Below are 57671 nucleotides of genomic sequence, written 5' to 3'. Positions count from 1 at the left end.
GATACAACCTTTACCGCAATAGTATTATTCTTCAAGACCCAGTGCGGATAGAGGTTTAGCGAGACATTGCTAATTGATTGACCAACACTATATTCAGCCACTTTGCTACCATCGCTTGTGGACCAGCCTTCCTGCGTAAATCCATCACGCGTAAACTGATTCCCTAAAATAGTATGCGACTCGCCATATTTCATTTGTACAATCGGGATAAGATTACCCTTACCATAAGCACCAGCATTGTATGTAATCGTAAAAGCATCGACATTCCATATGGCGTAAAGGGTTTTCTCACCCGTCTCACCAGCAGGAATTGAATTTTTTACATCCGCACCATTGTTTTCTTCAGACCATCCAACAAAATGATGGCCATCCCAATCATTGGGGACATTAAGCGCAAGGCCATCAACTGTATAAGAAGATGCGTTGGTTGCTGAACAATTCTCGTCACAATTCAAAACATAATTTACAAGATAAGATTGCTTAACCCACTTTGCATAAACGGTTATATCACTTGTTATAGGTGTTGTGGAGAAATTAAAAACATTTTTGCATTCAGAGTCATGGCACCAACCATCTAAGACATATCCTACAGCGCTTCCAAATTGTTCTTCAGACAGGCCTTCTATAGTCTGGTTTTCGAGGACCTCAAGATACTTGGAAACCGTGGGGCCATGTCCATTTGAATGGAAAGTAACTATGTACGTAGGGACTTCTGTCCAAACTGCATAGAATGTTCTATTTTCACTTGCATCAGGAAGGGCATCAAGGCCCGTATTTTCGTCAACAAGAGCCTCTTCTACCGAAGGATCTTCATTTGGAGCCCAACCTCTAAAGTAATAATTTTCTCTTGTCGGATTGCCAAATGCGTCACCAATAGAAATTTTCTTACCGCGTTCGATCTTTACGGTCTTTTCATCATCACCACTGATAAATTTTCCGGGCGCAGCACTAAATGTAATCGTATAAACAGGGTTCCATACAGCATAGACCACTTTGTCCTTTGAAGGATTTCCAAGATTTTCCGATTCAGACGCATCCGCAGAAAGAGCCCAACCAATAAAAGCATGGTTTTCACCCCATGTCGGATCATTGACCCCTTCGTTATTGACAACATTGCCAGGCTTTACATATTTGACAAAAGTCGTCCCACCGGCAAATGAACCGCCATTAGCATCGAAGACAATCTTGTAGCCATCTGCGCCATAACCATTCAGAGAAAGACCGTCTTCCCCAGCAGACCACGCACCTTCCTTGGAACAGGATCCGTCTTGTTGTATTTCACCGCCGTTAAGAGTGCATGCTATCAAATCTGAATTTAATTCCGACTCCCCAGAAGGTTCGCCCTTGGTAGTTCCACCCATTGTTGCGCCCACCCCCTTATCAAACATGTCGCTATCATAATAAACATTTTCAAAAGTGGTCAAGCCATTATAATGGTTTCCGACAATGGCGCCTGCATCAGAAACAAAGTATTCTTCCTTTCCATTAATTATTACAGTTCCTTCTCCAACAGCAGAAAGTGTTTCACCGGCATAAACGCAAGACGAAATAGTTACATCACCGTTATAATTTTTCGAATATCCAGCAATTCCCCCAACATAGGCAATACCGCTGGCAGTGATATTTACAGCACTATAACAGTTACTAATCGTTCCGCCGCCATTATTGCCAACAATTCCTCCAACAGCCTGTCCATCACCAATAGTCAGCATCGTTCCCGTAACATAGCAGTTTTCAACCTTACCACCACCACTCTGCCAACCAACAACAGTACCGATGGAAAGCGGGCCCTTAACCGGATCCGTTGTATTGGTAGTACTGTAATTATTACCATAGGCATATACTTGAACATTTTCTAGAATCACATTTTGCACATGTCCCTTAAAGGCTCCGATAAGGCCAAGATTCTGAGCGTATTTTTGCGTAGGGTACTTCTCCAAAAGTTTTTCAGCACTTATGTACAGGTTTCGAATGATATGGCCATTGCCATCAAAATTGACAGCCCTAGCCGTTCCTCCTGCCGCAATGGGGACCCAATAATACCCTTCGCCTTCACCCTTCATATCCAAATCTGCAACCAACTTGGCACAGCCTTCAGCCACATTCTTTGCAAACCAAGCAAGTTGATCAGGCGTTTCAATTTCATAACATTCACCCGTCGGATTATTTGGCGTTTTTTTGCTCACATGATCACGCCACGACCCCATTGCAGCAAACCCCTGGCCGAAAGCGAGCAGAATGATTAAGGCAAAGATCTGATTTAATTTGAATTTGGTATTTTTCATAAGATGGACCTTCTTTTCCATTTATTTATACCCTTTTCCCAACACCTAAATTTAGAAAAATTTACAATCAGGCGAAAAATATAATGTTAAAGTAATATTACAAAAACGTTACATAGTGATATAAACCACTAATCAAGTCGTTATTTTTTCAAATTTTGGACATTTTTCTAGATTTCTGCAAAATTTTTAGCTGACATCTGTATGGTGCAGCGCTATTTTATGAGGATTACTATGCCGAAACTTCGTTCGCTCAAGACTATGGAAGGCCGTGAAATGGCCGGTGCACGCGCCCTGTGGCACGCAACTGGAACCAAGGTGGAAGACTTTGGTAAGCCCGTTATTTGCGTGGTGAACAGCTATACCCAGTTTGTTCCGGGACACGTTCACCTGAAGGACTTGGGCCAGGTGGTCGCCCGCGCGATCGAAGCCGCCGGCGGTGTCGCCAAAGAAATGAACACCATCGCTGTCGATGACGGTATCGCCATGGGCCACGACGGCATGCTCTACAGTTTGCCCAGCCGCGACCTGATTGCGGACTCCACCGAATACATGGCAAACGCCCACCGCGCCGACGCCCTCGTGTGCATCTCCAACTGCGACAAGGTGACTCCGGGTATGCTCATGGCCGCCATGCGCCTCAACATTCCGGCAATCTTCGTGAGCGGCGGCCCGATGGAAGCTGGCCACGTGACCACGAAGGACGGCAAGGACCGTGCCCTCGACCTGATTGACGCCATGATCGATTCCGCCGACAGCTCTGTTTCGGACGAAGACGTGGCCGCCATCGAAGCGAACTCCTGCCCCACTTGCGGTTCCTGCTCCGGCATGTTCACCGCAAACTCCATGAACTCCCTGACCGAAGCGCTGGGCCTTAGCCTACCCGGTAACGGCACCATCGTCGCGACCCACGCCGAACGCAAGAAGCTGTTCGAAGCCGCCGGTAAGCGCATCGTGGAACTCTGCCACCAGTATTACGACTTGAACGACGACAGCATCCTCCCGCGTAGCATCGCCACGAAGGACGCCTTCGAAAACGCCATGCGCCTCGACATCGCCATGGGCGGCTCCTCCAACACCGTGCTCCACTTGCTCGCCGTGGCCCAGGAAGCGGGCGTCGACTTCACCATGAAGGACATCGACCGCCTCTCCCGCAACACGCCGTGCATCTGCAAGGTGGCCCCGACCGTTCACAACATCCACATCGAAAACGTGAACCGCGCCGGAGGCATCATGGGCATTCTCGGTGAACTCGACCGCATGGGCCTGCTCCACAAGGACGCGAAGACCGTCCACGCGAAGACCATGGGCGAAGCTCTCGAAGTAAACGACCTCAAGCGCAACCCGAGCGAAGAAGCCAAGCAGCGCTACCTTGCAGGCCCGGGCCGCAAGTACAACCTGGTCGCCTTCTCCCAGAACTTCATGTACCCAGACCACGACCTCGACCGTGCCACGGGTGCTATCCGCGACGGCGAACACGCCTACACCAAGGACGGCGGCCTCGCTGTTCTGTACGGTAACCTCGCAATCGACGGCTGCATCGTGAAGACCGCTGGCGTCGATGAATCCATCTTCAAGTTCACCGGCCCCGCCGTGGTGTTCGAAAGCCAGGAAGATGCCGTGAAGGGCATTCTCGACCCGAACGTGGTGAAGGCTGGCGACGTGGTCGTGATCCGCTACGAAGGCCCGAAGGGTGGCCCCGGCATGCAGGAAATGCTCTACCCCACCTCTTACCTCAAGAGCCGTCACCTCGGCAAGTCCTGCGCTCTGCTCACCGACGGTCGTTTCTCCGGCGGAACGAGCGGCCTCTCCATCGGTCACGCTTCTCCGGAAGCCGCCAACAAGGGTAACATCGGCCTCGTGCACACGGGCGACGTCATCGAAATCGACATTCCGAACCGCAGCATCAACGTGCAGCTCACCGACGAAGAACTCGCCGAACGCCGCAAGGAAATGGAAGCACGCGGCGCCAAGGCATGGAAACCTGAAAACCGCGACCGCAAGGTGTCCAAGGCATTGCAGGCATACGCCGCCATGGCATCCAGCGCTGACAAGGGTGCCGTGCGCGACCTGTCTCTGATTGGAGTAAAGTAATTCGAGTCTAGCTCCTTCGGCTACGGGCAACGCCCTTCGCTCAGGATGACACACTTAGGATAATATAATGGACTCTTTGCTGAAGCCCTTCATGAATTCCCGCAAGGTGTATGTTCCGGGGAAAATGTACCCGGACATCCGCGTGGGAATGCGCGAAATTTTGACTGAAGACCCCGAAACGCCCGTGGTTCCCGTGTACGACACGAGCGGCCCTTACAGCGATGTAGACGCCAAGCTCGACGTGACGAAGGGCATCGAGCGTTTCCGTGAATCGTGGATTATGGAACGTGGCGACGCCGAACAGCTGGACGACATGACGTCGGCTTATGGACGCGCCCGCCGTGCAAACCACGAGCTCGACCACCTGCGCTTTAACGCCGAGCATCACCCGCTCCGCGCGAAGGCCGGGCACCACTTGACGCAGCTCGACTACGCCCGCAAGGGAATCGTCACCAAGGAAATGGAATACGTGGCCATCCGCGAAAACCAGCGCCTTGACGAACTGCAGGCCCAGGGCAAGATCAAAATTGAAGGCTCCCCCATTACGCCGGAATTCGTGCGCGACGAAATCGCCGCGGGCCGCGCGATTCTGCCGGGGAACATCAACCACCCGGAATGCGAACCGATGATTATCGGCAACCGCTTCCTCACAAAAATCAACAGCAACATCGGAAACTCCGCCATCACCTCTTCTATCGAAGAAGAAGTCGAAAAGATGGCCTGGTCCGTGCGCTGGGGCGCCGACACCGTGATGGACCTTTCCACCGGAAAGCACATCCACGAAACGCGAGAATGGATTATCCGCAACAGCCCCGTCCCTATCGGCACGGTGCCTATTTACCAGGCGCTCGAGAAGGTGAACGGCAAGGCCGAAGAACTCACGTGGGAACTGTACCGCGACACACTCATTGAGCAGGCGGAACAGGGCGTGGACTACTTCACGATTCACGCGGGCCTCTTGCTGGAACACATTCCGCTCACCGCCAAGCGCACCACGGGTATCGTGAGCCGCGGCGGATCCATCCTTGCCCTCTGGCAGATGCGCCACCACCAGCAGAACTTCTTGTACACGCACTTCCGCGAAATCTGCGAGATTCTCGCCGCTTACGACGTTGCCGTTTCTTTGGGCGATGGCCTGCGTCCGGGAAGCCTCGCCGATGCCAACGACGCGGCCCAGTTCGGAGAACTGGACACGCTCGGCGAGCTCACAAAGATTGCATGGGAATACGGCGTGCAGGTGATTATCGAAGGCCCGGGCCACGTGCCCATGCACAAGATTCAGGACAACATGGCGCGCCAGCTCGAAAAGTGCCACGGCGCTCCGTTCTACACGCTCGGCCCCCTCACCACCGACATTGCCCCCGGTTACGACCACATTACGTCGGCCATCGGCGCAGCACAAATCGGTTGGTACGGCACCGCCATGCTCTGCTACGTGACGCCCAAGGAACACCTCGGGCTCCCCGACCGCGACGACGTGCGCGCAGGTGTGGTCACCTACAAGCTCGCCGCCCATGCGGCCGACCTTGCAAAGGGCCATTTCGCAGCGCAGTTCCGCGACGACGCCCTTTCGCGCGCCCGCTTCGACTTCCGCTGGAACGACCAGTTCGCACTATCCCTCGACCCCGAGAAGGCGATGGAATTCCACGACAAGACGCTCCCCGGCAGCCAGGCGAAGGCAAGCCATTTTTGCAGCATGTGCGGGCCGAACTTCTGCAGCATGCGCATTACGCGTGCCGTTCGGAATTTCGTCAAGACCGGCGAAGTAGGTGATGTATAAGCCTAACAGAATAAAAAAACAGGGTCTACCGAACCCTGTTTTTCTATTTTAGATGTGTATAAATAGAAAAGGTTACCCCTATGGAAATCAACAAGGACATTGCCGACATCCGCGCCGCCGAAGCCATTCTTCACAAAAAGAAGAAGTACCTGCTGTGCTATCATAATTTTAACGTGAAAAACTGCAAGAAATCCGCCGAAGAAATTCGAAAGATTGCCGCTGCCGCCGGTTCACCCATCTCGATTGCCGTCGTTCCCTCTATCGGGGGCGTCCCTGAATCCGAAGCCGACGCCTTCCGCGAAGAAATCGGAAAATTCGTGCAGGAAGGCTACGAAATCTTGCTCCACGGTGTGCGCCACAACGCAGACCTGTTCATCAAGCGTAATCCCATCGGCAAGCTCGCGCTCGCCATTTCGCACAACGGGGCCGAATTTGCAGGACTCAACAAGAAACTTTCGCAAATGCTCCTGAACCGAAGCATCGCCCTCTGGAAGGCACACGGCTTTGGCCGCCCATCCGGATTCATTGCCCCGGTCTGGCTCGACAACAAGCACCTCAAGAAGCAGGTGCTCGAAGAATTCAACTTTTACGAAGACATGCTCTACATTTACCGCAAGGTCGGTAAGAAAGTAAAGCAGTCTTTCTCGCAGATTTTGACCTTCTCAATTTTCCCTCAGGCCCTCCTCGGAGCCATGCAGGTCTTCTCGCGCCTCGCCCTCCTTATTTACAGGGGGACCCCTCGCCTAGTGATTCACGCCGGCGACATGAAAGCCATGGGTGAAGAGAATCTGCTCTCACTTGTGAAGTTCGCCTCTAGGCACCGTGAAAAGATCATGTACCAGGATCTATAAGAGACCGGAGAGACACAAATGATACTCAATAGATTCCTAACACGAACCGAGTACTCCTCTTACGAGGATCTCTACGAAAACTTTAAGCTCAATATTCCCGATGACTTTAACTTCGCCTACGACGTGGTCGACGAATACGCGAAGACCGAACCCAAACGCGAAGCTTTAGTCTGGTGCGACGACAACGACGAAAGCCATATCTTTACCTTCAAGGACCTTTCGATTGCCTCGCAGCGCACCGCGAACTTTTTGGTAGAAAAGGGAATCAAGAAGGGCGACCGCGTGATGCTGATTTTGCGCCGTCGCTACGAATTCTGGTTCTTCCTCTTGGCGCTCCACCGCATTGGTGCCATTGCCATTCCGGCAACGAACATGCTCGCCGCCGAAGATCTGGAATACCGCTTTAAGGCCGCCGACATCAAGATGGTCGTCTCTTACGACGATCCGGCGCTTCAAAAGGAAATTGACACCGCCTGCGAACACACGCACATTGTCGAAACCCTCGTGACCATCGGACAGTCCCGTCAAAACTGGATTAGCTTCTACGACGACTACGAAATCTGCCCGCCGAGTTTCCCGCGCCCCACAGGCGATGCAGCCACGCACAACGACGACATCATGATCGTCTACTTTACGAGTGGCACCAGCAGCAACCCGAAAATGGTCGCCCACACCTTCAGCTACCCGCTCGGTCACATCGTGACCGCCATGTACTGGCAGAACGTGATTGACGGAGGCCGCCACTTAACCGTTGCCGAAACCGGTTGGGCCAAGGCGCTCTGGGGAAAGATTTATGGCCAGTGGATTGCAGGTTCTGCCGTATTCACCTACGACATGAACGTGTTCATTCCGGGCAAGTTGCTCGAAAAGATGCAGGAATACAAGGTGACCACCTTCTGTGCGCCGCCGACTGTTTACCGCTACATTTTGCAGCACGGCGTTGAAAAGTACGACCTTTCAAGCCTCAAGTACTGCACCACCGCAGGCGAGGCATTGAACCTCGACATTTACAAGAAGTTCTTCGAAAAGACGGGGCTCCGCCTGCACGAAGGCTACGGCCAGACAGAACTGACGCTCACTACGGGCAACTTCGAATGGATGGAACCGCGCCCGGGTTCTATGGGCAAGCCCTCCCCCGGCTACCGCATGGATATCGTGGATGCCGACGGCAAGAGCTGCGGTCCCGACGAAGTCGGCGAAATCATCATCAAGATTGACGAAGGCAAGCCCTTCGGCATGTTCGGCGGCTACTACCGCGACGAAGAACGCACCCAGAAAGTATTCGAGGGCGGCGTTTACCATACCGGTGACACCGCTACCCGCGACAAGGACGGATTCTTCTGGTTCGTGGGCCGCACCGACGACCTGATCAAGAGCTCCGGCTACCGCATCAGCCCCTTCGAAGTCGAAGAAGTGCTCCACAAGCACCCGGCCGTGCTCGAAGTAGCTGTGACTGGCGTCGAAGACAAGTCCCGCGGACAGGCCGTGAAGGCAACCGTCGTGCTCCAGAAGGGCTACGAAGCCTCGAAGGAACTCGCCAAAGAAATCCAGCTGTTCGCAAAGAACGTGGCCGCCTCTTACAAGAGCCCTCGCATTATCGACTTCGTGTCGGAACTGCCGAAGACCATCAGCGGAAAAATCCGTCGCGCCTCTATCCGCGACAAGGATAAGGAAGACGCAAGTGCAGCTATTGCCGCTAAGGACGCAGCCAACACAGAACAGCCCAAGACCGACGAAAAAGAGAATTAAAATTTAGAGCTAAACAATCAACATTTAAGTATTACATGACAAAAAGACGCGTAGTAATCACCGGTATGGGAGCCGTGACTCCCGTTGGCAAGAACATTAACGATTTTTGGGCAGCCATTCGCGAAGGCAAGTGCGGAGTCGGTCCCATCACCCTTTTTGACGCAAGCAGCTGTCCGGTAAAGATTGCGGCCGAAGTCAAGGACTTTAAGCCCGAAGAACACGATATCGACCCCAAGGAAGCTCGCCGCATGGCCCGCTTCACGCAGTTCCTGCTCGCCGCCTCCAAAGAAGCAGTCAAAGACGCAAGCCTTACGCCCGAAGACCTTGCCCAAGATACCACTGGCATTGTCGCTGGTACAGGCCTCGGTGGCATGGACATTATCGATTCCACCTACACGCAGTACATGAACGGCGGCAAGCGCAAGGTATCGCCCTTGGCCATGCCGCAGCTGATTCCGAACGAAGCGGGCGCAAACGTTTCTATCGCCCTCGGCATTACGGGCCAGGCCCACACGGTCTGCACGGCATGTGCTTCGGGTACTGACGCTATCGGTGTCGCCCTCGACGCTATCCGCTCAGGTCGCCTGGATATCTGCCTTGCCGGTGGTTCCGAAAGCGGCATTACCGATTACAGCATCAAGAGCTTCGCCGGCATGCACGCCCTTACAGACAAATTCAACGACTGCCCGGAAAAGGCCAGCCGCCCGTTCGACTTGAACCGTTCCGGATTCGTGATGGGTGAAGGCGGTGCTGTGCTCATTCTCGAAGAACTGGAACATGCCAAGGCACGCGGAGCAAAGATTTACGCCGAACTCGCTGGCTACGGTGCATCTGCCGACGCTTACCACATCACAAGCCCGCGCCCGGGTGGAGAAACTTGTGCCAAGGCACTTACCCGCGCCATCAAGGACGCAGGCATTGCCCCGACGGACATCGACTACTACAATGCCCACGGAACCTCGACGCATCTGAACGACGCGACCGAAACCGCCATGCTCAAGGTCGCCCTCGGCGAACACGCCTACAAGATCAAGGTGTCGAGCACCAAGAGCATGACCGGCCACTGCGTCGGAGCCGCCGGTGTATGCGAGGCCATCGTCTCGACTCTTGCGATTCGCGACTCGTTCTACCCCGCCACCATCAACTACGAGACTCCGGATCCGGAATGCGACCTCGATTACGTTCCGAACAAGGGAATCGAAGGAAACATTGACGTCGCCGCGTCCGCCTCACTTGGGTTCGGCGGTCACAACGGTGTCGTGATTATTAAGAAATACAAATAGAACTTAGTTGGAAGAACTTAGAGCTTAGAGAAATCTCTAAGCTTGTTCATCAAGCCATCGTTGTAAAATAATCGCAGCGGCCAACTGGTCAATGACCGCCTTATTTTTTTGCTTTTTCTTCTTGCTAAAGTAAGAAGTTTTTTCTTGCGCCTGCACGCTGGAGTAGGATTCGTCCTGCGTGTACACAGGCATGCCCGGGAAACGCGTTTTCAAGTCTTCGATGAACTTCTCCACCACCACGTTCTTGCCGTCTTTACGGCCATCAGGGTGATACGGCATTCCCACCACAAAGGCGTCTACCTTGTTGATTTTCACGAGTTCATCAAGACGCACGAACAAATTCGTCGTCTTCTGATCAATCGTTTCTCGCGAAAAGGCCATACGGAACTCGGAGTCGGCAAAAGCGACCCCGACGCGGTGTTCACCATAGTCAAGCGCAAGGTAGTTCATAGAGCGAAATATAGCAATAAAGAATAGCGGTAGACTCGGTGAAAAAATGGTCGCCAAGCGCGGGAAAAATTTCCCTTTTTACATTTTCTTGATTTTCGGCAATTTTGCACATCTCGTCGCTTTTCCGAGCTCCAATATCTAGGGTTTTTGTACATTTTTCTATCTTTGAACCCACTATGAGCAATTTGAAGAACGATTTATGGGTCGGCGTGGACGTTGGTTCCACCACCGTGAAGATCGCGGTCGTCGATCCAGAGACCAACAAGCTTTTGCATTATACTTACCAGCGCCACAACGCTATGCAGGCACAGAAGGTTTTCGAAGTGCTGCGCGAGGCGCACGGACTTTTCCCCGACAAGAATTTCAGAGTCGCCTTCTGCGGCAGTGGCGGTCAGCCCTTCGCCGAAGCCACCCACGCCTTCTTTGTACAAGAAGTCGTGGCAAACGCACTCGCGGTGCGCGCCACCTATCCCGAATCCCGAGTCGCTATTGAACTCGGTGGTCAAGACGCCAAAGTCGTTTTCTTCGAAAAAGACAAGACCACCGGCAAGCTCATTGCCTCTGACATGCGTATGAACGGCGTGTGCGCCGGCGGTACGGGTGCATTTATCGACCAGGTGGCCGAACTTCTGCGCATCAAGACCGAAGCCTTCGAAGGCTTTGCCAAGCGTGGCCAGAAGGTCTACGAAATTTCGGGCCGTTGCGGCGTGTTCGCGAAAACCGACATCCAGCCGATGCTCAACAACGGCATCGCCAAGGAAGACATCGCCCTTTCCAGCTTCCATGCCATTGCCAAGCAGACCATCGGTGGCCTTGCCCAGGGTATGGAAATCAAGCCGCCCGTGATTTTTGAAGGTGGCCCGCTCACGTTCAACCCGACGCTTGTCCGCGCCTTCAAGGAACGCCTGGGCATTAACGACGAACAGGCCATTGTGCCGGAACACTCCGAAGTGCTCGTAGCCATGGGTGCAGCCCTTTCCTTGGGTTCCATGTTTGCCGACCAGGAATGCTTCTACCGCAAGGAAGGTTCCCTGGACGCGCTCATCCACTTTAACGAAACCCGCCAGGCCGAAAACAAGGCCAAGGCCGCGGCCGACTTGTTCTTCAAGAACGAAGCCGAATACAAGATGTTCCTCGAAGAACACAAGATGGCCGGCAACCACTACCCGCAGCCCGTATCGGGCTCTACGCTCAACGTGTACCTGGGTATCGACGCGGGCTCTACCACCACGAAGTTTGTGCTCATGGACGAGAACGAAAACATCGTGGACGGTTTCTACGCAAGCAACAATGGCGAACCGCTGCAGGTGCTCAAGAACGCCCTCAACGAACTCAGCGACCGCTACGAAGAATACGGCTGCAAGCTCAACATTCTCGGTGTCGGTACGACCGGTTACGGCGAACAGCTGTTTGCGAAGGCCGTGCATGCCGACTTCCACACAGTGGAAACGGTGGCTCACGCCAACGCCGCCCAGAAGATTTGCCCCGACGTAAGCTTTATCCTCGACATCGGTGGCCAGGACATGAAGGCCATCTCCGTGCAAGACGGCGTGGTCACGGGTATCATTCTGAACGAAGCATGCTCTTCCGGTTGCGGTTCGTTTATCGAAACCTATGCCCGCAGCCTCGGCATTCCGATGGAAAAGATTGCAGAACTCGCGTTCAACGCAAAGAGCCCCTCTCAGCTGGGTTCCCGCTGCACCGTGTTCATGAACAGCTCCATCATCACGGAACAGCGCGACGGCAAGCAGCCCGAAGACATTATCGCAGGTATCTGCCGCTCCATTATCAATAACGTTTTCACGAAGGTGATTCGTATCCGTAACCTGAACACACTCGGCAAGAAGGTGGTGGTGCAGGGCGGTACGTTCAAGAACAACGCCGTTCTCCGCGCCTTCGAACAGTACACAGGCCTCAAGCCAATCCGTCCGGAACGCCCGGGCGAAATGGGCGCTATCGGTATCGCCCTCCTTACCAAGAAATTCATGGAAGAAAAGCGCAAGACCGAACCGGAACTCAAGAGCCGCTTTATCGGGCTTGACGCCATGAAGACCTTCAGCTGGCACAACCAGCCGGGTCAGCTCTGCCAGTACTGCACCAACCATTGCTCGCGCACCATCGTGACCTTTAGCGATGGCCAAAGCTTCGTGACGGGTAACCGCTGCGAACGCGGCGAAGTCACCGCCGATCCGAACGATCCGAAGACCAAGGCGCTCATCGCCGAAATCAACAAGAAGATGCAGTCCGTGCCCGACATGATCAAGCGCACGAACCAGCTCTTGGTCAAGGACTACGCTCCGGCAAAGCTCGTCGAAAACAACGGCAAGACCATCGGTATTCCGCGAGTGCTCGAATTCTGGGCATCACTCCCGTTCTGGAAGGCCTTCTTTACGAGCCTCGGCTACACCGTCGTGGTGAGCCGCCAGAGCGACTACAAGATGTTCGAAGCGGGGCTCCACAGCGTGCCCAGCGACACCGTGTGCTTCCCGGCAAAGCTTGTACATGGCCACGTGCTCAGCCTCATCGAAAAGAAGGTGAACCGCATCTTCTTCCCCATGATGGTTGCGGTTCCCAGCGACCACACCAAGTTCACCGCCACCTCCGTTTGCCCCGTAGTGCAGGCCTACCCGAACGTTTGCAAGAACACCGATGAGCCCGAAAAGAATTACGGCGTACCCATGGACCAGCCGATTTTCCACTGGTTCAACGCCAAACTCCGTCGCAGCCAGACCATCGACTGGTTCCACGAACACTGGAAGCTCGACAAGAAGCTTTTGGACAAGGCCGTTACCGAAGGCGAGAAGGCGCTCAACAACTACCGCACCACGCTCCTTGAAGAAGGTCAGAAGATTTTGGACGATGTTCGCGCAAAGAACACCTTTGCCGTGGTGATTGCAGGCCGCCCCTACCATGCGGACACGCTCATCAACCACAACATCGCAAGCCACTTTACCGCCATGGGCATTCCGGTGCTGACCACCGAATCGCTCCCCGGCGTATACGATCAGGATGTGCCGAGCCACACCCGTATCGAAATCAAGAACACCTTCCACCTGCGCATGATTGGTGCCACCATGATTTCCGCGAAGGATCCGAACATCGAACTTGCTCAGATCGTGAGCTTCGGTTGCGGACACGACTCGATTTTGACCGACGAAATGATGCGCATGCTGCACCTTGATTCCAACAAGGAAATGCTCATGCTCAAGCTCGACGAAGGCGATGCCCGCGGCCCCGTGGGAATCCGCGTCAAGAGCTTTATCGAAACGGTAAAGGCCCGCCGCGCAGCGAACCTGCCCGACAAGCCCGAAAGCAACGAACCGCTATTCCATACGCCGTTCTTGCCCGAAGACAAGAAGCGCCGTCGCATTCTGACGCCGAACCTCTCCCCCGCCTTCTCCGTACTCGCCAGCGAATACATGAAGCGCGAAGGATTCATCGCCGAATACCTGCCCGTGGCCGACAAGGAAGCCATCGAACTCGGCAAGAAGTACGTGCATAACGACATCTGCTTCCCCTGCCAGGTGAACATCGGCGAAGCGCTCCACTGGCTCGTCGATCACCCCGAAGTTCCGCAGAACCAGGTTTCCATGTGCCTTGCCAAGAACTGCGAAAACTGCCGCGCCGTGCAGTACGCAGTACTCGCCCGTAAGGCTCTTGACGAAGCCGGTTTCAAGGATGTCACCATCATTACGACCGGCGTGGACTACAAGGGCATGCATCCGGGCTTCCAGCTGGGTCTCGACTTTAGACTCCACATGCTGTGGGGCCTCGTGACCATGGACGCTATCGAAACCATGTACCGCGCCGTTCGCCCGTACGAAGTGAACGCTGGCGACACCCAGAAGGTTTACGACGAATGGATGCCGAAGGTGATTGGCGTTGCAGGCCACCTCTCCACCATGCAACTCGTGCGCCCCTCCAAGCTCATCGAAGTCTTTGAACAGTGCATCGAAGCATTCAACGGTATCGAAATCACCGAAGAACGCAAGAAGGGCATCCGCAAGCCGCGCGTTGCCGTGCTTGGCGAAATCTTGATGAACTACCACCCGAGTGCAAACGGCTTTGTAGAAAACTACCTGATGAACAACGGCATGGAAGTCTACCTGCCGGGCATGACGGACTTCTTCCGCGTCGACGAAGTGGTTCGCGAAGAAAAGATCAAGCGCGGATTCTCTGCAAACCCGATGATGGACCGTCTCGAAGGCGGCGTGACCTCCAAGGTCTATACACACGCTGTAGAAACCGCTCGCAAGTCCATGCACAAGTTCAAACTGTACGAACATCATGCAGACTGCGTGGAACTCAAGGACTACGTGTCCGATATCATCGACCCCACCTACAACACGGGTGAAGGCTGGATGATTCCGGGCGAAATCCTGTACAACTCGAAACACGGAATCAACAGCTACATCATTCTGCAGCCGTTCGCATGCCTTGCCAACCACATCTCTGGCCGTGGCCTCACCAAGGCTGTGAAGGAACGTTGCCCGCACATCCAGGTGCTGAGCCTCGACTACGACCCGGATACGAGCTTTGCGAACATCGAAAACCGCCTGCAGATGCTCATCATCAACGCCCGTGAACTCGAAAAAGCGAACCAGCAATAGCCCACAACCAATAACCTAGAACACAAAGTAAATGCTCAACGTTTCTAATGTCAGTCTTCAATACGGTAGCCGCGTCCTCTTCAAGGAAGTGAACCTTTCCTTCAAGCGCGGCAACTGCTACGGAGTCATCGGTGCGAACGGCGCCGGAAAATCTACCTTCCTGAAAATCCTTTCGGGCGAACTCGAACCCAACACCGGTGAAGTCACCAAGGACCCGGGCGAACGCATCGCCGTCCTCAAGCAGGACCACTTCGCCTACGAACAGAATACCGTTCTCGAAACCGTCATGATGGGCTTCCCCGAACTCTACGAACTCGGCAAGAAACGCGACGAACTCTACGCGCTCCCCGAAATGACGGAAGAACAGGGCATGCAGGCCATGGAAATCGAGACCCGCTTCGGCGAAATCGGTGGCTACGAAGCGGATTCCAACGCCGCAGTGCTTTTGAAGGGCCTCGGCATTCCCGAAGAATTCCACTACAGCCTCATGGCCGACTTGGACGCAGGCCTCAAGGTGCGCGTGCTCCTCGCCCAGGCACTGTTCGGCAACCCGGACATTCTGCTGCTTGACGAACCGACGAACCACTTGGACTTGGAAACCGTCGGCTGGCTCGAAGATTACTTGGAACGCTTCGAAAACATCGTGATTGTGGTGAGCCATGACCGTCACTTCCTCAACGCGGTCTGCACTCACACTTGCGATATCGACTACGGCAAGATCAACATTTACGGCGGTAACTACGAATTCTGGTATGCAGCAAGCCAGCTCGCCCAGAAGCAGCGCAAGGACCAGAACCGCCGCGCCGAAGAAAAGATCGAAGAACTCAAGGCGTTCATCCGCCGCTTCGCTTCTAACGCCGCCAAGGCCAAGCAGGCCACCTCCCGTAAGAAGCTCCTCGACAAGATGACCGTCGAAGAAATGCCGGCCTCCAGCCGTAAGTTCCCGTGGGTCAACTTCAAGATGGACCGCGAGCCGGGCAAGATCGTGCTCGAAGTCAAGAACGCCACCATCGATGGCGGCGACGGCATTATCTGCAAGAACTTCGACTTTAGCCTGAACAGTGGCGACAAGGTGGCCCTCGTCGGTGAATACGACACGCTCAAGACCGCCTTCTTCCAGCTCATCGCCGAAGAAACCAAGGCACCCGATGGCGTTCTCAAGTGGGGCAACACCATCAGCTACAGCTACTTCCCCAAAAACAACGACGCCTACTTCGGTACGGACCTCTCCCTGGTGGATTGGCTGCGCCAGTACAGCAAGGAACAGGACGAAACCTTCATTCGCGGATTCCTCGGCCGCATGCTCTTTACCGGTGAAGAAGCCCTCAAGAGCGCGAACGTGCTTTCCGGTGGCGAAAAGGTGCGCTGCATGCTCAGCCGCATGATGCTCAGCAACGCGAACTGCCTCTTGCTCGACGAACCGACAGCACACCTCGACTTGGAAGCCATCACCGCCCTCAACAACGGCCTCACCGCCTTCCAGGGCCCGATTATCTTCTGCTCCCAGGACCACGAATTCGTGCAGACGATTGCGAACCGCGTGCTGGAGTTGACGCCCGACGGCGTGCTGGACCGTAGCATTACCTTCGATGAATGGCTGGAGTCCAAAAAGAAGAAAAAATAAAGTTTCTAATTTGAAAAGAATCCCGCTCAATGAGCGGGATTCTTTCATTTATCAAAAGCGTTTTATTTTACCGCGTCACAATCACGCGGTTTGCGAACAGCACCTTCTTGCCGTTATCGACTCGAACAAAATAGCTGCCCTTGGCACGCACCAGTTCCTTGAGCGGTACCGAGGCAGAGCTGCTGTAATAGCGGCTAGAAATTTTCTTGCCACGCATGTCGAACACGCTCACGCGAGCAACGGTTGCATTCAGGCGAAGCTCCAGATTGCCGTTTGCATAAGTTACTGAAGCGGAAGCCATGACCTTTGCAGACGGAGCAACCTTTGTCGTACCATCGGAATTGGACGTTCCCATGTTCCAGTCGCTCGGAACACGGGCAGCAATGCCGCGACCAGCCGTACTCATGTACACAACGCCATAAGTATTCATGTCGCCCATCACGAATTCGCCGTTTGCAAGGCCGCCGTATTCGTGACCGTCGTCATTGACGCGAGTCCAGGTTTTACCCTTATCGTCAGAGCCGAACACACCCGTCACTTTACCGATAGTTGCAAACACATAAATCGCCGGGTAGCCGCCCTTTTCCTTGGGAGCGCCAAAGCCCACCGCTTCGCAGTAACCGACACCTTCAACCGCAGTCCAGGTGGCACCACCATCGGCCGAATGCAACAGCTTTCCGCTTGCCGGCGTTCCGTTCGACGGATCCTGAATAGCGACAGGCAACCACAAATCGCCCTCAAAGCCCGGAATGGCACGGAACTTCTTGAACGCGCTTTCGCCCGGCGTACTCACGGCCTTGAAACTTGCGCCCGCATCGGTACTCTTATAGAACTTGCCATCCGCCTTGGTATAGGCGTAGAACACGTCGTCGTTTTCAGGGTCACCCACCACGTAGGCCGTGTTGTCGATACCCGACACCTTTTCCCAAGTCGTGCCGTTGTAATTGCGGTAGACATCGGTTGTTCCTTCCATCGGAACCCAGATGGTGTAAGTACCTTTTGCCGAAAGAGCTACCGTGCCCTTAGCCGCTTTTTCGTCAGGTCCTGTATAAGTTTCCACCGTCCAAGTCTTGCCCGAGTCAAGGGAATACTGCACCGGGGCAATGGGAATTGCATTGTACTGGCCTTCATAGGCGCGCTTGTCAGCCACCTTTGCAAGCTTACCGCTCTTGGGAGCGTAAGCGAGGCCCTGCGTCGTACCCAGCGATACATTAGAGCCGCCCACATTCGTCTGGTGCCTAAAAGCGGGATATTTTGCGATGTCATCGTGACGGAATCCGTCGTAGTCACCGATGATCGAAATCATCGGGCCACCCGGAATGCTCACCACTTCAAAGGGCACCGTTTCTTCGACACCATGTGCCGAGAAATGCCACACCTGGTTCATGGTGAGCTGCGGTTCTTCCCAAGAATTCTCCGCTTCCTTATACACATAATCGCTCAGGTTGTCACAGCGGAAAATACCGTTACCCGAAGTCACAAAGACGCGGTTGTTGTCGAACGGATCCATGGCAACGCTACCGGACCAGTGGATAGAACCGTTATGCATCCAGCCAATTCCGTTGGCATCCATCTGCTGAGTAGTCGGGTAAACGCCACCTTCCATCCAGTAATACTTGAAGCTTGCAATCCAGGTTTTGCCGCCGTCGGTCGTGTGGTAAATGTTAGTACCCCACTGGTCGCTCCACTTGCCGCTGGTATCGCTCGTGGCCGTGTACCAGAACTGCGGACCGCGATAGCCTTCGGTGGTCACCACCATTTCGTTTGCATTTTTCGGATTGATGGCTATGCCACCATAAGGGGCAATGTAGGGGTAATATTCTTCGCAGGTCTTGCCGGTGCCGCCAGCCGCTTCGCAGTCGACCATGCCTTTCACATCCACCTTGTCGTACTTGGCATCGCCACCTTCGTCCAGATAGTTTTCCGGAGAAACATCGGACCAAGTCGCCGATGCCACATCAAGCTGCAGCACCGCACCGCGACCGAAGCCGTCGTAAATCATGCCCCAGCCTTCGTCCCACATCATGGAATGCGGCCCAGCGCCGTCAGCAAAGGTCACCGTCATCGTTTTACCGTCGCCCGAAACCACCGCACGCTGCGGCATCAGGCGCACAATGCTTCCGCCGGCCGTGCTGCGCAGTTTGTCAGGAATCGGGAGCGCCTTCCAGCTTGCACCGCCATCGGTCGAGGTGAACACATTTTCAAACGTACCCTTGGCCGTCGTCCCTTCGCGCAAGAATCCGGCGTAAAGCACCTTGGAGCTGCCCGGAGCGTACTGCACAAAACTGAATCCCGAACCGTTCCACGTCGTATCGCTCCCGGCAGCCTTGGTCCACGCATCCACATGGCTCCAGCTCGAACCATTATCCGTCGATTTCCAGAGGCCCTTATTCTTGGAGCCATAGAACATAATCTTCGAATCGTTCGGGTCGACCGCCAAGGCTTCACCGTTTCCGCGGCCCATGCCGTTACCATGTGCACCGAAGCGTGCCACCTTGGTACCCTTGGTTCCGTCTTCGTCCCAAGTGTAAATTACTTCCCAGGATTCGCCCTTGTCGCTACTGCGGAGGAACGCCGTACGGCCGTTGTTCCAGTAACTGGTCCCCGCCACCATATACACAACGCCCGATTCCTGCGGGTCAACGGCAATGGCCTCGATTCCCAAAAGGCCTCGCTCGGAAACATCGACCCAGTCCATCATCGATTCCCAGCGGGCCGTCGATTCGTTCCAGCGGTAAGCGCCGCCCACGTCGGTACGGGCATAGAACAGGCCCTTGTCTACCGGAGAGGCTATCACGGCGGAGACGAAACCGCCCCCGCCCATGCTCACATTGCTCCAGCTGAAATCAGCCGCCTTTTCAGCAGCATAAGCAGACGTCACCGGCGTCCCCATCACGGCACACAGGCAAAGTCCAAAAGCACCAAACAATCCTTTTTTCATAAATTTATCCCTAAACCACAATGGGCAACAGGCCCTTGCATCCAATTCAAAAATATAATTCAGCCATAAAAAAAGGCAAAAAAGCGTCAATTGCGGAATTTTTCCGTTTTGAACATTTCAACACCAGATAGTCATTTCGGGACCATAATTCCCAAAAACGCAAAAATCCCGCTCTGGGAGCGGGATTTTCTGTTATTAAGCTTTAATCAAATTCTTGGAAGAAGCAAGCAAGAGCTCTGCCACTTATTGATTAGCGGCGCTTGCCCTTCTTGCCCTTCTTCTTACCCTTCGCCGGGGCCTTATCATCTTCCTTCGGTTCTTCCTTCTTGGGTTCAGCCTTCTTGTCGTTGCCACGGAGATCCTTCATCTTGAAGGAAACGTTAACTTCGGCAGTCGTTGCCTGAGAAGAAAGTCCACCCGGATCCTTCACCTTGAAGGTGAATTCATCGAGACCGCTAAAGCCCTTGTTCGGCATGTAGGTGAAGGAACCATCCCTTTCGTTCAGGTTGATCTTACCGTTGCGCGGCTTCTGGAGAAGCTGTACCGCGACCGGCTTTTCACCATCCGGATCCATCACGCCAGACATAAGGCCTTCGCTAGCGGAAACCTTGAGTTCTTCACCTTCCTGGGTCATGTAGGTCTGGGCCTTGGCGACAGGAGGATTATTCACTGCAATAACCGTAAACAGAGCTGTCTTGCTGGCCTTAGCGCCATCGGGGTCCGTCACCGTGAAGGTAATGCGTTCCGGCTTACCATTCCAGTGCGGATGCGGCTGAGCCACCGTAGCGGTCTTCTTGTACTTGTCGTACTTTACTTCAAGGAACTTGTTGCCAGTAAAGGCCCACTTGAGTTCATCAAAACGATGATCCTTATCGCGAGCATACTGGTCAAGCTTGATGACGGCGATAACACCATTGTTGTCATCTTCCTTGATCGTAAAGTCAGGAATGTCGCGCATGATCGGAGCCGCATTCACATGCTTCACCGTGAACTTCACGACAGACTTATCCATTGCACCGGCAGGGTCACTTGCTGTAAAGATCAAGGTCTCTTCACCGAACCAGTCAGCCTTCTTAGGCTTCACCACGGCTTCACGGCCACCCGTAATCTGAACGTTCAGGTTCTTAGCACCCGTCACCTTCCACCTAATTTCATGGGCCTTGTTATCCGGGTCAGTCACATACTGGTCGAGCTTAATGGGCTTGAAGGAACCACCCTGCAGAGTTTCCTGAGCCGGGATTTCCTTAACCACCGGGGAGTCGTTCACCGGCTTCACGGTAAACTTCACCGGAACAGAAGCCTTTTCGCCAGACGGGTCAAACACGTTCACCGTCACCGTTTCGGTACCATTCCAATAGGGGTTCGGAGTTTCCGCCTGGAGCAAGCCCTTTTCGTTAATCATGAAATGGATTTCATGCTTCACTGCAGGACCACCAGCAGCCTTCTTGCCCTTCTTGCCCTTCGGGGCATTCGGAACATCGTTGTCGAGAGTCCACACCAATTCTTCGAGCTTGTTATCCGGATCGCTCACGACCTTACTGAAATCAAACGGAGCAAAAGCCTTCTTTTCCTCAATGACAAACGGTTGCACCGGCTTGAGAGTCGGAGGATCGTTCACCGGAGTCACCTCGAAGGTTGCCTTGGCAGAAGCAGAAGCCCCCGCAATATCCTTGACCGTGAATGTCAGTGTTTCCTTACCAAACCAGTTCGGGTTTGGCGTCAGAATCTGGGCACGAGTACCCTTGATATCTACCTTCAGTTCCTTGTTGCCGGAAACACTCCAATGCAACTCATTGGGCTTGTTATCCGGGTCTTCGGCAACCTTGGAGAGGTCGACGATTTCGAACTTTTCCTTTTCCTTGATCTTCTGGCCTGGAATATTCTTCACGACCGGAGGATCGTTCACCGGAGTCACTTCAAAGGTAATCTGCTGAGTGGCCTTTGCACCTTCAGGGTCAACCACGTCAAGCTTGATCTTTTCAGAACCACTCCAGAACTTGTTCGGAGTCGACACCACCAGCTGTTTCTTGGCGTTGATAGAGGCCTTGAGTGCACGAGCCGGAGCAACTTCCAACTTCAAAGCACCAAACGGATGATCCGGATCGGAAACGAACTGAGCGAGATCAAGCGGCTTGAAGTGTTCCTTTTCCTGGATAGAGTGGATAGGAATAGGCTTGATTACAGGAGCATCGTTTACCGATTCAACCTTGAAGTTAACGGTCTTGGAATCAGAAGCGCCTTCCGGATCCTTCACGGTGAAGGTCACATTGCGTTCTCCATTCCAATACTTGTCATCAATCTTCACACGAGCAATGTTCTTGCTATCAATTTCCACCTGGAATCCGTCAGGTGCCGCCGGAGCAGCTTCTTCAGGTTCTTCCTTTTCTTCCTTACCCTTCTTGCCCTTACCCTTCTTGGCGGGCTTCTTAGCCTTCTTGGCAGGCTTTGCAGCCGGAGCAGCGTTCACCTTGTCAACCTTCACCGTCCACACCAATTCAGAGAGCTTGTGGTCAGGATCGTGCACGAACTTGTTGAGATCAATTTCCTTGAACTGGCCCTTTTCCTTAATTTTCTGATCAGGAATCTGCTTCAGAACAGGAGCGTCGTTCACAGAAGTGATTTCGAAGTTTGCAAGGACGGAGGAAGATGCTCCATCCGGGTCGGTCACCATAATGACGATCGTTTCCGGAGCGCACCAGAAGTTCGGATTCGGAGCAGAAACCGTGAGAATTCGGCTCGGAGAGATGTCAGCCTTGAGCTGCTTGTTACCCGAAACCTTCCACTTGAGTTCATTAGGCTTATTATCCGGATCCTTCACGAATTCGTCAAGCTTGATAGGCTTGAAGTGATCCTTTTCCTTAATCTTCTGACCAGGAATCTGCTTCAGAACAGGAGCATCATTCACGCGAGTCACTTCAAAGAGCATCTTATGATGGTCAGAAGCGCCTTCCGGGTCGGTCACCGTGAAGGTGATGGTTTCCTTGCCGTTCCACTGATCATCAGGAACAGACACGATCACCGTGTTGTCCTTGCGCATATTCACCTTGAGACCCTTGTTGCCCGACACACTCCACTTGAGCTGAGAGGCCTTGTGGTCCGGGTCAGAGGCAAGCATCGAGAGATCGATCGTTCTGAACACGCCGTTTTCACGAATCGTTTCGCCCTTCGGAGCCTTATCGGAAATCACCGGAGCATCATTAATCGAGCGAACTTCGTAATGAGCGGTTTTGGAAGCTTTCGCACCTTCAGGGTCAGTCACCGTGAAGGTAATGTCAGCAGCACCATTCCAATACTTGTTCGGGATGGCGATGGTTGCCACGCGGTTCTTGTCGACCTTCACGCTGAGCGTTTCGCCGGCCGGAGCCTTTTCTTCGACTGCGCCCTTGCCCTTCTTGCCCTTGGCAGGAGCTGCACCACCAGCTTTGGAAGGCTTCACATCGAAGCTCCACTTGAGTTCTCCGTTCTTGTGGTCGGGATCCTTCACCAGGTCGTCAAGCTTGATTGTCTGGAACTGCTTCTTTTCGTCGATAGACTGATCCTTGAGTTCGCGTACAAACTGAGGAGCGTCGTTCACCGATTCCACCGTGAAGGTCACGGAGCGGCTGTCGCTTGCACCTTCAGGGTCGGTCACCGTGAACTTGATCGTTTCCTTACCATGCCAGTTCGGATTCGGCTGCGTCACAGAAACATTGTGGCTTGCATCCATAGCAACCTTGAGTTCCTTGGCACCTTCGATCTTCCACTTGAGTTTGCTCTTCGGATGGTCGAGATCTTCGACAAAGTTATCGAGAGCGATCGACTTGAAGCTACCCTTTTCCTTGATAGTCTGATTTGCAATATCCTTCATGACCGGAGGATCGTTGATAGACTGCACAGCAAAGGTTGCCATCGTCTTGGCAGAAGCTCCTTCGGGGTCCGTCACCGTAACAGTGAGCTTTTCGGTACCATTCCACAACGGGGTCGGAGCCCTGACGGAAACTACGCCGTCCTTACCCACATTCACCTTCAGTTCCTTCTGACCAGTCACTTCAATCTTCAACTTTTCATACGGATGATCCGGATCCTTGACAAGTTCCTTCAAGTTAAAGGACTTGAATTCTTCCTTTTCCTTGATGGACTGGTCATTGATCTTACCGATGGTCGGAGCATCGTTCACGGACTGAACCGTGAAGACTGCCGTGCAAGAAGCCTTGCCACCATCCGGATCTTCCACCTTGAACGTAATTTCTTCGGCGCCGTTCCAGTTCTTGTCCGGAATCACGATCTTTGCCATGCGCTGGTCATCCACGCTGACCTGGAGCTGCGGAGTATAACCCTTGGCAGATCCCTTGACCGGCTTGATATCAAAGCTCCAGGAGAGCTGTTCAAGCTTGTGGTCGGCATCCTTCACGATATCGTTCAGGTTGATAATCGCAAATTCACGCTTTTCCTGAATCGTCTGATCCTTGATCGGCTTCACAAATTCAGGCAGGTCGTTCACAGATTCCACCGTAAATGTCACGGTACGCTTATCAGAAGCGCCTTCGGGGTCGGTCACCGTGAAGGTAATCTGTTCAGAACCATTCCAATTCTTGCTCGGAGCAGTCACCGTAGCGACGTGCTTTCCATCGATAGCGACCTTGAGAGCCTTATTGCCAGAAACAGTCCACTTGAGGTTCTTGAGGTCATGGTCTTCATCGCTCACGAACTTGTCAAGTTCAATCGGCTTGAACTCGCCCTTTTCCTTGATGGTCTGGTTGGCGATGTCCTTCATGATCGGAGCATCGTTAATAGACTTCACCGTGAACACGGCGTCAGACTTGGCGGTAGCACCTTCTGGGTCGGTTACCGTGAAAGTCACCTTTTCAGAACCGTTCCAAAGCTTGGACGGAGTCTTAATCGTAGCCGTGCCATCCTTAGAAATGTCAATCTTCAACTGCTTGTTCCCCGAAACAGTCCACTTCAGCTGATTGAAGGCATGGTCTGGGTCAGAAGCAAGTTCAGCGAGATTGACCGAAGCAAATTCCATCTTTTCATCAATCATCTGATCCGGAATCTTCTTGAGGACCGGCACATCGTTCACAGACTGAACGGTGAACAGAGCCTTGGATGTCGCCTTCGCACCTTCGGGGTCAGAAACCGTGAAGGTGATTTCGTCAGCACCGTTCCACATCTTGTTCGGAATCTTGATGGTAGCCACCTTCTGAGCATCAATTTCAACCGTAAGTCCAGCTTCCTTGCCCTTGATTGTAGACTTGACATCAACAGAGAAATTCAGGTCAGAAAGCTTGTTGTCAAGGTCACGAACCATTTCGCCGAGCTTGATCTGCTGGAACTGAGCTTTTTCCTTGATAGTCTGCGGAGCAACCTGCTTCACGAATTCAGGAACGTCGTTCACGGATTCCACCGTGTAAGCGACAGAACGTTCGTCGGTAGCGCCTTCCGGGTCGGTCACCTTGATGGTGAGCGTTTCGGAACCGTTCCACTGCGGAGACGGCGGAGTCACCTTCATCACGCGGTTACCATCGATGGCTACCTTAAGTTCACGGTTGCCCGTCACTGTCCACTTGAGCTTACCCTTTTCGTGGTCGAGATCTTCGACAAACTTGTCAAGTTCCACCGGTTTAAATACGCCCTTTTCCTTAATGGTCTGTTCAGCGATATCCTTCATGACCGGAGGGTCATTGATCGACTTCACGGAAAGCTTCATCTGGGTAGAAGCCTTGCCACCTTCAGGATCCGTAGCGGTAAAGGTCAGAGTTTCAGAACCATTCCAGAGTTCGCTCGGAGTCTTGAACGACACTTCGCGAGTCTTGGCATTCATGTTAACCTTGATGTCCTTGTTTCCGGTAATTTCAATCTTCAGCTTGGAAATATCGTGGTCGGCGTCGGAGAGATATTCGTCGAGCACAACAGAATTGAATTCGCTCTTTTCTTCAATAGACTGGTCAGGAATCTTCTTGAATACAGGGAGATCGTTGATGGACTTGACAGCAAAAGTCACGTCCTGCTTCGCAGAAGCGCCTTCGGGGTCCGTCACAGTGAAAGTCACCACGGCAGTACCGTTCCAGTAGGTATCCGGAATTTCGATAGAGGCCATGCGGCTTTCGTCAATATTTACAGACAAAGTACCAGATTCCGGTTCCTTGCCCTGATGTTTCACTTCTGCTTCCCAGGAAAGTTCAGAACTCTTGTGGTCTTCATCCTTGACAAAATCATCGAGCTTGATTTTTGCAAAGGTCTTCTTTTCATCGATAGACTGGTTAGGAATCTGCTTCACAAGCTGCGGCACGTCATTCACGGAGTTCACAGTGAAGGAATTCTCGGATTCGGCACAGGCATTAGCCGGATCACAGACCTTGAACTTAATCGTTTCGCTGCCATTCCAGAGTTTGTTCGGAATCTTGATCGTAGCGGTCTTGCCGGATACCGTGACCTTGAGGTCCTTGTTGCCGGAAATGGTCCACTTCAGCTGTTCGAACTTGTGGTCAGGGTCCTTGACCAGCTTATCCAGTTCAATGGGCTTGAATTCCTGCTTTTCATCAATCGTCTGTTCCGAAATTTCCTGAACAAATTCAGGAGCATCGTTAACGGACTTCACCGTAAAGGTCGCCTTGGTGCTTACAGCCGCACCAGCAGGGTCGGTCGCCGTAAAGGTCACCGTTTCAGAACCATTCCAGAATTCGTTCGGAATCTTGATGACTGCAGAGCCATACTTGTCTATTTCGAACTTAAGATCCTTGTTACCAGAAATGGTCCATTTGATTTTCGAAACGTCATCATCGACATCGCTCACATAATCAGAGAGATTGACCATATCGAATTCATTCTTTTCTTCGATGGTCTGATCAGGAATCTTCTGTACGACCGGAGGGTCGTTGATGGGCTTCACAACAAAGTTGGCTGTCTTGGAGTCGCTAGCATATTCGCCATCAGTCGCCGTGAACTTGATCTTCGCGGCACCATACCAGTTTTCATCTGGAATAATCACCGTCGCCACGCGATTCGGATCGATTTCAACATTGAGATCGCCTTCAGCCTGGTCCTTACCCACCGGTTGAATGTCGAATTCCCAAAGAATCTGATTTTTCGGATGGTCCGCATCCTTCACATAATCATCGAGTTTAATCTTAGAGAAGGTCTTACCTTCATCGATGGTCTGATCCGGAATCTGGCTCACTTCCGGAGGATTGTTCACGGACTCGACGCTAAAGGTCACCGTTTCGGAACCTGCGGCACCCTTCGTATCCGTCGCCATGAACGTAATGTCTTCGGAACCATTCCAATATTGGTCAGGAATCGTGATCGTCGCAATGCGGTCATTGGAAATAGAAACTTTCAGCTGCTTGTTTCCGGAAACAGACCATTTGAGCTGTTCGGGCTTATCCAGATCATCGGAAACATACTTATCGAGCTTGATATCGGCAAACTTGCCACCTTCATTAACAGATTCACCAGGAATTCCCATCACCGAAGGCGCATTATTTTCAACGGCCGGAGCCGCATCGGCATTCGCTTCCTGAGCAACACCCACGGAGGCGAGTAATCCGGCCGAAGCAAGAAGAGCCGTTACAGACCATTGTTTTCGTTTCATTTACGATCTCCCATAATTTTCATCCACTTTGCTTTTTTGCATTCACAAAAACGTGACCGCCCACACAAGTTGGGACGGTTTTTGAGGTCAAATATAATGTTTTTAATGGCCTTTTATTAATAAAACGCTAAAATTTGATAAAAAAAAAGCAATTCTTCCGTTGACAAATACGGAGATTTTTCTTAACTCATTGACTGTCAACGAGTTAGAATTTTCTACCCTTCCCAAACAAGATCTCAGAAAAAAAATTTACAAACTTTTTACAAAAAACCGGAACAAAAAGTTCCAAAAACAAGGCATTTCGCTTCTTGACAAGGTCTGCATGAATGACAATTCGCTCAAAAAAAACTATTTTGCAATCACAACCTCAAATAAAATCAGGATAAAAAATGAAATTCGTTTTTCTCTGCGACGCCAATTACCTCAAGGGCGACATGGTAAACTTCGTGAACAACTTTCCCACCAACCACCAGCTGGTGACCATGACCTCCGACGAACTTCTCCAGACGAAGGCTATTTTTGACGGCACTTTCGCGGTTCTCGCCGAACGCGCTACCTGGCAGAAGAATTTCAGCCTTTTCCGCTATTTTGGCCTACTTCCGCTTCTGGAAGTTCTCCCGCTCGGCGTAGTGAGCCGTTCTCGCAAGAATGAACCTCTCAAAGGCCGCACTCAGAACAGGAACCAGGAAATCTATTTCAATCCTGCAGCTTCTGCCGAGGAACTCTACCTGCTCGTCGACAAGTTTGTCGCCGCTCCGCCCGCCGGTTTCACCTACCCCCGCGGAACAGCAAAGGCATAACAAGGAGCCATGCAGAAAAAGGTCCTAAACGACCTATATGGGCAAGGTGGAGTCACTAGTTTCGTCTTTCCTGGCGAAAACGAGATTTCACTCAAAGCCTTGCAAGAGCTTGCGCTGGCGTTAAACGCCGGCGCTCGTTTTATCGTAGTTGATTTTTCAGGTATGAACACCTTCAAGGGAAACGCCCCCATCGAGTGTTCCGACCTATACAAAAAAACACTCAGCAAGGACATTCTTGATCAACTAGACTCTGTTACAGACGGATGGACTGTTACCGGGCCTAGGAGCTTTCCTCAAAACGACAACGATTTCAGACTTCTTTACCACAACATTCAGCAGATCAAGAAAAAGATTCCGCAAATAATATTCATCCTCCCCAATAACATCAATGATGCAGAAGCCAATTACAGCAAATTGATTTCTAGGCTCATCGTCATTGACGCAGAAAGTGTCGAAACGGCATCGGCATTCCTAGAGGGCCTATCGCATTTCAACAGCGCGAACCTTTTGTGGCTTCTGCCGCAAAAACCAAACAAAAAGAAATACTACCACGCATACAATGCAGTAAAGCGCAGCCATTCCTTTTTCAAAGAAATCAGGCAATGCAACTGGAAAAAAAATCCCGCAACACTGGCCAAGATCATCGAACCACTGCACAAGATATCTATCCTTGAAAAAAACCCACTCGACGGATCTTCGAAAGCTTTCCGAATATTATTCCCGCTCCTGTTACTTGTCGCCATCGCCGTCCCTTTCTTCTATATTTCAAAGGCAGAGTCTAGCCTATCCACTAGCCGAAACAGGATTCATGAACGCGATCACCTTTCGATATCCCCCTCCTTCGAATACACTTTCGACGGAAAGGAGTCCATGCAACGTATCGCAAGGTATGCAATAGGCCGGTTCAACGCGTTGATTACTTCGGACCGCATGGTGCGACAATATATTGATGTTACGCTCGAAGAAAACGGGTTTCCTCCAAGATCCTGGGAAAACAACAAAATAAACATTCCACCGCAGGGAACTGTCATCAAGTTTTCTAGACCCGATTTTGTCGAGAACACCGCCTCCGATTCTATCGGAGCCGCATGGAAATATTGGACATCGATCGTTTCTGACAGCGTCGCCTATCTCACGGAATTCTACCATGCCAAAGCGACACCGCAATTCAGACAACATAATGGAATCGATGTTGCCAGCAGACAGGGGGCGCGAATCCTCGCCCCCTTTGCCGCCAAGGCTTGGACTAGCCGAGATGAACGAGGAGGAATCATCATTGGACTCGTACGTCAAAAAGATGTTATCATCTTCATGCACTGCGATCAATTGCTGTATCTGGATGGGCAGGAAGTCATGGCCGGCGATCCCATTGCAACAGTCGGACTTACTGGCCACACGACCGGACCGCACGCCCATATTGTCACTGGGATCATCAGCAAGAATGGTGACAAGCGCATCGGCAATGTTAGGTACAAAGTAATAGATCCGATAAAGTGGTTCTATCAATTCAAGCCCAACAAATGATGTTGCGAAACTAGCAACAGTTTGCCACAAGTGATGCCAATCACGCCAGAGAGCAAAAAGTGTTCTCATACCGTTTTTTTTCCCATGTTGTAAGCTATTTATTACATTGCGACCCTCGCCAACAATTTGACATTTAAATAATTTTGTTTCGGAATTAGGGATTTGGTATCAACAAAAAAAAGGACACGATAAATGAAGTTTAGAGTTTTGGCTCTTGCATCCATTGCCACCGCATTCCTTACCGGATGCTCCGGAGTAGTCACCCCTAAAGCTGAACTTGCCGATCACGATTCCGACCACAACATTCCTGCCATTGATGAAATGATTATTTCCTACAAACAGGACTACATCAACAAGTGCTACATGCCCGTGGTCAAGAAACACCCTCCTGAAAACCAGTGCCAGTCCGAACTTTTCCAGATGTTGGAACGCCGTTACCATCTGGACTACAACCAGAACCATGTTGCAATGGCATCTAACACCTTGCTGTTCAAGGACATAGATGCAAAAATCATTGAAATGTCCCGCAACAATCCGGAAGTTCGTTCCGCTATTCGCGCCGGAGCATTCACGAGCACAAGCGAAATGCTCGCCTACTATCACGAAAAGTACCACTTCGATACACAAATCGAACAGTATTAATATTCTTTTTCTTTTTGCAGAAAAGAACCCGCGGTTACCCGCGGGTTCTTTGTTTCTGTGAGGAGATCAAACTCTACTTGGACAGGTACTTCTGGAACACCTGGTAAATTTCACTATACCACTGACCGGAATTCTTGTTATAGGCTTCGAAGCCACCGACTCCAGCGAAGCCCCAGTACTGCCAGGAGAATCCATGCTTTTCGGCAGCGGCAATGACGGCATCGGTCCACTGGGCACGACTGGATTCGGACACCTGGCTTCCACCATTAGTCGTTGCCACGCCAAATTCACCCATATTTATCGGCACGCAACCACCATTAATATCAGGGAACGTCTGGGAAATCGCATCAGCATAGTCCTGGAAATCATTGTTAATAGTCTTCGTCGAGAAGGTTGCCGACGCGCTGGCATTGTAACCATGTCCCTGATGCGTAAAGCCATAGGGTTCATAGTAATGGCCGCTCACAATGATGTTACCATCGGCAGGCAGCGTCAAGTTCTTGATTTGGGCAAACTTGGCGTATCCGCCAGCTTCGAACATGATTGTCTTGCCCGGCGCATTCTGACGAATGACCTTGTAAGCCGAAGTCATCAAATCATTCACCTGATCCACAGTGATTCCATTCGGTTCATTCAATATTTCAAGAACAATCTTGTCATCTCCGTACTTATCCATTTCCTTCGCCACCTGAGCCCACATGGCCACGAATCTTTCCTTTTCGCTAGAGCTGTACTTGGATGCTATAGCATGATGATGGAAGTTTACGATCACGACCATTCCCTGAGCTAGGGCAAGTTCAATGTCAGCCTTCACACCAGCAAGCCTGCTGCTGCTCACATTGCTACCAGAGGCATCATTGTCCCAGCGAACCGGAAGACGGATAGAATTGAAACCGGCATCCTTCGCAATCTTGAACCAGCCATCCTGAATGCAGTTGCTCCAGCCACAATCATCACTTCCCTGAGAATCCCAGGAGTTACCGAAGTTGATGCCACGACCAAGACGCTTATTCATTGCTCGGCCCTTGGAATAGTCAACCGGCGTATTCTTCGTCTTGAGCCAAATATTAGAACTACAAATGTAGTAGTCCGATCCAACCTGGACGATATTTCCAGCCTTATCGGCAGTGCAGGCGCCATTCGATTCGGCAACCTTTAGGTTATCAATGTCCGAGCTGGTCGCCTCGCGCCAGGTTTCCCGGCTACAAATGACATAGCTTCCATCGGCCTGCAGCTCCATTTTGCCCTCGTTCGCTTCCGTACATGCGCCATATTGAGCCGTTGCGCTGTAGTCCGTGAGAATAGCCTTTGTCGCAACAGACCAAGCGCCATCACGGCAAACAAACTGAGAGCCATAACGGCCGCTCTTCGTATTCGCATTCGGCTTCAACTGACGGTCATTGGACGCGTCACACTTTCCGAGTCCATAAGCAGAAGCCCAGATGGCATCAACAGAACTCTGGTAATTTTCGATATCGGAGCCACCCAAGCGAATCAGTTTGTTGTACGCATCCGAAATGTCATTTTCGAAGGCTGCGTCACCAAGAAGTGCCTTGGAATCCTCGTCATCCCATGTGCCGTCCTCGGCAATATCCTGCGATATTTTGGAAAGAAGCACATCAACTTCATCTGCATTACGGTCCATCAGAAGCACCGTCGATACAGCTTGCAAATTACGCACTGCATCACCCGTAGAGAAGAGCGTAATATCTTCAAATAAGGTAGAATCATGCTTGAAGCCGAAAGCTTCCTGTACTTCCTTTTCGGCACGGATTTTAGCAGCAGTAAAGCTCAGTCCTTGTTGAGACACCAAATTCTGCACACGGCCATACTCAATATGAGTAAGGACGTTTACATTGACCGTCTTACGGTTACGCATATCGGTCAGCGACTTAAGAGGAAGCCTTGCAAAATGCTGTTCATCCATCGCAAAATTGACATAGCTACCTGAAACTTCAACACTTGCTATGGCTGAGGTCAAATTGCCCGTTACCGAGAATTTTCCCAAATTTCCGGAAACCTTAGCATCAATCTTAGTGGTAGACGACACCATGGTCTTCGCATCTACAGAATAGACCGATACCGCAGCTCCATCGGCGAAGGGACCGATTTCTGCGGCACCCGAAACATTGATCGCAAGCGAGGTCACGTCAGCCGCACCATCGTCCTTCAGTTCATCTTCAGAGATAGGGGTATCCGCAATGCTTTGTTCCGGTTCTTCCGGAGTCTGGGTCGTTTCGCCAGAACTACTGGATTCACCCGGAACGCCCGGTTGCGTCGGATCAGTCGGAATAGTCGGATCACCCCCAGGAATATTAACATTAGTGGAATCTACAGGGACCTCATTTTCAGAAGTTCCAGAAGCAGAAGAATCATCAGAACAGGCGATAAAGGCTGCAGATGACAGCAACATGGAAGAAAAAACGATCGCCTGGAACGAATTTTTACGAATAAACATGGTACCTCGCTGTTTATACCCTAAAAATACTTTCATAATGCGAATTCTAATGCTTTTTTTTGGGTATAAATCGTTTACTATTGTTACCAAGACAACAGATTTTCAGCAAAACGTGTTCTACATCACTTTTTCCCGTTAAACAGGCATCCCCAAACGCCGCTAGACACCCATTTTCGTTTTTTCTATATTTACGCCGCAATTAATCAGCCTGGAGAATAATTCGAAAAGGCATAAAAAAGAGACAAAATCATGGGAAAATCACTCTATCAGAAGATTTTTGAAAGCCACACGGTAGCTAAGCTCCCGAGCGGCCAGTGCCAGCTCTTTATCGGGCTCCACCTCTGCCACGAAGTCACGAGCCCGCAGGCTTTTGCGCAGCTCCGCGAAGAAGGCCAGAAGGTGCTGTTCCCGGAACGCACTTTCGCCACGGTGGACCACATTATCCCGACCACCTTCCCGGAACGTAACCGCCCGCTCAAGGACGGCATTTCCGAAGAGATGTTCTCCCACATTGAAAACAACACCAAGAACAACGGCATCAAGTTCTTTGGCCCCGCTACCGCCGAACAGGGCGTTATCCACATCGTGGGCCCCGAAGAAGGCGTGACCCAGCCGGGCATGACCGTTGCCTGCGGTGACTCCCACACGGCAACCCACGGTGCCTTCGGTGCTATCGCTTTCGGCATCGGCACAAGCCAGGTGGCAGACGTTCTCGCCACCCAGACGCTCGCCATGAGCCCGCTCAAGACTCGCCGCATCAAGTTCACCGGCAAGCTCAAGCCGGGCGTGACTGCCAAGGACGTGGCCCTCGCCTACATCGCTAAGCTCGGCGTGAATGGTGGCGTTGGCTACGCTTATGAATTTGCCGGTCCGGTCATCGAAGAAATGGGCATGGAAGGCCGTATGACGGTCTGCAACATGGCTATCGAAGGCGGCGCCCGCGTCGGTTACTGCAACCCCGACGAAAAGACTTTCGAATACCTCAAGGGCCGTCCGTACGCCCCGAAGGCCGACAAGTGGGACGAAGCCGTCGCTTACTGGAAGTCCGTGGCTACCGACGCCGACGCCCAGTTTGACGACGAAGTCGAAATCAACTGCGACAACCTCGAACCGATGGTTACCTGGGGTATCACTCCAGCTCAGGCCATCCCGCTGAACGGCAACATGCCGAAGATTGACGAATTCGAAGGCAGCGAAAAGAAGGTCATCTCCGAAGCCTACGAATACATGGGCTGGGAAGAAGGTTCCAAGATGATTGGCCGCCCCATCGACATCGCCTTCGTGGGTAGCTGCACCAACGGCCGCCTCAGCGACTTGCAGGCCGCCGCCGAAATCATCAAGGGCCACAAGGTCGCCCCGACCGTGAAGATGTGGGTCGTTCCGGGTTCCATGAAGATCAAGGTGGAAGCCGAAGCTCTCGGTCTCGACAAGATTTTCAAGGAAGCCGGTGCCGAATGGCGCGAAGCAGGCTGCTCGCTCTGCCTCGCCATGAACCCGGACAAGCTCAAGGGTCGCCAGGTGAGTGCCTCCTCCAGCAACCGTAACTTCAAGGGCCGTCAGGGCAGCCCCACGGGCCGCACCATCCTCATGAGCCCCGCCATGGTGGCCGCCGCCGCCATCGAAGGCTGTGTCACCGACGTCCGCAAGTACATCAAGCAACGCTAAGGAGATTTAAAAAATGAATTCTATCGACATTGTTAAAGGTTCCGGCGTTCCTGTACGCGGCAACGACATCGACACTGACCGTATCATCCCGGCACGCTTCCTCAAGTGCGTCACGTTCGAAGGCCTCGGCGACAACGCCTTTGCCGACGATATCGCAGGCCTCGCCGCTCAGGGCAAGGTCCACCCCTTCCGCGATCCGGCCTACAAGAACGGCTCCATTCTCGTCTCGAACCAGAACTTCGGTTGCGGCTCCAGCCGTGAACACGCTCCGCAGGCCCTGAAGCGCTGGGGCATCCGCGCCATCATCGCCGAAAGCTACTCCGAAATCTTCTTCGGTAACTGCGTGGCTATTGGCGTGCCCTGCTACAAGGTGAGCCACGAAGTTGCAGACAAGATCCTCGCCTGGATCGAAGCACACCCGAGCGAAGAACTCGTCACCAGCACCGAAAGCCGCACGCTCAAGATGGGAGACGAAACCATCGAGCTCACGCTTGCTGACGGCCCCCGCGGTCAGTTCCTCGACGGCTCCTGGCACGCACGTTCCGCCCTCATGGCCAACGCCGACAAGGTGCAGGAACTTGCAAGCAAGCTGCCGTATATGAACTTTTTGAAGTAAGAAGTAGACGGTAGGAAGTAGGCAGTGGTTGGTAAGGTCGCTGAGCCTGCCGAAGTGATCTTACGACGAAGTGTCATCCTGAGCGAAGGGCGCCAGCCCGAAGTCGAAGGATCCAGACCAGCATTACAAAGCGCCCGGTTTAAAAGCCGGGTGTTATTTTGTATGTTTATAGTGAAAAGCTTTTGCAGAATCCGTATAAATGAGAATCAAATTTATCACATCGATCATCATTACACTGATACTCATTGGGTGTGCCAGTAGTTACAATGAATCATCAAGCAAAGAGGGAACTATACCCCTATATCGGCAAAAAGAGCTTCAGGATATATACTGTTATATACAAGCCGGAGACTCAGTTTACATACTAAAATCAAATGATTCATCATCTTTTGCATATAAAAAGGATAAGAAAAACGAAAGCCGTCAAAGATGCCAAGGGTGGATTTCAAATACAATGCTAGATTCCGTGGTGTATACACCTATAGAACACCAAACAATTTACGAATAACCATGAACAAAGTCCAAATCACAGCGATTCGCCAAAGGCGAAGGCAATTTTTACGACGGCTGGATGAAGAATCCCATGAGCGCCATGATCAGTTGCAACGACGGATTTAGACCATTCAGCTTTTATATAGAAGTGATTTAAAGTTCCCACCAAGGGACAGCCCATACATCATCGGATAGTTTGTATGGAACGGGCGTATTGCTAGCGACAATTCCGGCAGCAATGTTTTCTTGCGGGAACGTTTCCCTAAATGAGGCAAAACCCTTGACATCTTTTTTTGTAGGATGCGTCGCGATTTTGAATTCCAGCGGATACAACTTTCCATTGTATTCCAAGACCAAGTCAACTTCAGCCCCCGCATAAGTTCTGTAATGGTAAAGCTGGGGCCTTGCACTCCAAGCATTAATCCGCTTGACAATTTCCATCACCACAAAACTTTCAAAAACATGACCGCATAACGGATGCGACATCAAAACATCGGGAGAATAAATTCCCTGCAACTGGCAAAGGAAACCCGTATCGACAAAATATCCCTTGCTCTTTCCTGAAATTCTCTTGACTGCATTGCGAGTGAACGGAGGAATCGAAATCCACTGATAGGTCGCTTCGCAAACATTTTTCCAACGAAGAGCCGTCGTCCTGTCAATTCCGAGATCACGCCCCAGTTCGCTTTCATTCACCTCTTGCGCTGAAAGGGCCGAAAGCAACCGCACAAAACGAGAGAACAGAGTAAGATTTGAAATTTCAGCAACGGTACGGACATCACGTTCAATGTAGGTACGCATATAACCCGTAAAATAATCGGGAATAAGTTCATCGGGCATTTCCAAAATGCCCGGCATTCCGCCGCGCCACATAAGTTTTGCTAATGCAGGAACAGAACCGTCACCGAAAGCGGAGAAATCATCCGAACCATCTTGCAGCCACGCTTCGAGCACACCGCGTTCAGACTTTTGGAACATTTCCTTATAGCAAAGTGGATAGAGATCGATCACGGCAATGCGCCCCGCCATCGATTCCGCCACTCCGCGAAGGACACTCAGGTTTTGCGAGCCACTCAAGTAAAACATGGACTTGCGCGAGCCTCTTGTATCGACAAACCTTTTCAGAGACGCAAGTACCTGAGGCACAAACTGCACTTCGTCCAAAAAACCAGGAACAGGCATCTGCTGCAAGAACAGATCAGGATCGGCCTTTGCCCCACGAACATCTTCGACAGGATCAAACGTGACCATAGATTGCGACGGGATAATTTCCTTGACAAGGGTCGTCTTGCCGACTTGCCTTGCTCCCGTTAGCAGGACGCAGGGAAAGTACTTGAAAACATTTTCGAGCCTATTTTGGATAAACCTGTGCAGCATACAGCCTCCATTTTCATGGAGAATATACACAAAATTCAAGCCAAAATCAAGTTTCGCCTGTAAAAATGCGGATTTAATCCACAAAAATAAAGGTAAAATTACAAATTACAACAAAATTTCCCGCTCAAGCAACCTTAAGCAGGGGCTTCTTTCGTTAATTTAGGGCGAATACAACTTCTATCTTATAGAAATCCTAGCCGCTTTTTGGTCACTTTCATTCACAAGACGAACAATATAGTTTCCTCGCTTCAGCCGACTCAAATCAAAATCCTTTGAGCCCACTATATATTCATCGAAGTTCGTTATCAACTGCCCCATCATGTCGAACACTTGAATATGGATGTCCGAAGGGGTCAGAGAAGTGACCGAAAGAACATTGCGGCCAAAGCCAAGTTTCAGTCCTCTAAACCATTCTCCCATCACAATCGTAGAAGTTTTACTCGACGAAGATTTCGGCAATACTCTGCTAGAACTAGACTTTGGCTGAACCTTGCTAGAACTACTGGAACTTACAGACTTTACACTGGAGCTAGATACTGGCGGTTCGCTCGAACTAGACACCTCTTCCGATTCAATGCAACCACTATACTGCGCTTCATAATAAGCGTCTTCCGTCACAACAGAAATTTCCGGCGACCATCCGATAAACTTACGGACGCAATCATACATTGCAGTATCTGGAATATTCGGCAATTCAATATCCGAAACAGGCGTATTATAATCATAGGCATCTTTCTCAGCACTGACGCGTCCCTTATACTTGAAAGAAACCCAGTATTTACGAACATAAGACGTATAGGACGCAACATATTCGGCATCGTCTGTCACCACAGATATCGAAGGAGTCCAGCCTTCAAATACAAATGTGTTCGCTGCAGTCGGTTCCTTGGTCGGGTATTCCCATTCATACGAAGGAAGCTGATTCAAGCTGAAAGTATTCTGATGCAAAAGAGTCCCATCGTCATTGCGCCAAGTAATCACAAATTCGGTCTTGGGTTTCTTGACATAGCTAGCCCTATAGATGACATCGCCGACAACATCTCCAATTTCAGGAGTCCAACCCGCGAAATCATACCCCTCTTTAACGGGAGCTTCAGGAACTTCTATTGCAGCAGAATCCGTTGCATAGTCATAAGATAACTTCGCCTTGAGTTCCTTTCCGTCTTCATCAACGAACAACACAGAATATTGCCTTAGAGTCGCCGTCCATGTCGCCACATATGTCGCATTCCCCGTCACATCTTGAATACCCTTCTTGCCATTCAGCACCCAACCAGCAAAGGAATAGGTATACGGAATAGACGGTTCCTTTGTCGGGCTTTCAGGCAACTCTATATCAGACGCCTTGGTACCATAGTCATAGGCTTTGGGTTCTTTCAACACTGTAGAATTATGGTTCTGCGAACCATCGTCATCGACAAAGGAGACTTCATACTGGCGCTTAATGGAATCAAACGCAACCGTATAGACCACGGAATTGCTTACCTCGGTAATTTCCTTGTCCCAGCCTTTCACGACATCGGTCTTGCCCTTCCAGACATAGTCGTATTCATCGGTAGAAGGCTTGGCAATTTTCCAGGAATCGTACGCATTTATCCGGTCCAAATTTTCTTTGAGATTTGCCCCAGAAAATTCCCAAGTTTCCCCGAGCACTGTGCCGTCATAGTTCTTGAATGTAATCTTGTAATCAAGGCGAGCTTTTAGGAACCCCGCCCCATTAACAAAGACATTCTTCACGTTCTTATGGATATAACTACGATTCCACAGCCACTCCTCCGTTTTTTTATGAGACCTTCCATTTTGCCAGCCCAAAAAACGCACATCGCCCGTTTTGGTAGCAAGGATAGATTCTTCCGTAGGAACGTTTTTATCATTTATTAAATAATAATAATAGAGATAATTGTTACGATACAGTTCGGTGCCGTCATCGTTCAAGAATACCACTTCATATTCGCGAGGAACTTTATCAAAAATGGCACAATAAACGGCGGCTCCGTCTACTTCCACAATTGGGACATCCCAGCCCTTCCATTTATAGGTATACACATCATCGGAATAATCTAATTTCGAGACATCGCCCCTAAATTCCGGCATTTCACCCACAGAAAGTTCATCCCTTTGCAAAATCGAATCTCCACGCATAAAATAGACCGTATATTTATCATCCGCAGTCTTGTAAGCAGCCACGAAAGTTGTCGGACCATTCAAGGTGTCACTTGATACACCCCAAGCATCAAAAGTATAAGTTTTGCCATCACGAGTCTTAGACGGAGCCTCAGGGAAACCTAAATCGTACAAAACGGCATCGATTGGGCTTCCAGAACCATAGAACCACACACTGTCGCAATTGCCGACATTACCGCCATTGTTTTGGTCCAAGTCATTATTAGAAGATGCCAAAACTGGGGGCGGTGGGTCAGGGACAGTGCCTGGTCGCGGTCCAACAAGGGATGACTCGTCGGGGGGATCTGGGAACCTAAAGCGAAGAGTCGCAACAAGCGAATCTTTATTAAAGGACAAAAGAGTTCCATCATCATCTACAAATCTTACCGGATAAAATGAACTGTACTTTGTCGCCAGCAGAATAAAGGGCTTCGGATGAAAAACAATCATATCTGCATTCATGGCATTATATGTAAGCTCGCATGTAGATGATGTATCTCCTTCGGCAGAAATAGTTACACATTCTTCTATTCCAAATTTTTTTTCGTTTGCACCCTCTCCAACGGGAAAATACTCTAGTAAGTGTAGTTGATCAACAAAGTTCTTCAATGGAGCACTTTCATCTACCCATAGCTCCCAAAAGTATTCGCCAATTTCAATCTTTACATAAACTTTATAGTGTACCGCCGTAAACTTCATGGGTTCAGAAACGACTTTCTCCTTACTATAGGAGGGGGACCAAGAAATATCCTTAGCTGCACCCCAAACCGAATCACTTAGCGCTAAGTTTTTATATGATGTTCCAGAATCAGCATATTCTTCAAAAATATCTCCGGCAATGTCATACTGAATCCTGTATCGGCAATGATAATTTGGCGTAAGGGTAATGTCGCGTTGAACATGATGCTTGTCTTTCGGTGAATATGAATCGCCCCAATCTGTAGTCCAATCGAGTGGTTCACAAATCTCCGTCGGCGGATTTCCGCGTACAGGAGTTTCCGGGAATTCATCCAGCAGGTCGTTATACTCGTATTCCTTGGAGGATATCACGCTACCATCGCTATCCTTGAAAGTGACCGTATATTTCCTTTTTTCGGTACAGGTAAAATTTGGGTCAAAGATACTACCATCATTTTCTGGAGAGGCTGGTTCCGGGCCGACGAACCAATGGACTGCTGCATCTCCAACATGTCTTGTTGTGCGCCAGGAACCGTCAAAAGTCCATTGGCTGCATGAATCATCAGCGCCATACGTGGGAATATCATCAGCGTCTCGCGTTGGAACGGGTCCGTCGTAAACAGGAATTTCTCCCGGTCCGACTTCCACCCATGACGATTCGTCACAGGATCCCCACTCATTTTGATGCTGGCAAAACTCAAAGGAATAAGTTCTCGGACTCTTTATAAATTTCGCATTATAAATAGTATCACCAGAAACACTCCATCCTCCAAAATCATATCGATATTCCGCATTGCTCATCGCCCATGCGATATCGCCAATCCTATCATAAATTTTATCCGAAGGATTTGGTTCTTCGCCTTCGGCATAGGTTGATTCGTCAAGCAGTTCGCCCCTCGCAAAGAACTTCACTGTGTAGGAAGGCTTTCTTAGGCACTTGACACTATTGAGTTCAAACGCGGGCATTTCTCCTCCTACAGAATCAAAGTCACTCCAGATAAATCGAGCCACATGGGCAAAAACGACCGAAGGTTCGGCATCGTTCCAAAAGCTACTGCGGTACACTAATTCATTCCTTATGCCTGAAGAGCCCAAAGTACCATGTATCAAACGACTACCATCCACTCCCTCTATAATAAAGGAATGCGACGGTCCAATATAATCGTATTGTATCGCATTGCATTGCGACAGGTCTACCGCAGCGTCTTTCGAAAGCTCTATCCCTACGCCAGTATCTCCGAGAGAAATTAAATTCTTTGTGTCGACAGGCCAAGATTCCCCAACAGCAATATCAATTACAGATGCCTTCAGAGGTATTTCTTTAAACTTCGCCGTATAAGTTGTTGGAGTCGTGACAGGAGCAAGTGGTTTATCCCAACCATCGAACTCATAAGCGTATTCTGCGGTAGACTTTTTTGTCGGTTTTTCAGGACATCCCAATGAATCAGGGTTAGGGGTTTCTCCTTTGCCATACCAGCCCGTACACAGCAGTTTTCCGTCGGCATCGTTGAATCGAATACGGTAATCATACCATGATGTATAGGTTGTATCCCCATCAACCCAAAAATAACTACTCTGTATAAAAAAATCACTCTCATCAGTAGAACGCCATCCAAGCCAAGTGTAATCGTCATCACCTCTAGGTTTCACAGAATAATGGAAAGTTCCACCATAAGGTGCGTGTCCTATTTCCAAGACGGAGCCGTCATCATCCAATAACGTCACTGTATAAAATCTGATATTTCTTTCAAATTCTGCCTTGTACGAAGTGCTTTCATACGCCTCATGAACACCTTCATACTTGTATCTGGCGTAATTGGCATCGTACCAATATTTAAAGGAATAATCGTAGTAGCGGTCTGATTCCTTGGTTGGAGTTTCACCTGTATATACGGGCAAATCACCTTCGGCGTATTCACCAGTCTGCACGGTATCGCCACCAATTTCGAAGGAAATCGTGTACATAGGAGTCGCACCGGATGTGTCAGCAAAAGCTGCGGTAGCAAACGCCAATAGAACCGCTACTCTCGTTAGAATATGCTCAAACATGCACCCCTCCCCATTGCAAAATTCGGGCTTAAACCGTTTCGCCAAATTTAGACGATTGGAATACGACATACATATTTAAGTATATACTAAATTACCGAACAAATGTAAAAAAAAATATCCAAAACTACAAAAAATGACTCAGCTCAACAATTTGCCTGTAAAAATATGGATTAAATCCATAAAAATATAGGCGAAACAAACATTTCACCCTTAAAATACACTTTACAACTCACCAGAACAAATTCTTGTAACTCGTTCCGAGGGCGTTTGCGAGCCTGTGGGCCATCTTGCGGCCAATCGGTTCCCTCCCCCGCTCCATGGCAGATATCTGCTGTTTGGTTATACCAACCTTATCCGCAAGCTGCTGCTGAGTGTAGCCAAAAGTCGTGCGAAGCAACTTCAAGCTTTCGGCAGGCGTAGTTTCCGCCTTGATTTGTTTTGAAAGGTCCGTCTCACCCCACTCAACATACTCTTCGTCTCCATTCACGACATCTTCCACATTCGGGAATGCAGACCTGATATAAAGCAGAAGGTGTTCAGGAATGTTCGTTCCTTCAAACGTAAACATCGTTCCACTCACATCCTTACTTGTAAGGCGCATTTTCACGGCTTCCAACATAAGTGACCTCCAATTCAATTCCTTCAATTGTTTCAATCCAACACGCCACCCAATGGTAAGAAAGATGGCAATGATACATATTCGTATCAGTGAGTTTTTTGTAGTTCGGCCAATTTGGCAGAACCGGTCCTTTTTCTTTCAAGTCCTCCACAAGTTTGTCAAAAAGAATCCTTTCTCTCTTTGGCATAATTGCGACAGCCTTCACAATTTTCTTCTTTAAAATGACTCTTCTCATAATTTATATTATTTCTTTACTCCTGTCAAGATTTTTTCTTTACTTTCTATTTGAGCCATCAATCCCACGGTCATGCAACATTTTGCGGACGGCACGATTATTGTCCACATATTCCTTTTCAATTTTTTTTTGCTTGACCAGCCTTTTCACCCGCGTATTATGCAGCGTCATTTCATTTGCCAGATCTTCAGCCTTGGCAAAAACTGTCGAAAAAATTTCTTTAGACTTCATATAGCCTCCATTGTTATGGTCGCATTTGCGACTGGTTGTTTTTTAGAGGCGTTCTTTCTCTTTGGGCGGAAAAGTCCAAATAAAAACGCACTAAGCCGAGAGCAGCGGAAATAAGTTCACTTATTTCCATTGCCGAGGCCAATGCGTTAGCGCTACAAGCGAAAAAGAACGCACCTCGCCTTTCCTTAGACGAGATGCGTTCGGGGATGCAGTAATTGTACCTAAGTTTTAATTATTTGGCAAGGGGCGTGCAAAAATTTTACATTGTGTTATCTGTCGCAGACCACAAATAATCAAGTTCAACAGCGAGTTCTAAAAAACTACATTTCAACCCATGCTCCCCTCACCTATCGACAACATTCTCGTAGAAAAGGCGAAGCGCCAAATGCACTTGCGCAATGGCGAGTACATCGTCAAGACGTACAGGATTTCGTTGGGCAAGAATCCTGTGGGAGCGAAAGTCAAGTCCGGTGACAACAAGACACCCGAAGGCGAATACACCATCGTGCTTCACAACCCCAAAAGCAAGTTCCATTTATCGCTCCGAATTTCGTACCCGAACGCGGAGCAAATCGAGGCCGCAAAAGAAGGCAATTACGAGCCCGGCGGCAACATCATGATTCACGGCTACCCGAACAAGGTTCCCGCATTCCTCTTTAAATTCTGGCACAAGTGGAAGGACTGGACCGCCGGCTGCATCGCCGTCACCAACGACGAAATCGAAGAAATCTACGAAGCCGTCAAAGACGGAACTCCGATAACCATCGTTCCCTAAGTTTTTAGCCGCGATACCTGGTTTTATACCCGTGATTTTCCTTGGGCCGCAAGTCGTTGGGGTACATCACATCGGTGTAGATGTCTTCTTGCAGTTTTTTCACGAGCTTGTACACTTCGGCGTAATCGGCGATGCTGTCGATGGAAATGCCCGCGTTGGCAGAAGTCCTGCGACCGTTCAACGTCGCAGGATTGGACTGTGCCGAGGTCGTTATAATATCTCCCACGCCAAACCACTGATCAAAAATGCCGCGGTGCAAGTCCACATGCGAAAGTTCCGCGAAGGGTTTTGACTTGTATGTTCTTGCGAAAATTCCGCCGGATGTATAGATTCCCTTGTCCGTAACGACATAGGCCTTGTTGCGGTAGTGCTTAAACGAGAGTAAAGCACCACCCAAATAAATCCAGACGGGCAGCAGGTGAAGTGCCATGAAGGGAACAATAAACAAGGCCGTTTCGTTCGCCTTGTCCGAAGAAAAGGCGGCTCCGATAAAGAACAGGTCGATAAGTCCCCAAACAATTGCAAACGGGAGCAGCGGATTGAAAATGCATTCAAAGATGAAGCACCTCTTGTCGGGCTTTCCGGCATAGAGAATTTTCTCGTCCTTCCCTATCAAAAGCGTCAAATCACTGTCCATAAGAACATCCCTTCGACTCATTTCCAATTTAAACATTCATTCTTTAATCAATATATGTTATTTTTTATTGGGCAACTCATAAAAGGATGAAATACATGAAAAAAATTCTTTTTACCACACTTTCCGCAGCAGTTTTTTCTTTTTTTGGCTGCAGTGACGACGCCTCGTCTAGTGCAGAACCACAACCGGAATCTTCGTCTCAAATAGAATCGTCCTCTTCCTCCCAGGAAGACCCCTCCTCCAGCGAATCAATCATCAAAACGGGTCCCACGATCAAGGACAAGGGCAACATGAAGTCCATTAAGGATTACCCTGTCGCAGAATACAAGAACATTCTCACAGACGGAGATTCGGGATTTGCCGCAGCATACTGGGATGCATGTTCTCCCAATTGCACTGATCCAGAATTACTAAAGAGATTCGGTACAGATCCCTACAAGGATTCCTACGGAGCTCCTAGGACCTGTAGCGTACACAGCTACGAAATTCCTGCCTATACATTATCCAAGGACGGAATTACCGGAGTATACGCAGCCGCAATAAACGCCTGTGATTCCAAGAATCCATCCCAGGGAGCATTCACATGTACAGACATGGCTCCCATCGCCGTAAACGATACACTTGCCTACGGATTCGCCGCCGCATACTCTCAAAAGGAACTCCTGTGTGGCAAATGCCTCCATATCCAGTTCACTGGAGATGCCAAATACACCGAATCTCAAGCAACAAAGAGCATCAAGGGAAAACACATGATCGTCATGATCCTGGCGCAGGGTTCCGACGGTTACAATACCCAAGTTGACCTCATGATTCCTGGAAGCGGCATGGGAATACATTCCGAAGTTCTCCCTCAGATGGTTCCAAACAACAATACCGAATGGGGCGACGCTTACGGTGGATTCACCACGGAATGTTATAACTCCCTGGGATTCGAGAACGCACAAATAATCCAGGAATGCATTCGCGAAAAATGCCAGATTGCCTTCGATGGCGAGGACAACCTGCTTGCCGGCTGCCTTTGGTCTGCAAACTGGTTCAACGGAGCAAATATGCCCATGCATAGGATAGAGGAGGTCGAGTGCCCACAATACCTGGTTGACAAGTACAAGTCAACTATCAACACTGAAATAGACAACAATTTCAAATATCAGGAAGACTGGTCCATTTATAAGCCGGGTGACTTCGTCGAAGCCATCGAGTAGTTCCTCAAATGTTTTAACTATTTTTGTACAATGGAAAAAGACGCAAAAAAAATCGGCATTAAAATTTCAGTTATCATGGCTTTTCTGATGAGCCTAACCCTTTCCCTCATTGGAAATATGCTCGCAGACCGCCCAGCCGAAATGCCCATGGCACCCATCGTCATCGGCTTTCTGGAAAGTTTCGTACTCAGTTTCGTCGTCAGCCTAATTATCGGATTCCTAGTGCCAGTACCGAAGGTCAATGCCGCTCTCGGACGCAAGTTCCATCTGCAGCCGCGAACCCCGAAGACAAGTTTCATCCTTTCGCTAGCAACGAACCTCATCTACACTCCGTTTCTCACGACGGTTCTCGTTACCTTCGCCTATTTCGCACTGATTCCTGCCGGTCACAAGCCTCCATTCTTGCCGATGCTCATCAGTTCACAAATCATCTGCTTTGTCGCAGCACAAATTCTAATCATGGTTTTCGTGCCAATCATATTGAAATTCGTATTACCACCAAAACAAGACTATTAAAAAACGGCGGCCTCACGAGGCCACCGTTTTTTTATTAGTTTCAATCGACTAGCCGAGACGCTTATTCACTTCATCCCAATTGACAATACTCCACAACGCCTTAAGATAATCCGGGCGGCGGTTACGGTAGTCGATGTAGTAGGCGTGTTCCCAGACATCAAACGTAAGGAGGGGCTTCAGACCCTTGGTCAGCGGATTCTGCGCATTGCCTTCCTGAGTGATCACCAGCTTGCCGCTTGCATCGGCAGAGAGCCAAACCCAGCCCGAACCGAACAGACCGGCACCCTTCGCCTGGAATTCTTCCTGGAATTTTTCAAACGAGCCAAAATCGCGTGCAATCGCTTCGGCAATCATCCCTGCCGGAGCATTATTTGCCTTGGGGGCAGCAAACTGCAGAAAGTACATAGAATGGTTCAGGAACTGTCCAGCATTGTTAAAGACACCCCCTTCGGCAGTCTTCACAATTTCTTCGAGGGACTTGCCTTCAAAGGCGCTGCCCGGAAGAGCCGCATTCAAATTGTTAAGATAGGTCTGCAAATGCTTTCCGTAGTGGAATTCAATGGTTTCCGCACTCAGGGCTGGGGCAAGTTCAGAAGCCGCATACGGGAGAGCAGGCATTTCAAATTTTCCATTAATAGGATTGGTCATGGGAACCTCTTTGTTAGTCGCCTTAGCGATGGTTACCTTTTCAATATACAAAAGATTTATTACGGAACGGCACCTATTTTACCATATAAATGGTCAAAGACTTGCTGAATTCAAATCCTACGATTAAAAGCGCCTGTCCTGCAAGTGGGCTTTTATCCGCAGGAATGAACAAAATGCCCTCGGGTCCCCGATCTAGCGGATCAATCAAGAAGTCGACGAGGACTGGCGCATCTAAATTCGTCATATCGAAGACAGCAATACCTGCAGTCCGCTCTAGCCCAACAAAGACATAACGCCTATGGTTGACTATTCCAACTGTCAGATTTTCAGGTTCACATCCCTTATCCGGGCTACGGCTATCCATTTTCACCTTACCCTTCTTGGAATTCCAGTTAAAATAATCGGGAGCAAGCCGCGCTACCATACGCTCGAACAATTCGCCGGAATCCCACAGAAGCTTTCCGTCGCTACCGTCAAACAAACTCACGGAACGGCTACCGAAAGAGTAAGCATAAGGGCACTTTCCATTGGGCGTCTTATCAGGGGACCTCGTGCAATGTTCCATACCGCTAACAGTCATGTTCGACAGTTCTTTCAGCAAGGCATCCCTAAACACATAGCGATCCAGGACTTCCTGCTGAGCAAGCATCACCGGAGTCGTTTCATCCGTCCAAGCCTTGTAATCATTGACAGGAGCGCCCTCATTCGCCGTCAGCACATAGTTCTTGCCTCCTAACGAGAACGACGCTATGCCATCGGGCTGACGCAAACCACGTAATGGATAATTCACTATGCGAATTTCCTTGTCGCTAACCGCATCCAATCCAAAACCCGGCTTAGAGTGATCCACATACCCTAATGGAAACACGCGAGACACCCTTTTCGCTTGAACATCCAGCTTGGCAATAGCATTGTTTTCCTGCAGGCTCACCCACGCCGTCCGCGAATCTTCGGAGATGGTGATGTACTCCGGCTCCAGCGACCTCACAAAGCCTTGTGTTCCAGGAGCACGAACGCCAGCAGCCTTCAATGATGCCGTATCCAGATTATCAAAACGAACGACATTCAGTTCAGGATTAACCCACGATTCCGCACTCGATGCATCGGGCACGGAAAGAATTGCAATTCCCCCTTCAGGGTCCTCTACAAAATCATCGCTTGGCGACCCTTCGCAGGCCACCAGCAAATTACGGCCATCAGGAGTCCATTTAATCATATCCGGCTGGCTACATACCCTAAACAATCCAAGGACCTCAAGACTGTCCGTGTAGCGCATCACCTGCACCTGGCCATCCTTCCAAGCTTCGTCATCAATCAGGCTTACCGCAACCAAGTCTCCATGTACACTCACACTAGAAGCGTTCCCCGGAACCCGAACCTCGGCCACTTTTTTCGGAAACGCCGGATTTTTCAGATCGACGATTTCTAGGACTTTCTCCCCGCCAACGACAAACACCAGATTCTTTTCTGGCATAAAATCGGATATTTCAGCCGTAGCCATCGGCAAGGAAGACATTTTCTCGAGAACGCGTCCGGACTGGAACGGTCCTGCAGGAACTGCATTCTTTTTTGCAAAACAAAAGCCCGCGCACAGAAGCAGGCTTACAAAAACAGGGTATCTTTTTTTCATAAGCACCTAGGAATCACTTCATGATTAACCACATGATCAAGAGACCAACACCAATACCACCGAAAAAAGAAGACGAAGTCATCATGGCTGCAGCCTGACGATCATTCTTTTCCTTTTCCTTATTTTTCTCGTTAATCTGAATGGTTGTACTCAACATCTGGGCACATGTTTCGTTATTCGCCTTGACTGTATTGTAGCTCTTTTCCCAGTTTTCGCTTTTTGCCTTCTCAGAGTCAATCACGGCACGCAGTGAGTCCTTTTCAACGGTACAAGCATTTCCCTGCACCTGCATGAGACTATCGCGCGTCGAGAGTTCCTGTTTAAGTTCGGACTCCACCGAAGGTGCAACCGGTTCAGATGCTGCGGGGACGGTTTCTTCGGCAAATGCGGCCGTAAGGCACAACAATAGGGAAAAAGAAATTACTTTAACAAGATAGATCATGACGTAAATATACAAAATTCAAAAATTTATCGAGGAAACTCGATTCGTTTTTTCCAACGGCCATCGACTCCCTTCACATAATAGACTCCAGGATTCAATGTTTCGGAGGCACTGACACGAGAGCCGTCTAGGCGCCTGATTTCGCGGACATCTGCCGATTCGCGCAGAGACTTCAGCAAACCGCCAGCGAGAGTTGTTTCTTCCTCCTCAGAAGAACTGGATCCCATGCTGGATGACGACTTGTTCGACTCATAGCCGCAAGAAAGACGCGGATCATCGTCGCAATCCTCTGACGCAGAAGAAGTAGGCTGCGCGCTTGAAGAGGACTGAATTTTGTTTGCATCAGACAGTACTGCATGTATCAGCTGATACTGCACCTTGGCAATAGAATCAGGAACATTCAGCGAATCAATCGAGCGATTCAGGGCCGATGCGGAATCCAACGCCAGTGAAGTCGCATAGTGATTTCTAACGCTTATCGAAATTCCACCATCCGTCCCCTTTATGGTATCTAGCTCCGTATACATGGCAATAGAGTACCACCACTCGAAATTGAACTCGAAAGTTCTTGAGACCATCAGTTCATCACTGGTATACGAATCCTCTTCAGGAAGGGAGCCCTTTCTCAACGCCAGGACATTGTAGGAGTTCGACGCATTGAAGTCAGGAAATTCATAGATGTTGACATCCATGATACAGGTAGCGTAATCATTATTTTCATCGTTTTCAATCCAGGTCTTGGATCTAGAATCCCAATTAGCGAACTTGAACAAGTTATTCTTTGTTTCGCTACAGCCCGCCGTAATAGACAGAGGAAGATTCTTTTTAAACTGATCTCGCAGCGGATTAAGTTTGGTATAATCGTCGCTATAGTCCATCACCTTGCCGGAATCCTTGTGAGCAAGATCCTTCGAGCCGGACCATGAAATCGCTTCAAGCTTGCTAAGCCGCAGTTCCACCTTGGAAGGATCCTTAAAAGGTAGGGAATCGCATATATTACGGATATAGGTTCCTTCATCGGCAAACGAAACAGCTATCGCCGCAAGAACTAAAACCCCAATTTTTCCAGTCATTCTGCGTTCCTCCCTATTAATCCCTCACTTCAAGGATACGTTTCCAACCATCTTCTGGAATCTGCGCACCCATGACCTGCACAACCTCATTAGAGACAACACTGCCGAGGTTACCGGCACGTTCCATGTCCCAGCCGTTCATATAACCATATAGGAATCCCGATGCCCACAGATCACCTGCACCGGTCGTATCGATAGCCTTTGCGGGTCCAGCCTGCACATGCGTCACTTTGCCATCCTTCGCAATCAGGGCGCCGCGCTTGCCGATTTTAACAACAGCGACCTTCGCCTTCTTTGCAAGGACTTCAAGAGCGGCCTCTTCCTTGACGCCGGCATAGGCATAGGCTTCATCTTCATTCGCAATAATGATATCAATCATCTTGTTTTCGAAAAGTTCATCGAACAACTTGCGGCAGGCATCTACAACACCGAAACTGCTAAAATCAAGAGCCGTTTCAACTCCTAGACTACGGGCAAGCGTAAATGACTTTTTGAAACAATCGCCATTAAAGGCTCGATACCCTTCGGCATACAGCAAGCCAACACCATCGTAGAGGGCTGGCACAAAGTCATCACTCGCAAGGAAATCGGATGCACCGAGGTAAGTCCACATGGAACGCTGAGCATCGGGAGTCACCGCCGAAAACACACAGCCCGTCGCGGCATCCGAAACGCCCATTTTCGATTCTACGCCATTATTTTTTAGATGTTCCTGAAAAAGCTTTCCGAGTTCATCGTCACCGATCTTCGAGATAAAGGCAGCCTTGCCTCCCAGGCGAGAAAGTCCCACCATGGTATTGCAGGTAGAACCACCTGGAACGCGTAGCGGATTCTGAAGGGCACCAAGGAACTTTTCCATCTGCGGCCAGTCCACCATGTTCATGCCACCCTTCTGCACGCCTTGCGCAGCAATCCAGGCATCATCTACGTTTGCCAAAATGTCTACTAGGGCAGCCCCCATACCAAGGACTTTTTTCATTACATTCCTCCTCTGCGGTGACGCAATTTTTCGCTCGCACGCAACAAAAACTGACGTTCTGATTCATTCAACGAATTAATTCCTTCGCTATTGACTTTCTTAAGAATTTCATCCATGCGCTTATTTTCGTCAACATAGAAAACTTCGCCTTCAAGCGGACGATCATCCCCACGATTATCGTTGCGAGATTCGCTTTCTTCACGACCGCCCGTGTGCACCGTAAACTTTGGCCCACGCATTTTTGCAAAGGCCTTGCCCAAGTTTCCAAAACCGCGTTCATAAAAGTGCATGTAAAGAAAACCTCCCACGACGCCGCCCAAATGGGCAAAATGCGCCACGCCATCGCTTGAATGCGCCATGAACACATCAACCGCCACCATAAACCACATGGCATACTTTATCCGCATCGGGAAAAAGAAGAACATCAGCAGCATTCGATTCGGGAAGAACTTGTAGTACGCCACAAAGATTCCCATCAACGCACCGGAGGCACCGATAATCGGAGCATTCGTCATGCCAAGCCAGAACATCACGAGACTAAAAATCGCCGCAAAAATTCCACAGAAGAAGTACATTCCGGCAAAATGCTTCGTACCCATCATATCGGCAACTTCGCTACCGAACATCCAAAGCATGAGCATATTAAAAAGAAAATGCCAGAAATCTACATGAACAAACATGTACGTAACGAAACGCCACACCTGTTCAGGAGCAAAAGGCCAGAATGCGCCAAAGTATGCCACATATTCACGAATGCTGCCGGCTCCCACACCGGGCAAGTTCAGTTGTAGGCCAAGTATACCCCCAATAAAGGCGATTCCAAAAACGACTGCATTGCTAATCAGCAGCATTCGCAAAACTTTAGGAAGATATCTAAAAGGTCTCATATGGAGTAAATAGAGGTTAGTGATTTGTGGTTAGTAAAGGAATGACTTCGGCGGGTACATATTTAGCGAGAATATCTTTTCCGTCGACATCTTTAGCACCAACTTTCAATAGTTCTCGCACAACGGTGCTAGAGATGCACAGATGCTCGGGAAGACTCGACAAGAAAACCGTTTCGCATTCAGGATAAAGATTCCTATTGTTCCACGCCACGGTCTGTTCGTACTCCAGGTCGGCGCTTCCACGGATTCCACGTACCAAGTACTTCGCTCCAACGCGTTTCATGAAGTTCACCGTGAGGCCTTCGAACATTTCCACTTTCACGTTCGAAAGCCCCCCAACTGTTCTTTTCGCGATTTCAATTCTTTCCAATTCCGGGAACAAGTACTTTTTAGAAGCATTTACCGCCAAGAGCACATACAGTTCGTCAAACAGCGCAGAAGCGCGCTTTACGATATCGAGGTGACCAAGAGTGAACGGATCGAACGACCCTGCGAAAACGGCGATTTTCTTCATAATTACAATTTAGAAAAGTAGGAAGTTAGAAGTTGGAAGTTGGAAGTTTTTATTCAAGAAAAACTGTCTACTTCCTACCGTCTACTGTCTACTTCCTGTAAATCACCAGCGAAGATTCTCCGTAACGGCGGACTTGTACCTTTCCCGCCTCGTCGGCTTCCTTTACCCACGCAGGCAGGTTGCGACTCGGAGCCTCGAATACGGCAATGCCTCCCGGATTCAACCATTCCCAATAAGGTCGTAAATCCGGATAGTCCATATCTTTGAACGGAGGATCTGCATATATCAAATCGAAACCTTCACTTGCACATAAAGATTCCCTATCGAGAGTCAAGGCGTTCTTTTCTAACAAAGTAATTTTCGATTCAAGGGACAAGGCCTTGTATGCCTGCAGAACAAGTCTCGCCTGGGCATGAGCCATCTCAACCGCCACGACACTAGCTGCTCCGCGACTCAACGCCTCGATTCCCATGATGCCCGTTCCTGCAAACAGGTCCAGCACACGGAAATTTTCGACACCCTGTAATATGTTGAATAGAGCTTCTCGTGTGCGAGAAGCTGTGGGTCTAGTCTTAGAAGTATCGGGAGAAGGAACATTCCTTCCCCGCATGAGTCCGCCGGTAATGCGAATAGGCATAAAGCCTTACTTGATTACAAACATTTCGAAATTCATTTCCGTGAACAGGTCTCGCTTGGCTTGCGACATCTGCATGCTGCGCAGGCCCATACGGGACGGCGAGGACGCATAAGCGATAACGAACGCCTGCAAATCACTGAAATCGGCCGAAGTAGTTACCTTGTACGAATAGCGCTTGTAAACGCCATAGTCTTCGACAACAGGCTTATCCATGCCGCCGAGGCGGACCTTACTTGCCGTCGCAAAAGTCTTGATATTTTTGACTTCCTCAGCCACTTCGGATGACGGCACAAAGGTGCTTACGGCACCAAGGTTCACGTTGTTCACGTTAAACTTACCAAAAGCGGTAATATCTGTGGCCGGGGCGTTCTCTGGCAGAGGTGGAGTTCTGAAATCAGAACTGACGGACTTGATTCTTTCGAGGAAGGACTTCTGGGAAGTCGGCTTGGTCGCCACGCCACGAACATAGTAGAAGTTCGGAGCCTGGTAGACGCAATCGGAGAAACCGACATCATCCGGAGTGGCCGTGTTCAGGAACGAAATGAACTGACCGAAAGAGGCCTTCTGGTAAGAGATCTTTTCGAGGGGCAGGAATGTCGCGTAATCCGTCCTCTTGTTGTTGAAAAGCACCTGAGGATTGATTTCACTGACGACCTGCTTAACCGTCACAGCCTCGCGCATACGCAGAGCGGCTTCAGCCGCAGCAGCCTGAGCCTCGAGCGAACCACCAGCGGAGGTCCGTTGTCCAGATCCAACGGCAAGGTCCGTACGGCTCGGGTCCACCGCACCGATAAGTGACAGATAAGGTGCCGGCAGCAAGCCCTGCAACGGAGCAGGAACACCGGCAACACTCAAGAAGCAGCTGAAAGCAACTACAACGAACAATGCTGCGAGAGCCGCAGTCAAAGCTTTCTTTCGAGATTTCTTCTGAAGATCCGCAACACTCGTCACATGGACAGGAGCCACGTTTTCGGCCGCAGTCAAGCGTTCAGCGGCATCAATCAGGTTCAAATGAATCATACACCCTCCATCACGTTCAGGGCAGCACCGATTGCGCCGGCACAAGTCAACACGGCGGCAGCATCATCCGCTTCCGTCGGCAGTCTCAAGTTAGAGAACGAATCCATCGGAGTCAACTGACAATCCGAGAGTTTCTGACGCAGGTTTTCAACGAACATCAGGTCTCCGGCCATTTCGCCGCAAAGGTGAATTTCCTTGGTCACGATAGCCGCATTTTCCTGTTGAGCCAGCTGAACCTGCTCCGCAATACCATCCGCAAGAATTTGGTAGGCTTCTTCCTTGGTCTTGTTGACCAAGGGTAGCGTCGAGACGCAGCGCAAAGCCTGAAGATTGTCCTTCGTGAGCCAAAGCATGGTAACACCCGCATAGTCCGCCTTGACAATACAGGTCAATTCGGAATCATTTTCGGCATATCCCATCAAGTTCATCAGGGATATCACATCCACGTCCATTGCCTTCGGAGCGAGCATCTTGCTACGGAAGCCCTTACGCAAATTGTCGACCCACTGGGAACGAACCGCAATAAGGATAACCGTAAAACCGAGAGCTTCCTCTCCACTCAGGATCTGATAGTCAATGATATATTCGCTTGCTTCCGCATTCGTAATGAGAGAGACATACCAGTTCAGGTACTCATCAATGTTTTTGCAAGCCTCGGGCGGAACGAATATTTGACGCACAATGGACCGAAATGCGGGGATAGCCACCGAAACGGCTTCGATATTATCGATCTGGCAGAAATCCAACCAGCCCTGAAGGACCGTCTCGAAAGCATAAACATCATCGAGAGGACTCGTTTCCGTTTCCAAAACAGCCGTCTTCAGGACGCGCTTTTCAGCAGCATCCAAAAGGGCCACTTTCAGGGAAGCGTCAGCCGCTTCGATACCCATGTAAATCTTCGTATCACTCATATTATCAACGACTTATGAAAAAAACTACACCCTAAAACTAATCAAAAATCACCCCCGAAAGGAGGCTTTCCAATTTTTTCTTACCGATTCCAGGCACTTTTTGAAGATCCGAAGGGGTTCTATACGGTCCGGAAGCCTCCCTAACCGCGATAATCTTCTCTGCAAGCTTCGGACCGACACCCTTCAGGGCGCAAAGTTCGTCTACCGAGGCCGAATTCACATGAATCGGCAGTTTTGGGGCTACCCTAGATTTAGAAACACGATCCTTTTTCAGATTTCGATTGTCATAAAGGGAGTCAACAGAGGTTACTTTATCTACAAACGACCGCTTGTCGTCAGCATATTCCAAATTGGAGCGTTCTCCCGACAATTCATCTTGTTTTTCGACAGGAACGATGACCGAATCCCCCACCTGAAAAGATTCAATCGAGGGCAGTCCCCAAGGAAGAATGCGGACAACAAACCCCACCGCGAGGAGAATCACCGCCATGTATATCAGCTTCTTTTCGGGAGCGTTCACTGGGAACCTCATTTTTTCAAGGAAAGAATTCTTTCTACCGTAGCAAGATCGGAAGGGACATCCACAGAAACGGACGGATACGGGCTTCGTACCATACGGATCGGACGACGATCAATAATCCGCAACTGTTCCAAGGAAAGCTCCCGTTCCCGCTCACTCTGCGGCAAAGAGGAAAATTCTTCGCGACATTTCCTGGAATAGGCATAAATGCCCTGATGCTGGAACCAGCATGCTGCATCCTCCGGTGAAATTTCACGTACAAAATCTATAGCATAGTCGTCCTTGAGCATCACCTTCACGACCGTATTGACCATCGCCTCGGAGGGATTCAACGGACAAGCGACACTCACCCACTCGTCCGGATGCTGTTCAAGAGTCTGCGCCACTTCAGCCAGGAGTGCAGGTTCCACCAGGGGTTCGTCCCCCTGCAAGTTAACGACCAAGTCAAGGTCGAGTGCCCTTGCTGCGAAGGAGACTCGGTCAGAACCTGTCGACGCCGGGCCCGTCAGAAGAAACTCGAAACCTGCATTAGAAACGACTTCTGCAATTTCTTCAGAATCGGTCGCGCAAATGACTCGATCGAAACATTCCGCAAGGAGGGCCCGTTCCAAAGTACGCACAACCATTTCCTTGCCAAGAATTCTGGCAAGGGGTTTCCTAGGAAATCGAGACGAGCCAATACGGGCCGGAACAATACAATGAACCGCCATAAGAGAAAACAACCGATAAAAGGAGCTACTTAGCCGCCAATAACCTTAGGAATGGCAAAGTGGTCATTTTCGACCGCCGGAGCATTCATGAAGGCTTGTTCAAGCGAGAAGCCCTGAACCGTGACATCTTCGCGAAGAATCGTAGCACCGTTTTCGACAGCGGTCATCGGCTCCACGTCGGAAAGATTCAAAGCCTTGAGTGCCTCAAGGTGATTGAGCATCTTGTCCAGGTGACCCTTCACGGATTCGATATCTTCTTCGGCAACTTCGAGCCTAGAAAGCTTCGCAAGTTTCAAAACTTCTTCACGTTCGAGCATAAAACCTCTTTTCTTACGCTAACAAGATAGCAAAAAAAAATGAGCAGAAAGCAACAGAATGTTGCAAAAAAGTCATCCTAGCCCACTATTTGCAGCGCAGCATATTTCAGGACAATCGTGCGAACCACATTGTCATTACCAAAGCGAACATCGACTCGTGCATTGTCCCCCGTTCCATAGCACTTGGTGATGACCCCGACTCCATATTTCGTATGGCGCACACGTACGCCCGGATGGAACGGATTTTCGCTGAATTCATCGTAGACGACACGTGGGCCCGAGGGTTCCGCAGGGGCTACAGGGGCAGCGACCTTGATCGGATTGCGGTAAACAATACGCTTGTCGTTCTTCTTCACGGAATTTGGAATAGAAGGACGACTAAAGCCGTGCGAACCGAAGTTGTTCGGACGAGAAGAACTTCCACCAAAGCCTCCCGATGACCTGCGCGGGAAACTGGGCGGAATGTTCGGGCGCGGCGGACGGGAGAACTGCTGTCCGGAGAAATCCTGGTTAAAGTCGTCGCTACCAAAACCGTCGCCAAAATCCGTACACGGTCTAAAGTCAACAACGGACGGATCCAATTCCTTGAGAAAACGTGACGGAGCGAAGGGACGAATGTTTCCCTGGAAGAAGCGGCGTTCTGCATGGTACAGGAAAAGCTGCTTTTCGGCGCGGGTACAGCCCACATAGAACAGGCGGCGTTCTTCTTCCATCTGTTCGTTCATCTCTGTGCCGGACATCATCGTGGACATACGAATAAGCGGAAAAATTTCTTCGTCGCAGCCGGCAATATGCACCGTGTTGAACTCAAGGCCCTTCGCCATGTGGATTGTCATGAGCGTCACCTGGCCCTTGGAATTATCCACCTTCTTGTCTGCATCGGTAAGGAGCGAAATATCCTGAAGGAAGGCGTCGAGAGTCGCCCCCGGATGTTCTTCATCGAATTCGCGAATGGCGTTCACCATTTCGTCCAAGTTGCCGATGCGTTCGTCGGCGGTAATCTCATCTTCCTTGCGCAGAAATTCCTTGTACCCCACATCGTTGATGATTTTTTCGGCCAAAATCGGAAGCGGTGTTTCGCCTGCGGCAAGCAACGATTTCCAATTGAGAACGAGCTCGGTAAAGCCCTTGAGCTTGGGAGCGGCGCGTCCACCGCTATTCGCTTCGGCAAGCAGGTTTTCCCAGAAGGTTCCTTCGCCATTGCGTTCCTTCTCAAGGATATTCTCAACAGTCGTCTTACCGATGGCGCGAGGCGGAGTGTTTATCACGCGCAGATAGGCGGCATCGTCACGCTCGTTAGCGAGCAGGCGCAAGTATGCAAGTACGTCCTTGATTTCTTTGCGGTCCCAGAATCGCATGCCGCCAAAAATGACCGACGGTATACGGCGGTCATTCAGCGCCTTTTCCAAGGCGCGGGACTGCGCGTTGGTGCGGTAGAATACAGCAGTCTTGGCATAAAAATCCTCG

General features: G+C 50.3%; 40 protein-coding genes and 1 pseudogene (1 of these 41 running past the window's edge). 16 read left to right on the top strand and 25 right to left on the bottom strand.

Translation table 11 applies throughout. The features are described from left to right. The coding region annotated (locus Q0628_RS08960) for an InlB B-repeat-containing protein (RefSeq protein WP_298770257.1) crosses the window boundary (this coding region is incomplete at its 3' end): on the bottom strand, positions 1–2306 show 2306 of its 2686 nt. The annotated region extends 380 nt beyond the left edge of the window. Positions 2307–2516: 210 nt separating this feature from the next. On the opposite strand from Q0628_RS08960, the gene ilvD reads away from it, so the two are divergent. The 5 genes from ilvD to fabF all read left to right on the top strand — a co-directional run bounded on the left by ilvD (position 2517) and on the right by fabF (position 10039). After that, entirely contained in the window at positions 2517–4376 is a 1860-nt protein-coding gene (gene ilvD / locus Q0628_RS08955) for a dihydroxy-acid dehydratase (RefSeq protein WP_298770256.1), read from the top strand. 67 nt (positions 4377–4443) lie between these two features. Beyond that, on the top strand, positions 4444–6156 hold the full coding sequence (gene thiC / locus Q0628_RS08950; protein ID WP_298770253.1) for a phosphomethylpyrimidine synthase ThiC: 1713 nt from the start codon (positions 4444–4446) through the stop codon (positions 6154–6156). A gap of 80 nt (positions 6157–6236) precedes the next feature. Next, the gene (locus tag Q0628_RS08945; protein WP_298770250.1) at positions 6237–7007 is read left to right on the top strand and encodes a DUF2334 domain-containing protein; all 771 of its coding nucleotides are present in this window, start codon (positions 6237–6239) and stop codon (positions 7005–7007) included. 18 nt (positions 7008–7025) lie between these two features. Next, positions 7026–8756: an AMP-binding protein gene (locus Q0628_RS08940; protein ID WP_298770248.1), complete on the top strand. Its 1731-nt coding sequence runs from the start codon at positions 7026–7028 to the stop codon at positions 8754–8756. Between the two features lie 35 nt (positions 8757–8791). Then, positions 8792–10039 carry a beta-ketoacyl-ACP synthase II gene (gene fabF / locus Q0628_RS08935; protein WP_298770246.1) on the top strand — a complete coding sequence of 416 codons (1248 nt, stop codon included), beginning with the start codon at positions 8792–8794 and terminating at the stop codon, positions 10037–10039. Positions 10040–10075: 36 nt separating this feature from the next. Here fabF and ruvX read toward each other — a convergent pair whose 3' ends face one another. Next, positions 10076–10489, bottom strand: coding sequence for a Holliday junction resolvase RuvX (gene ruvX / locus Q0628_RS08930; RefSeq protein ID WP_072978821.1), 414 nt, complete (start codon positions 10487–10489; stop codon positions 10076–10078). 176 nt (positions 10490–10665) lie between these two features. Here ruvX and Q0628_RS08925 point away from each other — a divergent pair, with 176 nt between their 5' ends. Next, the gene (locus tag Q0628_RS08925) at positions 10666–15099 is read left to right on the top strand and encodes an acyl-CoA dehydratase activase (RefSeq protein WP_298770242.1); all 4434 of its coding nucleotides are present in this window, start codon (positions 10666–10668) and stop codon (positions 15097–15099) included. 31 nt (positions 15100–15130) lie between these two features. After that, on the top strand, positions 15131–16723 hold the full coding sequence (locus Q0628_RS08920; protein ID WP_298770240.1) for an ATP-binding cassette domain-containing protein: 1593 nt from the start codon (positions 15131–15133) through the stop codon (positions 16721–16723). 67 nt (positions 16724–16790) lie between these two features. Here the strand turns inward: Q0628_RS08920 and Q0628_RS08915 are convergent, their stop codons facing one another. Both Q0628_RS08915 and Q0628_RS08910 read right to left on the bottom strand, forming a co-directional pair. After that, a complete protein-coding gene (locus Q0628_RS08915) occupies positions 16791–19664 on the bottom strand; it encodes a T9SS type A sorting domain-containing protein (protein ID WP_298770238.1) in 2874 nt (957 codons plus the stop codon). A 250-nt stretch (positions 19665–19914) separates the two neighbouring features. Then, positions 19915–27237, bottom strand: a complete 7323-nt coding sequence (locus tag Q0628_RS08910) for a tandem-95 repeat protein (protein WP_298770236.1) — start codon at positions 27235–27237, stop codon at positions 19915–19917. Positions 27238–27626: 389 nt separating this feature from the next. On the opposite strand from Q0628_RS08910, the gene Q0628_RS08905 reads away from it, so the two are divergent. From Q0628_RS08905 to Q0628_RS08895, 3 genes are all read left to right on the top strand, one after another. Next, the gene (locus Q0628_RS08905; protein WP_298770234.1) at positions 27627–28037 is read left to right on the top strand and encodes a hypothetical protein; all 411 of its coding nucleotides are present in this window, start codon (positions 27627–27629) and stop codon (positions 28035–28037) included. Between the two features lie 9 nt (positions 28038–28046). Beyond that, on the top strand, positions 28047–29561 hold the full coding sequence (locus Q0628_RS08900; protein ID WP_298770232.1) for a M23 family metallopeptidase: 1515 nt from the start codon (positions 28047–28049) through the stop codon (positions 29559–29561). 192 nt (positions 29562–29753) lie between these two features. After that, a complete protein-coding gene (locus tag Q0628_RS08895; protein ID WP_298770230.1) occupies positions 29754–30203 on the top strand; it encodes a hypothetical protein in 450 nt (149 codons plus the stop codon). Positions 30204–30276: 73 nt separating this feature from the next. Here the strand turns inward: Q0628_RS08895 and Q0628_RS08890 are convergent, their stop codons facing one another. Then, complete coding sequence (locus tag Q0628_RS08890) at positions 30277–32661, bottom strand: glycoside hydrolase family 5 protein (RefSeq protein WP_298770229.1); 2385 nt, start codon at positions 32659–32661, stop codon at positions 30277–30279. Between the two features lie 249 nt (positions 32662–32910). Here Q0628_RS08890 and leuC point away from each other — a divergent pair, with 249 nt between their 5' ends. From leuC to Q0628_RS15730, 3 genes and pseudogenes are all read left to right on the top strand, one after another. Then, positions 32911–34326: a 3-isopropylmalate dehydratase large subunit gene (gene leuC / locus Q0628_RS08885; RefSeq protein ID WP_298770227.1), complete on the top strand. Its 1416-nt coding sequence runs from the start codon at positions 32911–32913 to the stop codon at positions 34324–34326. 13 nt (positions 34327–34339) lie between these two features. After that, positions 34340–34942 carry a 3-isopropylmalate dehydratase small subunit 2 gene (locus Q0628_RS08880; protein ID WP_072810665.1) on the top strand — a complete coding sequence of 201 codons (603 nt, stop codon included), beginning with the start codon at positions 34340–34342 and terminating at the stop codon, positions 34940–34942. Positions 34943–35480: 538 nt separating this feature from the next. Then, positions 35481–35591: pseudogene (locus tag Q0628_RS15730) on the top strand (TIGR04076 family protein); the annotation flags it as partial. Here Q0628_RS15730 and Q0628_RS08875 read toward each other — a convergent pair. The 5 genes from Q0628_RS08875 to Q0628_RS08855 form a co-directional block, all read right to left on the bottom strand. Continuing rightward, positions 35588–36811, bottom strand: coding sequence for an ATP-binding protein (locus Q0628_RS08875; RefSeq protein ID WP_298770225.1), 1224 nt, complete (start codon positions 36809–36811; stop codon positions 35588–35590). The pseudogene Q0628_RS15730 and the gene Q0628_RS08875 overlap by 4 nt on opposite strands. Positions 36812–36988: 177 nt before the next feature. Beyond that, positions 36989–41701: a T9SS type A sorting domain-containing protein gene (locus Q0628_RS08870; protein WP_298770223.1), complete on the bottom strand. Its 4713-nt coding sequence runs from the start codon at positions 41699–41701 to the stop codon at positions 36989–36991. Positions 41702–41930: 229 nt separating this feature from the next. Beyond that, a complete protein-coding gene (locus Q0628_RS08865) occupies positions 41931–42320 on the bottom strand; it encodes a helix-turn-helix transcriptional regulator (RefSeq protein WP_298770221.1) in 390 nt (129 codons plus the stop codon). Further along, complete coding sequence (locus tag Q0628_RS08860) at positions 42286–42555, bottom strand: hypothetical protein (protein ID WP_298770219.1); 270 nt, start codon at positions 42553–42555, stop codon at positions 42286–42288. Before Q0628_RS08860 ends, Q0628_RS08865 begins: the two co-directional genes overlap by 35 nt. A gap of 39 nt (positions 42556–42594) precedes the next feature. Next, positions 42595–42786 (bottom strand): hypothetical protein, encoded by a 192-nt coding sequence (locus Q0628_RS08855; protein WP_298770217.1) that lies wholly within the window; start codon positions 42784–42786, stop codon positions 42595–42597. A 334-nt stretch (positions 42787–43120) separates the two neighbouring features. Here Q0628_RS08855 and Q0628_RS08850 point away from each other — a divergent pair, with 334 nt between their 5' ends. Further along, complete coding sequence (locus Q0628_RS08850; protein ID WP_298770215.1) at positions 43121–43561, top strand: L,D-transpeptidase family protein; 441 nt, start codon at positions 43121–43123, stop codon at positions 43559–43561. A 4-nt stretch (positions 43562–43565) separates the two neighbouring features. Here the strand turns inward: Q0628_RS08850 and Q0628_RS08845 are convergent, their stop codons facing one another. Further along, positions 43566–44198 carry a PH domain-containing protein gene (locus tag Q0628_RS08845; RefSeq protein WP_298770213.1) on the bottom strand — a complete coding sequence of 211 codons (633 nt, stop codon included), beginning with the start codon at positions 44196–44198 and terminating at the stop codon, positions 43566–43568. A gap of 95 nt (positions 44199–44293) precedes the next feature. On the opposite strand from Q0628_RS08845, the gene Q0628_RS08840 reads away from it, so the two are divergent. Both Q0628_RS08840 and Q0628_RS08835 read left to right on the top strand, forming a co-directional pair. Continuing rightward, complete coding sequence (locus tag Q0628_RS08840; RefSeq protein ID WP_298770211.1) at positions 44294–45400, top strand: glycosyl hydrolase family 5; 1107 nt, start codon at positions 44294–44296, stop codon at positions 45398–45400. 75 nt (positions 45401–45475) lie between these two features. Beyond that, a complete protein-coding gene (locus Q0628_RS08835) occupies positions 45476–45916 on the top strand; it encodes a hypothetical protein (protein WP_298770209.1) in 441 nt (146 codons plus the stop codon). A gap of 48 nt (positions 45917–45964) precedes the next feature. On the opposite strand, the gene Q0628_RS08830 is transcribed toward Q0628_RS08835, so the two are convergent. The 14 genes from Q0628_RS08830 to Q0628_RS08765 all read right to left on the bottom strand — a co-directional run. Continuing rightward, positions 45965–46564 (bottom strand): superoxide dismutase, encoded by a 600-nt coding sequence (locus Q0628_RS08830; RefSeq protein WP_298770207.1) that lies wholly within the window; start codon positions 46562–46564, stop codon positions 45965–45967. Between the two features lie 73 nt (positions 46565–46637). Then, positions 46638–48194, bottom strand: coding sequence for a choice-of-anchor I family protein (locus Q0628_RS08825; RefSeq protein WP_298770204.1), 1557 nt, complete (start codon positions 48192–48194; stop codon positions 46638–46640). Between the two features lie 13 nt (positions 48195–48207). Continuing rightward, positions 48208–48636, bottom strand: a complete 429-nt coding sequence (locus Q0628_RS08820; RefSeq protein WP_298770202.1) for a hypothetical protein — start codon at positions 48634–48636, stop codon at positions 48208–48210. A 26-nt stretch (positions 48637–48662) separates the two neighbouring features. Further along, positions 48663–49709, bottom strand: a complete 1047-nt coding sequence (locus Q0628_RS08815) for a hypothetical protein (RefSeq protein WP_298770201.1) — start codon at positions 49707–49709, stop codon at positions 48663–48665. Positions 49710–49725: 16 nt separating this feature from the next. Continuing rightward, the gene (locus Q0628_RS08810; RefSeq protein WP_298770199.1) at positions 49726–50688 is read right to left on the bottom strand and encodes an adenosine kinase; all 963 of its coding nucleotides are present in this window, start codon (positions 50686–50688) and stop codon (positions 49726–49728) included. Then, positions 50688–51539: a rhomboid family intramembrane serine protease gene (locus tag Q0628_RS08805; protein WP_298770197.1), complete on the bottom strand. Its 852-nt coding sequence runs from the start codon at positions 51537–51539 to the stop codon at positions 50688–50690. Before Q0628_RS08805 ends, Q0628_RS08810 begins: the two co-directional genes overlap by 1 nt. 52 nt (positions 51540–51591) lie before the next feature. Then, a complete protein-coding gene (coaD, locus tag Q0628_RS08800; RefSeq protein WP_298770195.1) occupies positions 51592–52089 on the bottom strand; it encodes a pantetheine-phosphate adenylyltransferase in 498 nt (165 codons plus the stop codon). 88 nt (positions 52090–52177) lie between these two features. Further along, a complete protein-coding gene (gene rsmD / locus Q0628_RS08795; RefSeq protein WP_298770193.1) occupies positions 52178–52726 on the bottom strand; it encodes a 16S rRNA (guanine(966)-N(2))-methyltransferase RsmD in 549 nt (182 codons plus the stop codon). A gap of 6 nt (positions 52727–52732) precedes the next feature. Then, complete coding sequence (locus Q0628_RS08790; protein WP_298770191.1) at positions 52733–53746, bottom strand: hypothetical protein; 1014 nt, start codon at positions 53744–53746, stop codon at positions 52733–52735. After that, the gene (locus Q0628_RS08785) at positions 53743–54657 is read right to left on the bottom strand and encodes a hypothetical protein (RefSeq protein WP_298770189.1); all 915 of its coding nucleotides are present in this window, start codon (positions 54655–54657) and stop codon (positions 53743–53745) included. Before Q0628_RS08785 ends, Q0628_RS08790 begins: the two co-directional genes overlap by 4 nt. Positions 54658–54694: 37 nt before the next feature. Further along, entirely contained in the window at positions 54695–55177 is a 483-nt protein-coding gene (locus tag Q0628_RS08780) for a helix-hairpin-helix domain-containing protein (protein WP_298770187.1), read from the bottom strand. 8 nt (positions 55178–55185) lie between these two features. After that, positions 55186–55887 carry an NTP transferase domain-containing protein gene (locus Q0628_RS08775; protein ID WP_298770185.1) on the bottom strand — a complete coding sequence of 234 codons (702 nt, stop codon included), beginning with the start codon at positions 55885–55887 and terminating at the stop codon, positions 55186–55188. A gap of 29 nt (positions 55888–55916) precedes the next feature. After that, positions 55917–56204 carry an Asp-tRNA(Asn)/Glu-tRNA(Gln) amidotransferase subunit GatC gene (gene gatC, locus Q0628_RS08770; protein WP_298770183.1) on the bottom strand — a complete coding sequence of 96 codons (288 nt, stop codon included), beginning with the start codon at positions 56202–56204 and terminating at the stop codon, positions 55917–55919. A 77-nt stretch (positions 56205–56281) separates the two neighbouring features. Further along, positions 56282–57671: 3'-5' exonuclease (locus Q0628_RS08765; protein ID WP_298770181.1), on the bottom strand; the 1390-nt coding region annotated here is incomplete at its 5' end.

Source organism: uncultured Fibrobacter sp. (assembly GCF_937877005.1).
In the GTDB taxonomy this organism is placed as follows: domain Bacteria; phylum Fibrobacterota; class Fibrobacteria; order Fibrobacterales; family Fibrobacteraceae; genus Fibrobacter.
This window is presented reverse-complemented; position numbering and strand designations above follow the sequence as displayed.

Excerpts from the sequence above, each read along its gene's own strand:
- ilvD (WP_298770256.1), top strand. The coding sequence starts at position 2,517 with ATGCCGAAACTTCGTTCGCTCAAGACTATGGAAGGCCGTGAAATGGCC.
- thiC (WP_298770253.1), top strand. The coding sequence starts at position 4,444 with ATGGACTCTTTGCTGAAGCCCTTCATGAATTCCCGCAAGGTGTATGTT.
- Q0628_RS08945 (WP_298770250.1), top strand. The coding sequence starts at position 6,237 with ATGGAAATCAACAAGGACATTGCCGACATCCGCGCCGCCGAAGCCATT.
- Q0628_RS08940 (WP_298770248.1), top strand. The coding sequence starts at position 7,026 with ATGATACTCAATAGATTCCTAACACGAACCGAGTACTCCTCTTACGAG.
- fabF (WP_298770246.1), top strand. The coding sequence starts at position 8,792 with ATGACAAAAAGACGCGTAGTAATCACCGGTATGGGAGCCGTGACTCCC.
- ruvX (WP_072978821.1), bottom strand. The coding sequence starts at position 10,489 with ATGAACTACCTTGCGCTTGACTATGGTGAACACCGCGTCGGGGTCGCT.
- Q0628_RS08925 (WP_298770242.1), top strand. The coding sequence starts at position 10,666 with ATGAGCAATTTGAAGAACGATTTATGGGTCGGCGTGGACGTTGGTTCC.
- Q0628_RS08920 (WP_298770240.1), top strand. The coding sequence starts at position 15,131 with ATGCTCAACGTTTCTAATGTCAGTCTTCAATACGGTAGCCGCGTCCTC.
- Q0628_RS08915 (WP_298770238.1), bottom strand. The coding sequence starts at position 19,664 with ATGAAAAAAGGATTGTTTGGTGCTTTTGGACTTTGCCTGTGTGCCGTG.
- Q0628_RS08910 (WP_298770236.1), bottom strand. The coding sequence starts at position 27,237 with ATGAAACGAAAACAATGGTCTGTAACGGCTCTTCTTGCTTCGGCCGGA.
- Q0628_RS08905 (WP_298770234.1), top strand. The coding sequence starts at position 27,627 with ATGAAATTCGTTTTTCTCTGCGACGCCAATTACCTCAAGGGCGACATG.
- Q0628_RS08900 (WP_298770232.1), top strand. The coding sequence starts at position 28,047 with ATGCAGAAAAAGGTCCTAAACGACCTATATGGGCAAGGTGGAGTCACT.
- Q0628_RS08895 (WP_298770230.1), top strand. The coding sequence starts at position 29,754 with ATGAAGTTTAGAGTTTTGGCTCTTGCATCCATTGCCACCGCATTCCTT.
- Q0628_RS08890 (WP_298770229.1), bottom strand. The coding sequence starts at position 32,661 with ATGTTTATTCGTAAAAATTCGTTCCAGGCGATCGTTTTTTCTTCCATG.
- leuC (WP_298770227.1), top strand. The coding sequence starts at position 32,911 with ATGGGAAAATCACTCTATCAGAAGATTTTTGAAAGCCACACGGTAGCT.
- Q0628_RS08880 (WP_072810665.1), top strand. The coding sequence starts at position 34,340 with ATGAATTCTATCGACATTGTTAAAGGTTCCGGCGTTCCTGTACGCGGC.
- Q0628_RS08875 (WP_298770225.1), bottom strand. The coding sequence starts at position 36,811 with ATGCTGCACAGGTTTATCCAAAATAGGCTCGAAAATGTTTTCAAGTAC.
- Q0628_RS08870 (WP_298770223.1), bottom strand. The coding sequence starts at position 41,701 with ATGTTTGAGCATATTCTAACGAGAGTAGCGGTTCTATTGGCGTTTGCT.
- Q0628_RS08865 (WP_298770221.1), bottom strand. The coding sequence starts at position 42,320 with ATGTTGGAAGCCGTGAAAATGCGCCTTACAAGTAAGGATGTGAGTGGA.
- Q0628_RS08860 (WP_298770219.1), bottom strand. The coding sequence starts at position 42,555 with ATGAGAAGAGTCATTTTAAAGAAGAAAATTGTGAAGGCTGTCGCAATT.
- Q0628_RS08855 (WP_298770217.1), bottom strand. The coding sequence starts at position 42,786 with ATGAAGTCTAAAGAAATTTTTTCGACAGTTTTTGCCAAGGCTGAAGAT.
- Q0628_RS08850 (WP_298770215.1), top strand. The coding sequence starts at position 43,121 with ATGCTCCCCTCACCTATCGACAACATTCTCGTAGAAAAGGCGAAGCGC.
- Q0628_RS08845 (WP_298770213.1), bottom strand. The coding sequence starts at position 44,198 with ATGGACAGTGATTTGACGCTTTTGATAGGGAAGGACGAGAAAATTCTC.
- Q0628_RS08840 (WP_298770211.1), top strand. The coding sequence starts at position 44,294 with ATGAAAAAAATTCTTTTTACCACACTTTCCGCAGCAGTTTTTTCTTTT.
- Q0628_RS08835 (WP_298770209.1), top strand. The coding sequence starts at position 45,476 with ATGGCTTTTCTGATGAGCCTAACCCTTTCCCTCATTGGAAATATGCTC.
- Q0628_RS08830 (WP_298770207.1), bottom strand. The coding sequence starts at position 46,564 with ATGACCAATCCTATTAATGGAAAATTTGAAATGCCTGCTCTCCCGTAT.
- Q0628_RS08825 (WP_298770204.1), bottom strand. The coding sequence starts at position 48,194 with ATGAAAAAAAGATACCCTGTTTTTGTAAGCCTGCTTCTGTGCGCGGGC.
- Q0628_RS08820 (WP_298770202.1), bottom strand. The coding sequence starts at position 48,636 with ATGATCTATCTTGTTAAAGTAATTTCTTTTTCCCTATTGTTGTGCCTT.
- Q0628_RS08815 (WP_298770201.1), bottom strand. The coding sequence starts at position 49,709 with ATGACTGGAAAAATTGGGGTTTTAGTTCTTGCGGCGATAGCTGTTTCG.
- Q0628_RS08810 (WP_298770199.1), bottom strand. The coding sequence starts at position 50,688 with ATGAAAAAAGTCCTTGGTATGGGGGCTGCCCTAGTAGACATTTTGGCA.
- Q0628_RS08805 (WP_298770197.1), bottom strand. The coding sequence starts at position 51,539 with ATGCTGCTGATTAGCAATGCAGTCGTTTTTGGAATCGCCTTTATTGGG.
- coaD (WP_298770195.1), bottom strand. The coding sequence starts at position 52,089 with ATGAAGAAAATCGCCGTTTTCGCAGGGTCGTTCGATCCGTTCACTCTT.
- rsmD (WP_298770193.1), bottom strand. The coding sequence starts at position 52,726 with ATGCCTATTCGCATTACCGGCGGACTCATGCGGGGAAGGAATGTTCCT.
- Q0628_RS08790 (WP_298770191.1), bottom strand. The coding sequence starts at position 53,746 with ATGATTCATTTGAACCTGATTGATGCCGCTGAACGCTTGACTGCGGCC.
- Q0628_RS08785 (WP_298770189.1), bottom strand. The coding sequence starts at position 54,657 with ATGAGTGATACGAAGATTTACATGGGTATCGAAGCGGCTGACGCTTCC.
- Q0628_RS08775 (WP_298770185.1), bottom strand. The coding sequence starts at position 55,887 with ATGGCGGTTCATTGTATTGTTCCGGCCCGTATTGGCTCGTCTCGATTT.
- gatC (WP_298770183.1), bottom strand. The coding sequence starts at position 56,204 with ATGCTCGAACGTGAAGAAGTTTTGAAACTTGCGAAGCTTTCTAGGCTC.